The 54,703-nt window shown below is 35.6% G+C and carries 56 protein-coding genes, 1 tRNA gene and 1 pseudogene (1 of these 58 running past the window's edge); 24 read left to right on the forward strand and 34 right to left on the reverse strand.

Annotated elements, in window-relative coordinates; translation table 11 throughout:
* A protein-coding gene (locus tag A9G31_RS10930; protein ID WP_065561656.1) for a flagellin N-terminal helical domain-containing protein crosses the window boundary here: on the reverse strand, nt 1-766 show its 5' portion. Its footprint begins 47 nt before the window's first position; 766 of the gene's 813 nt are visible here — the first part of the coding sequence; it begins with the start codon at nt 764-766; its stop codon lies beyond the left edge, outside the window.
* 331 nt (nt 767-1,097) lie between these two features.
* On the opposite strand from A9G31_RS10930, the gene fliD reads away from it, so the two are divergent.
* From fliD to A9G31_RS10945, 3 genes are read left to right on the forward strand one after another with little or no spacing between them, the layout of a single operon-like run.
* The gene (fliD, locus tag A9G31_RS10935; RefSeq protein WP_051634100.1) at nt 1,098-2,531 is read left to right on the forward strand and encodes a flagellar filament capping protein FliD; all 1,434 of its coding nucleotides are present in this window, start codon (nt 1,098-1,100) and stop codon (nt 2,529-2,531) included.
* A gap of 9 nt (nt 2,532-2,540) precedes the next feature.
* Nucleotides 2,541-2,921 carry a flagellar export chaperone FliS gene (gene fliS / locus A9G31_RS10940; protein WP_065561657.1) on the forward strand — a complete coding sequence of 127 codons (381 nt, stop codon included), beginning with the start codon at nt 2,541-2,543 and terminating at the stop codon, nt 2,919-2,921.
* A gap of 12 nt (nt 2,922-2,933) precedes the next feature.
* The gene (locus A9G31_RS10945; RefSeq protein ID WP_065561658.1) at nt 2,934-3,281 is read left to right on the forward strand and encodes a hypothetical protein; all 348 of its coding nucleotides are present in this window, start codon (nt 2,934-2,936) and stop codon (nt 3,279-3,281) included.
* 164 nt (nt 3,282-3,445) lie between these two features.
* Here the strand turns inward: A9G31_RS10945 and fliE are convergent, their stop codons facing one another.
* Nucleotides 3,446-3,754: a flagellar hook-basal body complex protein FliE gene (gene fliE, locus A9G31_RS10950; RefSeq protein ID WP_065561659.1), complete on the reverse strand. Its 309-nt coding sequence runs from the start codon at nt 3,752-3,754 to the stop codon at nt 3,446-3,448.
* 175 nt (nt 3,755-3,929) lie between these two features.
* On the opposite strand from fliE, the gene fliF reads away from it, so the two are divergent.
* The 13 genes and pseudogenes from fliF to fliR all read left to right on the forward strand — a co-directional run bounded on the left by fliF (nt 3,930) and on the right by fliR (nt 14,682).
* Nucleotides 3,930-5,645: a flagellar basal-body MS-ring/collar protein FliF gene (fliF, locus tag A9G31_RS10955; RefSeq protein WP_065561700.1), complete on the forward strand. Its 1,716-nt coding sequence runs from the start codon at nt 3,930-3,932 to the stop codon at nt 5,643-5,645.
* The gene (fliG, locus tag A9G31_RS10960; RefSeq protein ID WP_065561660.1) at nt 5,642-6,640 is read left to right on the forward strand and encodes a flagellar motor switch protein FliG; all 999 of its coding nucleotides are present in this window, start codon (nt 5,642-5,644) and stop codon (nt 6,638-6,640) included. The genes fliF and fliG overlap by 4 nt, the downstream gene beginning before the upstream one ends.
* A complete protein-coding gene (locus A9G31_RS10965) occupies nt 6,633-7,403 on the forward strand; it encodes a flagellar assembly protein FliH (protein WP_176700400.1) in 771 nt (256 codons plus the stop codon). Before fliG ends, A9G31_RS10965 begins: the two co-directional genes overlap by 8 nt.
* Nucleotides 7,399-8,778 carry a flagellar protein export ATPase FliI gene (fliI, locus tag A9G31_RS10970; protein WP_034909495.1) on the forward strand — a complete coding sequence of 460 codons (1,380 nt, stop codon included), beginning with the start codon at nt 7,399-7,401 and terminating at the stop codon, nt 8,776-8,778. The genes A9G31_RS10965 and fliI overlap by 5 nt, the downstream gene beginning before the upstream one ends.
* Nucleotides 8,779-8,790: 12 nt before the next feature.
* Nucleotides 8,791-9,252 carry a flagellar export protein FliJ gene (fliJ, locus tag A9G31_RS10975; RefSeq protein ID WP_051634102.1) on the forward strand — a complete coding sequence of 154 codons (462 nt, stop codon included), beginning with the start codon at nt 8,791-8,793 and terminating at the stop codon, nt 9,250-9,252.
* A complete protein-coding gene (locus A9G31_RS10980) occupies nt 9,242-10,348 on the forward strand; it encodes a flagellar hook-length control protein FliK (protein WP_065561662.1) in 1,107 nt (368 codons plus the stop codon). The genes fliJ and A9G31_RS10980 overlap by 11 nt, the downstream gene beginning before the upstream one ends.
* Nucleotides 10,349-10,527: 179 nt before the next feature.
* On the forward strand, nt 10,528-10,995 hold the full coding sequence (locus tag A9G31_RS10985) for a flagellar basal body-associated FliL family protein (RefSeq protein ID WP_034909500.1): 468 nt from the start codon (nt 10,528-10,530) through the stop codon (nt 10,993-10,995).
* A gap of 5 nt (nt 10,996-11,000) precedes the next feature.
* Nucleotides 11,001-12,050 (forward strand): flagellar motor switch protein FliM, encoded by a 1,050-nt coding sequence (gene fliM, locus A9G31_RS10990; RefSeq protein ID WP_065561663.1) that lies wholly within the window; start codon nt 11,001-11,003, stop codon nt 12,048-12,050.
* A gap of 70 nt (nt 12,051-12,120) precedes the next feature.
* Nucleotides 12,121-12,423, forward strand: a pseudogene (gene fliN, locus A9G31_RS10995) (flagellar motor switch protein FliN); the annotation flags it as partial.
* Complete coding sequence (fliO, locus tag A9G31_RS11000; protein ID WP_065561664.1) at nt 12,423-12,860, forward strand: flagellar biosynthetic protein FliO; 438 nt, start codon at nt 12,423-12,425, stop codon at nt 12,858-12,860. The pseudogene fliN and the gene fliO, both read left to right, overlap by 1 nt.
* A 6-nt stretch (nt 12,861-12,866) precedes the next feature.
* Nucleotides 12,867-13,604, forward strand: coding sequence for a flagellar type III secretion system pore protein FliP (gene fliP, locus A9G31_RS11005; protein WP_065561665.1), 738 nt, complete (start codon nt 12,867-12,869; stop codon nt 13,602-13,604).
* Between the two features lie 8 nt (nt 13,605-13,612).
* A complete protein-coding gene (gene fliQ / locus A9G31_RS11010) occupies nt 13,613-13,882 on the forward strand; it encodes a flagellar biosynthesis protein FliQ (protein ID WP_065561666.1) in 270 nt (89 codons plus the stop codon).
* A gap of 5 nt (nt 13,883-13,887) precedes the next feature.
* Nucleotides 13,888-14,682 (forward strand): flagellar biosynthetic protein FliR, encoded by a 795-nt coding sequence (gene fliR / locus A9G31_RS11015; RefSeq protein WP_065561667.1) that lies wholly within the window; start codon nt 13,888-13,890, stop codon nt 14,680-14,682.
* Nucleotides 14,683-14,920: 238 nt separating this feature from the next.
* On the opposite strand, the gene A9G31_RS11020 is transcribed toward fliR, so the two are convergent.
* Together A9G31_RS11020 and grcA are read right to left on the reverse strand one after the other, a co-directional pair.
* Entirely contained in the window at nt 14,921-15,256 is a 336-nt protein-coding gene (locus A9G31_RS11020) for a zinc ribbon domain-containing protein YjdM (protein ID WP_065561668.1), read from the reverse strand.
* A 264-nt stretch (nt 15,257-15,520) separates the two neighbouring features.
* On the reverse strand, nt 15,521-15,904 hold the full coding sequence (grcA, locus tag A9G31_RS11025; RefSeq protein ID WP_034910787.1) for an autonomous glycyl radical cofactor GrcA: 384 nt from the start codon (nt 15,902-15,904) through the stop codon (nt 15,521-15,523).
* 204 nt (nt 15,905-16,108) lie between these two features.
* Between grcA and ung the strand changes: the two genes are divergently transcribed.
* Nucleotides 16,109-16,798 carry a uracil-DNA glycosylase gene (ung, locus tag A9G31_RS11030; protein ID WP_065561669.1) on the forward strand — a complete coding sequence of 230 codons (690 nt, stop codon included), beginning with the start codon at nt 16,109-16,111 and terminating at the stop codon, nt 16,796-16,798.
* Complete coding sequence (gene gntR / locus A9G31_RS11035; protein WP_065561670.1) at nt 16,795-17,799, forward strand: gluconate operon transcriptional repressor GntR; 1,005 nt, start codon at nt 16,795-16,797, stop codon at nt 17,797-17,799. Before ung ends, gntR begins: the two co-directional genes overlap by 4 nt.
* A gap of 65 nt (nt 17,800-17,864) precedes the next feature.
* Here gntR and A9G31_RS11040 read toward each other — a convergent pair whose 3' ends face one another.
* Complete coding sequence (locus tag A9G31_RS11040; RefSeq protein ID WP_065561671.1) at nt 17,865-18,215, reverse strand: DUF805 domain-containing protein; 351 nt, start codon at nt 18,213-18,215, stop codon at nt 17,865-17,867.
* Nucleotides 18,216-18,463: 248 nt separating this feature from the next.
* On the opposite strand from A9G31_RS11040, the gene upp reads away from it, so the two are divergent.
* Nucleotides 18,464-19,090 (forward strand): uracil phosphoribosyltransferase, encoded by a 627-nt coding sequence (upp, locus tag A9G31_RS11045; RefSeq protein ID WP_065561672.1) that lies wholly within the window; start codon nt 18,464-18,466, stop codon nt 19,088-19,090.
* A gap of 126 nt (nt 19,091-19,216) precedes the next feature.
* On the forward strand, nt 19,217-20,452 hold the full coding sequence (locus tag A9G31_RS11050) for a uracil-xanthine permease family protein (protein ID WP_065561701.1): 1,236 nt from the start codon (nt 19,217-19,219) through the stop codon (nt 20,450-20,452).
* A 315-nt stretch (nt 20,453-20,767) separates the two neighbouring features.
* On the opposite strand, the gene lysS is transcribed toward A9G31_RS11050, so the two are convergent.
* The 23 genes from lysS to tyrA form a co-directional block, all read right to left on the reverse strand.
* Nucleotides 20,768-22,285 (reverse strand): lysine--tRNA ligase, encoded by a 1,518-nt coding sequence (lysS, locus tag A9G31_RS11055; RefSeq protein WP_065561673.1) that lies wholly within the window; start codon nt 22,283-22,285, stop codon nt 20,768-20,770.
* A gap of 30 nt (nt 22,286-22,315) precedes the next feature.
* Nucleotides 22,316-23,414 (reverse strand): peptide chain release factor 2 gene (gene prfB / locus A9G31_RS11060; protein WP_141671454.1). Its coding sequence is split into 2 segments (ribosomal slippage): nt 22,316-23,338 and nt 23,340-23,414, totalling 1,098 coding nucleotides; the frame shifts between segments, so codons are not numbered across the junction.
* A 189-nt stretch (nt 23,415-23,603) separates the two neighbouring features.
* Nucleotides 23,604-24,230, reverse strand: coding sequence for a Fe-Mn family superoxide dismutase (locus tag A9G31_RS11065; protein ID WP_065561675.1), 627 nt, complete (start codon nt 24,228-24,230; stop codon nt 23,604-23,606).
* A 121-nt stretch (nt 24,231-24,351) separates the two neighbouring features.
* Entirely contained in the window at nt 24,352-25,203 is an 852-nt protein-coding gene (locus tag A9G31_RS11070; protein WP_218056459.1) for a VanW family protein, read from the reverse strand.
* 25 nt (nt 25,204-25,228) lie between these two features.
* A complete protein-coding gene (locus A9G31_RS11075; RefSeq protein ID WP_034910807.1) occupies nt 25,229-25,957 on the reverse strand; it encodes a type 1 glutamine amidotransferase in 729 nt (242 codons plus the stop codon).
* Between the two features lie 211 nt (nt 25,958-26,168).
* A tRNA-Asn gene (locus tag A9G31_RS11080) sits at nt 26,169-26,244 on the reverse strand.
* Between the two features lie 97 nt (nt 26,245-26,341).
* Complete coding sequence (locus A9G31_RS11085) at nt 26,342-26,917, reverse strand: YiiX/YebB-like N1pC/P60 family cysteine hydrolase (protein WP_065561677.1); 576 nt, start codon at nt 26,915-26,917, stop codon at nt 26,342-26,344.
* The gene (locus tag A9G31_RS11090; RefSeq protein WP_065561678.1) at nt 26,901-27,488 is read right to left on the reverse strand and encodes a biotin transporter BioY; all 588 of its coding nucleotides are present in this window, start codon (nt 27,486-27,488) and stop codon (nt 26,901-26,903) included. The genes A9G31_RS11085 and A9G31_RS11090 overlap by 17 nt, the downstream gene beginning before the upstream one ends.
* A gap of 156 nt (nt 27,489-27,644) precedes the next feature.
* The gene (locus A9G31_RS11095) at nt 27,645-28,277 is read right to left on the reverse strand and encodes an MBL fold metallo-hydrolase (protein ID WP_065561679.1); all 633 of its coding nucleotides are present in this window, start codon (nt 28,275-28,277) and stop codon (nt 27,645-27,647) included.
* A 4-nt stretch (nt 28,278-28,281) separates the two neighbouring features.
* Nucleotides 28,282-29,685 (reverse strand): DHA2 family efflux MFS transporter permease subunit, encoded by a 1,404-nt coding sequence (locus A9G31_RS11100; protein ID WP_051634175.1) that lies wholly within the window; start codon nt 29,683-29,685, stop codon nt 28,282-28,284.
* 128 nt (nt 29,686-29,813) lie between these two features.
* Complete coding sequence (gene panS / locus A9G31_RS11105) at nt 29,814-30,779, reverse strand: ketopantoate/pantoate/pantothenate transporter PanS (protein ID WP_065561680.1); 966 nt, start codon at nt 30,777-30,779, stop codon at nt 29,814-29,816.
* 67 nt (nt 30,780-30,846) lie between these two features.
* Nucleotides 30,847-31,626: a TatD family hydrolase gene (locus tag A9G31_RS11110; protein WP_065561681.1), complete on the reverse strand. Its 780-nt coding sequence runs from the start codon at nt 31,624-31,626 to the stop codon at nt 30,847-30,849.
* 14 nt (nt 31,627-31,640) lie between these two features.
* Nucleotides 31,641-34,865, reverse strand: coding sequence for an exodeoxyribonuclease V subunit gamma (gene recC, locus A9G31_RS11115; RefSeq protein WP_065561682.1), 3,225 nt, complete (start codon nt 34,863-34,865; stop codon nt 31,641-31,643).
* A 301-nt stretch (nt 34,866-35,166) separates the two neighbouring features.
* On the reverse strand, nt 35,167-35,592 hold the full coding sequence (locus tag A9G31_RS11120) for a F0F1 ATP synthase subunit epsilon (RefSeq protein WP_034911289.1): 426 nt from the start codon (nt 35,590-35,592) through the stop codon (nt 35,167-35,169).
* A 41-nt stretch (nt 35,593-35,633) separates the two neighbouring features.
* A complete protein-coding gene (gene atpD / locus A9G31_RS11125; protein WP_034911215.1) occupies nt 35,634-37,016 on the reverse strand; it encodes a F0F1 ATP synthase subunit beta in 1,383 nt (460 codons plus the stop codon).
* A 47-nt stretch (nt 37,017-37,063) separates the two neighbouring features.
* Nucleotides 37,064-37,933: a F0F1 ATP synthase subunit gamma gene (gene atpG / locus A9G31_RS11130; RefSeq protein ID WP_065561683.1), complete on the reverse strand. Its 870-nt coding sequence runs from the start codon at nt 37,931-37,933 to the stop codon at nt 37,064-37,066.
* Between the two features lie 14 nt (nt 37,934-37,947).
* Entirely contained in the window at nt 37,948-39,489 is a 1,542-nt protein-coding gene (gene atpA / locus A9G31_RS11135) for a F0F1 ATP synthase subunit alpha (RefSeq protein WP_065561684.1), read from the reverse strand.
* A gap of 11 nt (nt 39,490-39,500) precedes the next feature.
* A complete protein-coding gene (atpH, locus tag A9G31_RS11140; protein ID WP_065561685.1) occupies nt 39,501-40,034 on the reverse strand; it encodes a F0F1 ATP synthase subunit delta in 534 nt (177 codons plus the stop codon).
* A 13-nt stretch (nt 40,035-40,047) separates the two neighbouring features.
* Nucleotides 40,048-40,518: a F0F1 ATP synthase subunit B gene (gene atpF / locus A9G31_RS11145; protein WP_034911222.1), complete on the reverse strand. Its 471-nt coding sequence runs from the start codon at nt 40,516-40,518 to the stop codon at nt 40,048-40,050.
* 24 nt (nt 40,519-40,542) lie between these two features.
* On the reverse strand, nt 40,543-40,770 hold the full coding sequence (gene atpE / locus A9G31_RS11150; protein ID WP_411588181.1) for a F0F1 ATP synthase subunit C: 228 nt from the start codon (nt 40,768-40,770) through the stop codon (nt 40,543-40,545).
* Between the two features lie 36 nt (nt 40,771-40,806).
* The gene (gene atpB, locus A9G31_RS11155; protein WP_065561686.1) at nt 40,807-41,589 is read right to left on the reverse strand and encodes a F0F1 ATP synthase subunit A; all 783 of its coding nucleotides are present in this window, start codon (nt 41,587-41,589) and stop codon (nt 40,807-40,809) included.
* 258 nt (nt 41,590-41,847) lie between these two features.
* Nucleotides 41,848-43,179, reverse strand: coding sequence for a phosphoglucosamine mutase (gene glmM, locus A9G31_RS11160; RefSeq protein WP_065561687.1), 1,332 nt, complete (start codon nt 43,177-43,179; stop codon nt 41,848-41,850).
* Nucleotides 43,180-43,286: 107 nt separating this feature from the next.
* Nucleotides 43,287-44,408 carry a bifunctional chorismate mutase/prephenate dehydrogenase gene (gene tyrA, locus A9G31_RS11165; RefSeq protein WP_065561688.1) on the reverse strand — a complete coding sequence of 374 codons (1,122 nt, stop codon included), beginning with the start codon at nt 44,406-44,408 and terminating at the stop codon, nt 43,287-43,289.
* A 120-nt stretch (nt 44,409-44,528) separates the two neighbouring features.
* Between tyrA and xthA the strand changes: the two genes are divergently transcribed.
* The 3 genes from xthA to dolP all read left to right on the forward strand — a co-directional run bounded on the left by xthA (nt 44,529) and on the right by dolP (nt 47,519).
* Entirely contained in the window at nt 44,529-45,335 is an 807-nt protein-coding gene (gene xthA / locus A9G31_RS11170; RefSeq protein WP_065561689.1) for an exodeoxyribonuclease III, read from the forward strand.
* Nucleotides 45,336-45,364: 29 nt separating this feature from the next.
* On the forward strand, nt 45,365-46,699 hold the full coding sequence (gene xseA / locus A9G31_RS11175) for an exodeoxyribonuclease VII large subunit (RefSeq protein WP_065561690.1): 1,335 nt from the start codon (nt 45,365-45,367) through the stop codon (nt 46,697-46,699).
* A gap of 241 nt (nt 46,700-46,940) precedes the next feature.
* Nucleotides 46,941-47,519 (forward strand): division/outer membrane stress-associated lipid-binding lipoprotein, encoded by a 579-nt coding sequence (gene dolP / locus A9G31_RS11180; RefSeq protein ID WP_065561691.1) that lies wholly within the window; start codon nt 46,941-46,943, stop codon nt 47,517-47,519.
* Nucleotides 47,520-47,560: 41 nt separating this feature from the next.
* Here the strand turns inward: dolP and csdE are convergent, their stop codons facing one another.
* From csdE to A9G31_RS11205, 5 genes are all read right to left on the reverse strand, one after another.
* A complete protein-coding gene (gene csdE / locus A9G31_RS11185; RefSeq protein WP_065561692.1) occupies nt 47,561-47,956 on the reverse strand; it encodes a cysteine desulfurase sulfur acceptor subunit CsdE in 396 nt (131 codons plus the stop codon).
* Nucleotides 47,957-48,024: 68 nt separating this feature from the next.
* Nucleotides 48,025-49,248 (reverse strand): cysteine desulfurase CsdA, encoded by a 1,224-nt coding sequence (gene csdA, locus A9G31_RS11190; RefSeq protein ID WP_255307010.1) that lies wholly within the window; start codon nt 49,246-49,248, stop codon nt 48,025-48,027.
* Nucleotides 49,205-50,083 carry a U32 family peptidase gene (locus A9G31_RS11195; protein ID WP_034911249.1) on the reverse strand — a complete coding sequence of 293 codons (879 nt, stop codon included), beginning with the start codon at nt 50,081-50,083 and terminating at the stop codon, nt 49,205-49,207. Before A9G31_RS11195 ends, csdA begins: the two co-directional genes overlap by 44 nt.
* An 85-nt stretch (nt 50,084-50,168) precedes the next feature.
* Nucleotides 50,169-51,164, reverse strand: coding sequence for a ubiquinone anaerobic biosynthesis protein UbiU (ubiU, locus tag A9G31_RS11200; protein ID WP_065561694.1), 996 nt, complete (start codon nt 51,162-51,164; stop codon nt 50,169-50,171).
* 835 nt (nt 51,165-51,999) lie between these two features.
* A complete protein-coding gene (locus tag A9G31_RS11205) occupies nt 52,000-52,323 on the reverse strand; it encodes a hypothetical protein (protein ID WP_065561695.1) in 324 nt (107 codons plus the stop codon).
* A 61-nt stretch (nt 52,324-52,384) separates the two neighbouring features.
* On the opposite strand from A9G31_RS11205, the gene A9G31_RS11210 reads away from it, so the two are divergent.
* Nucleotides 52,385-53,545 (forward strand): hypothetical protein, encoded by a 1,161-nt coding sequence (locus tag A9G31_RS11210; RefSeq protein WP_141671455.1) that lies wholly within the window; start codon nt 52,385-52,387, stop codon nt 53,543-53,545.
* A gap of 297 nt (nt 53,546-53,842) precedes the next feature.
* Here A9G31_RS11210 and tuf read toward each other — a convergent pair.
* On the reverse strand, nt 53,843-54,703 hold an 861-nt coding region (gene tuf / locus A9G31_RS11215; RefSeq protein WP_065561702.1), incomplete at its 5' end, for an elongation factor Tu.

Raw genomic sequence — 54,703 nt, forward strand, 5'->3', positions numbered from 1 at the left:
CTAATACTGAAGTACCTGCTTGTTGTAAAATTTGACCTCGAGTCATGTTTGATACTTCTGTTGCATAATCAGCATCTTCAATACGGCTACGTGCAGAACTTAAATTATTGACAGTATTATTGATATTAGTTACAGTTGATTCGAAACGGTTTTGTACCGCACCTAGTTGCCCTCTTAATGCATCAATTTTTGATAATGCAGAATCAATTGTTTTTAATGGATCTTTTGTTGGTGAATCAGATACGTTAAATCCATTTAAACCAAGTTCAGTGCTATCAATTTTTTTCAAATTGATTTCAATAGTTTCGCCATCATTTGCACCAACCTGAATTTTAAGTGTTTTATCTTCAGATAATACTTTAGAACCATTGAAATCAGTTTGGTTAGAAACACGATCAATCTCATCTAGACGTTGATCAATTTCATTTTGAATTGATACTAAATCACTTTCAGAGTTGGTACCATTTGCTGCTTGAACAGTTAATTCACGAATACGTTGTACGTTGTTGTTGATTTCGTTTAATGCACCTTCAGTAGTTTGTGCAAGTGAAATACCATCATTTGCATTACGAGCAGCTTGTGTTAATCCTTTGATGTTTGATGAAAAACGGTTAGCAATTGCTTGACCTGCTGCATCATCTTTTGCGCTATTAATACGCATACCTGATGAAAGGCGCTCAATAGAAGTACTAAGAACGCTTTGAGAATTGTTAAGGTTATTTTTTGCCATTAAAGACATTGTATTTGTATTAATTACTTGTGCCATTTTTATCTCCAATAATATAAATATTAAAATCAACAAGATGTTTAAATTTAATTCAATATTCTTGTTGACAAATAACTTATCGGTAACAAAATAGGGAACTTTAATATTTTTGATGATTATTTTTTTATGGTAGCAGTTTGGTTGCAAATTAAAACTGATATTATTAAATAAATCATAGCATTATTTATTTGGAAATAATTTCCCGATGATTTTTTATTCAAAAAATAGATTGCCATCAATTTATTAGATAAATATTTAAAGGAAGACTAAATTTTTTTGATTGTCAGCCGATATAAACAATATTGAATAATTGTTATAGGTAGATTAAATCATGGCAATGAGCGCACTAGGTATTGGTTCTGGAATCGATCTTAATGGTATTTTAGATCAACTAGAAGTGGCCGAAAAAACACGTTTAACCCCAATTACAACTCAACAAAAAGCAATTAATGCGAAAATTAGTGGTTTTGGTAAATTAAAAAGTGCATTAACAACATTTAATACTGCAACGGAAAAACTTCAAAAAAAAGAGCTTTTTCAAAGCCGAATAGCAACAGGAAATGACAATTATTTTTCGGTAAAAGCAAATAGTAAAGCAGCATTAGGTAATTATACAGTTACAGTTGATCAATTAGCGACATCTCATGGTATTGCTACATCGACGATCAATGATAAAAATGCTAAGTTAGGTAATGATAACCAAACGCGAACTATTATTATTGAACAAACGAATGGTCAAAAACTTGATATAACCTTATCTCAGGATGAGGTATCTTTAGAATCAATAGCAAATGCCATTAATAATGCCAAAGTTACTAATGAAGATGGAACAACCAGCTCTTCAACAATAAATGCTGCCATTATTCGTTCTGGATCAGATGGTTATCAATTAGTTATCACATCGAAAGAAACAGGTGAGCAACAAAGCATTACTTCTATCTCATCTGATGATGAGAAGTTAAACGATATTATTGGGTTTGATATTAATCAACCAAACAATAGCCATATGACTGAAGTTTCAAAAGCGCAAGATGCTAAATTTTCGTTTAATGGTATTGCCATAACAAGTAGTTCTAATACTGTCAAAGAGGTCGTTGCCGGTGTTGATATTACATTAAAAGCAACTACAACAACAAGTCAAAATTTGGTAATAACCGCAGATGATGAAAAAGCCGAAGAAGCAATTAAAGAATGGGTAGAGGCATTTAATCAGTTACAATCCACAATATCAACATTAACCCAGTTCACCACTGAAGAAAAAAATTCCAAGGAATTAAATAGCAGTAATGGTCCGCTTGTTGGGGATGCAACATTGCGTAATATAGATCAAAGCATTCGTTCGATATTTTCTAAAGGACAATCCGGCGAGTTTTCGGTATTAGCCCAAATAGGTATTAATATGGACAAGAATGGTACGTTAACTATTAATGAAAATGCTTTAAAAAAAGCATTAAGTGAAAACAGTGATGCAGTCGCAACACTGTTTACTGGTGACGGTAAAAACACAGGAATTGCAAATGAAGTTTTTGCTAAAGTCAGTGGGTTTATTGATAGTGATGGTATGATTGATTCAGCAACTAATGGTTTGAATGCAACATTAAAGTCATTAGATAAACGCCATGAACAAGTGAGCAATTCTATTGAACAAACTATTGAGCGTTATCGGGTGCAATTTACCAAATTAGATATTTTAATTAACGAGTTAGATAGCATGAGTAATTATTTAACAACTCAATTTGATATGATGGCAAATTTAAAAAAATAGAGAATAGTAATGTATAAAATGGGCTCTCATGCTTACGAGCAAGTGAATTTAGAAACGCGTATTAGCCAAGCATCCCCCCATCAATTGATTGTTTTATTATTTGATGGAGCACTTAATGCAATTAAATTGGCTAGCTTATATATTCAAAAAGGTAATATTGTTGGTAAAGGTAACGCAATTTCTAAAGCGATTAATATTGTTGATAATGGTCTTAAAAGCTGTCTAGATTTAGAAAAAGGCGGTGAAATTGCCGAAAATTTAGATCGTTTATATCACTATATTAGCCAACAATTGTTATTGGCTAATTTACATAATGATCAAGAAAAATTGCAAACTTGTTACGATTTACTTAACAATATTGCTGAGTCGTGGCGTGAGATTGCTAAGTAAAAAAGGATGATTATGCAAGGAAATAACTTATTAGAACAATACGAACAATTCAACTATGTTGTGGAACAAATGTTAGTTAATGCACAGAATGAAAAATGGGACTTATTGTTGAGTTGGCAGGCAAAATACCTTCAATTATCGAAAGGTATTATGTTGGTTGATGATTTTGCAAAAATTGAAAACTTACCATTGCAACATCAAGACATGATTCTAATGTATATCAAAAATATACTTAGCTATCAACAGCAGTTAACCCAATTAATGATTACTCGTCATTCTCAGCTTAGAGGTTTAATAGGTAAACATGTTGATTATCATAACAAAGTAGGAAACTACCAAAAAATTGCGAGTTTAGTATAAATTTTAGAAGCGTTTGGTTCGGGCCTTATTTTTCATAATAAGGCCATGAAAATCTGTTACTGTGTTGATTAAATATATTATTTTATGCCAGAATAAATAATCATACATAAAACAACCGCACAAAAAATATCTCTTTTTATTTATTATCTAATAGAGGCTATGAATTAAACATTCATATTCATAATTTCTTGATAAGCAGCAACCAGTTTATTGCGTACTTGAATACCAAACTGCAATGAAACCGATGATTTTTGCATATTAACCATGACCTCATTCAATGAAATATTTGCATCTCCCATTTCAAAAGCTTTAGCTTCATTATTTGTTTGTATTTGTAGTTGACTGATGTTATCTAAAGCGGTTTTTAATTCTGAAACAAAGTTTTTATCTGCAAAATTCGTTTTTGAGGAAATTGACGTTGATTCATTTAAATCATCAAGTTTAAATGAATTTAATATGTTGATTGTATTCATTTATTGTGTTTATTTTTCTGTTTTTTGTTAATGTGTCGCTAAATTTATCATAAAAACTAAAAAACAAAGGGTCTAAGTAAGGGAAAAAGTGCACGCTTTTCTCGCCATTGAATTTTTTAAATACATGGATAATAACGAACAGAGTTAATCTAAATAGTTTAGAGTCAGGGTGCCAATGGCTAGTCAAACAGTCAATAATAAAGGTGAATCAATATTAAATAAGTTGCCTTTTATAAATCAACTAAAACAAAACACCAAAATGGCATTGTTAATTGCAGCTGTAATTATAATAGCCATTATTAGTTTTATTTATTTATGGGCTAAAGATGAGTCTTATGCAGTTTTATTCAGTAATTTAAATGATAAAGATGGTGGTGAAATTATTAGCCAGCTTGATAAGATGAATATTCCTTATCAATTTTCGTCTTCTGGTTCCACAATCTTAATTCCGCAAGATAAAGTTTACGATACCCGATTACGTATTGCTCAGCAGGGTTTACCAAAAGGTGGGGCAGTTGGTTTTGAATTGCTCGACAAAGAAAGTTTTGGTATGAGCCAATTCAATGAACAAATAAATTATCAACGAGCTTTAGAAGGCGAATTATCCCGAACAATATCCATCATCAGTAGTATTGATGATGCTAGAGTGCATTTAGCAATGCCTAAACCTTCTTTATTTGTCAGGGAAAGGAAATCTCCTTCAGCATCGGTGGCATTAACGTTATTTCCTGGGCGCTCATTATCACAAGGTCAAATCGATGCCATTATCCATTTAATTTCTAGTAGTGTGCCAGAATTACAAGCAGATAAAGTGACCATTATCGATCAGCATGGTCACCTGTTAACTGGTGAAGGTTATCGTGATAGAAACACAAATGTCGCTCAACTCGAATTTGGTGAGCGAATTGAAAATAATATTCGTGAGCGAGTAGAAAAAATTATCACGCCAATTTTGGGTAAAAATAATGTCAAGGTACAAGTGAATGCTGATATTGATTTCAGTCGACAAGAATCAACATCAGAAACTTATGATCCTAATAGTGATATTGCTAATCAAACTATTCGCAGTAAGCAACAAGTAGAAAATCGTCAATCAGCTAAAAGCTATGGTGTAGGTGGTGTGCCAGGAGCTTTGTCTAATCAACCTGTACCTGCATCTAGCGCGCCAATCGATGAACAAGAATCGACTGAAAAACACGATAAGCAAGGAAATTACAGCTTGCAATCAAATAATACCGTTAATTTTGAAGTAAATAGAAAGGTTATACACAGTCAAATACCTGAAGGTCGTATTAAACGTTTATCGGTTGCTGTTTTGGTGAATTATAAATTTGTTACAACCGAGCCAGATAATGTTAAATCTGAGGATGTTGACAATGACAAAAACAAGTCATCTTCCATAACTGAGCAATGGGTAAAGCTAGATAGTGATGAACTGAAAAATATTGAAGCATTAGCCCGTCAGGCAATGGGTTTTTCTGATTTACGTGGTGATAGCTTGACTGTTGCAAATTTGAAATTTACCGATCAAACACTTGATGACAACGATAATATGGCATTTTGGAAAACTTCTGAATTTTATGATTCTGCTAAAACAGTAATTAAATATCTAATTTATATTATTATTTTATGGTTTGCGTGGCGTAAGGTTTTACGTTCGGTATGGATAAAATTACAACGTAAATTCCTTATTGATAATGGAGAATCATTAGTTTCTCAATCTACCGTAGACGATAAATTAGATTATAAAGCTCACAGTAAACAACAGCAAAAAATATTTGAAGATAATACGCAACAACAACAGCATATACGGAAAATTGTTGAAAAAGAACCGCGTGTAATGGCACTAATTATTCGTAATTGGATAAATAAGGAGGACACTGAGCAATGATATTAAGTGAATCTCAAAAAGTAGCTGCGATTTTAATGGTGTTAGGTGAAGGGTTAGCGGCACAAGTTATGCAACATCTTAACCATAAAGAAGTGCAACAAATTAGTAGTGCGATGATGTCATTACCTCAATTTTCTCAAGAACAGTTGAAAGGTATACTTAACGAGTGCCAAGTTGCTCTTGAAGAATGCGCTGTTTTAAATACCGATCCAGATGGTTACTTACGTACAATATTGGGTCGATCTCTTGGTAGTGAAAAAGCCGAACGTTTACTGGATGAATTATTAGATACAGGAAAAGAAGAAGCAACCGATGGTCTTGAAATGCTCAACTATGTCGATGCTACAAGAGCAGTTGATTTGGTCAAAAAAGAACATCCACAAATTATTGCAACTATTTTAGTTCATCTAAATCGTGATTTAGCGGCAGAAATTCTAAATCTATTTGATGATGAATTACGAAACGATGTCATGTTACGTATTGCAACTTTTGGAGGAGTAGAGCCTTCTGCACTTCAATTACTCTCAACTTCATTATCGACTTTACTACATGGTCAAAATATCAAACTTAATAATCTTGGTGGTATACGTACTGCGGCAGAAATTATTAACTTAATGAAAACGCAGCAAGAAGAGCAAGTTATTAATGCATTGCGTGATTATGATGGCGAGTTAACCCAAAAAATTATTGATGAAATGTTCTTATTTGAAAATCTTGTTGAAGTGGATGATAGAAGTATTCAACGCTTACTTAAAGAAGTCGATAATGAAATATTAATAATTGCATTGAAAGGTGCATCGGTTGAATTACGAGAAAAACTATTGAGTAACATGTCACAGCGAGCGGCATCTATCTTACGTGAAGATTTAGAAAATAGACCTCCTGTACGTTTATCTCAAGTTGAAACTGAACAGAAAAAAATACTGGCTATTGCTCGTCGATTAGCAGAAAGTGGTGAAGTGATCCTAAGTAGCGGTGATGATGAATATGTGTAATCGGCCCGATAGATTAAATTGGGAACCATTAAGTTTTCAAGATTTCTCTTTACCCGAATTACCGAAATTAAGTAAAAATGAAGTTGCTATAAACGTTGGAACTGATGATCCTGAAACAGAACTAACTGCTACCGAGATAGATAATGTTGTAATTGAACCAGAGTTAAATCAGGCACAACAGTTAGAGCAATTAAAAGAAGAGGTAAAAAAACAGGCTTATCAGGACGGTTTTAATTTAGGTCAACAAGAAGGTTTCAATGCAGGTAAGCAAACTGGTTATGATGAAGGATATCAAATTGGCGAGCAAGAAGGGCGCCAGTTCATTGAACAACAACTTAATGAAGAAAAATTAAATGCCGTTCAAGCTATAGCTAATTTAATAGCTAATTTTCAAAATTCGATTAACGAGATCGATGAATTAATTGTTCCTAAACTGCTTGATTTAGCATTGATTGCTGCGCAAAAAACAGTAGGCATGATACCAAAAGCTAAGCAAAAACAGCTTATATATACCATAAAAACATTAGTTGAACAGTGTTCAGTCTTGTCTGAACCTATTGCATTGCATCTTAATCCAGCTGATTTACTGTGGTTAGAACCCATGCTGAATGATGAAATCAGTCAACATCATTGGCAACTTATTGCCGATTCTAACGTAGAACAGGGTGGATGCAAGATATTTACCGAAACTAATGAAATTGATGCAAATATCGATCAACACTGGCAAATAATGTCTGATAGCTTAAAAGAGGACAATCATTAACGTGAGATATTCTGCACAATGGCTAAATAAAATTGACCAAGCTACACAACAACTTGAATCACTATCACTAATCCGCCAATATGGAAGATTGATTAAAGCATCGGGACTTGTGCTAGAAGCTATTGGACTAAAGTTACCTTTGGGGTCTAACTGCTTGGTTGAACGACAAACCGACGGTCGAATTGAGCCTGTTGAGTGTGAGGTAGTTGGATTTAGTGATAAAACACTTTATTTAATGCCATTTGAATCAACTGACGGTATTTTATTAGGGGCTCGAGTCTATACTAAGCAATATGATCTAACACATTTTAACCATAAAGTATTACCTATGGGAATGGGATTATTAGGTCGAGTGGTTGATGCTATGGGAAACCCCTTAGATGACAAACCATTACCTGAGCATATTGAGTATGCTGGATTAGCCAATAAATCCCTGAATCCACTACAACGTACTCCTGTTCATCAGGTTCTTGATGTTGGTGTCAGAGCTATAAATGCCTTGCTAACCGTTGGCAAAGGGCAACGAATGGGCTTATTTGCTGGATCAGGGGTTGGTAAAAGTGTCTTACTAGGCATGATGGCTCGTTATACGCAAGCGGATATTATTGTTGTCGGTTTGATTGGTGAACGAGGTCGAGAAGTTAAAGACTTTATCGAAAATATTTTAGGCGAAGAAGGATTGGCTCGAGCGGTTGTTATAGCAGCACCAGCGGATGTTTCGCCATTATTACGCTTACAAGGAGCGGCATATGCAACAAAAATTGCTGAAAACTTTCGTGATAAAGGCTTTAACGTTTTATTGATTATGGACTCTTTAACTCGTTATGCTATGGCACAACGAGAAATTGCTTTAGCAATTGGTGAACCCCCAGCAACTAAAGGTTATCCTCCATCAGTCTTTGCAAAGTTACCCGCATTAGTTGAAAGAGCTGGCAATGATGAAGAAGGGAAAGGCTCAATTACTGCATTTTATACGGTATTAACCGAAGGTGATGATCAACAAGATCCGATTGCAGATTCGGCTCGAGCAATTTTAGATGGACACATTGTTTTATCTCGATCTCTTGCTGAATCAGGACATTATCCAGCTATTGATATTGAGGCTTCAATCAGTCGCGTAATGACAGATCTTACTGCTCCTGAAGATGAAAAAAAATCTAGATTATTTAAACAATTATTTTCAAGTTTTCAACGAAACCGTGATTTGATTAATGTTGGTGCTTATGTATCTGGCACAGATCCATTATTAGACAGAGCAATAACGCTATATCCTGCTATGCAAAAATTTTTACAACAAGGTATTAATGAACATTGCTGTTATCAAGACGCTTATCAACAATTAGCGGCCATTGTTGAGCCACAATTAGCTCGTTAGGGAAATATCATAATGAATAAAAATCCTTCGCAACTTGCATTTTCAACATTAAAAAAATTGGCGCAAAAGTCGGTAGACGATAACTTGATAAAACTAAAAAAAGCAAATGAAAATCATCAAAATGCACAATCACAGCTAAATGTTTTAAATAATTATTATGTTGAATATCAACAAAAATTAAATAATGCCTTATTTGAAGGTATTAAAGGTAGCGAGTTAAACAATTTTAAATCGTTTATTGCTTCAATTGAACAAGGTATTGAGCAACAAAAAAAACTATTGTTATCGTTAGATATTAAACAAAAGCAAATTACAAATCAGCTTAATCAATCACAAAAAAGCTTAAACACATATACCACACTATTAAATAAGCAGTATAACCAATATTTGCAACGACAAAATCGGTTACAGCAAAAACTGACAGATGAATTTGCGCAGTTACAATTAGCAAGGAGAGTATTAAATGAATGTTGATCTTATCAATGGATTGAACCCTACTGTTTCTCATCAATCAGATCTTGTTGAAACCAATTTAACGAATAATGGTAATGATTGCTTTCAACAATTATTACAACAAAGTGAAAATCAAACCGAACATAATAAAAAAACAGTTAATGCCAAATTAAAAGGTATCGATGATGCGCAAGAAGATAATGATCATAATGTTGAAATATTAATTACGGAAATTTATCCCTTTAATATACAAACACCAATAGCACAAGATAGTGATATAAAAATAGATCAAAATACTGAAACATTAAATGTTAATTTATTCGATGGATCATCATCAGAAGTGGTAATCGATGAGCAAGCAACGCATTTACTTACTTCTATTTATGACAGTGAAGATTTAATTAATAAAGTAACATCACAAACAGAAATAAAAACTAAACCTGTGGATAAAGGAACGACAAATATTAAAGATAATATTAATAATTTTGCTAACTCAAAAAATGAATCGCATAAAGCTAGTGAATTTATGCAGAAAGTAGTGATAAATCAAGTCCAATTAATAAATAATTACGATGATGAAGGACAAATGGTTACTAATCAAGAGCCATTTTTGTTAGCCAATACCAATGGACAAAACCAGCTATTATCACAAACTAGTATTAGCGCAAGATCAGCGACAATAAATTTACCTACACAAAATATTATGCAGTGGCAAACTTCATTAACTGAACAAATTATCATGTTTAATCGTCAAGGAATTCAGACTGCCGAAATAAAATTACATCCACAAGAGTTAGGTTCAATGTACATTAAGCTTGCAATGAATGATGATAAAATGAATCTTCATATGATGGCAGCACATAGCGTTGTTAAAGGTATGTTAGAATCGGCTTTACCTTTTTTAAGAACATCATTAGAAGATCAAGGTATTACACTAGAGCAAACAAATATCGGTGATTTTTCAATGATGAATGATTCAAAACAATCTGATACACCGCAACAAACAAAAAGCAATCAAACCCAGAAAGTCGTATCACTTGATGTAATAGACGATAGTATTGAGCAATCTCTAGTTGAAAGTCGATCAATTAAATCTAGACTTAGTATATTTGCTTAACTAATAAGATTATTATTTTTTGAGCAATTTTATATTTTAAATCAATTGAAACGTTTAAATAGGTAATGTTTTGTTGCCTATTCTTCAAATCAATTTAAAAAATATGATTTATTATTCTTGTAACTATACCTAATTAATGGGTTATAAATCTTTTTAAATTTATAGAGACAAGAATAAATATGCCTACCACGAAAAAAAAAGTAAGTGTTTTAAATCTGATCCTTATTCTTATTACGTTGTTAGCGATAAGTGTTGCGGCCTATTTGTGGTTTCAAAATCACTCACAAAGTACAACTAAAGCACAAGAAGACCCCGAAGTTACGTCACCGGTATTTTTAACATTAAAACCGTTTACTATTTCATTACCTGTCTCAGAAGATAATATTGAAATTAATAAAATCATTTATATTGGAATAGTTTTGCGTATCGCTGATGAAGATCAAAGAACGGTGTTATTAGATTATTTACCAGAAGTAAGAAGTGACGTGCTACTTTTAACTTCAAAACAGTATGTCAACAAACTAAAGCAAGAATCGGGAAAAGTCGATTTACAAGAACAGATAAAAAATACCTTATCAAGACAATATGATGCAAAACATTGGGTAAAAGTTGATGAAGTTCTATTTACTGATTTTATTATACGGTGATTGCTATGCCCAATAAGATAGAGCCCATAACGGATTTAAATGAAAATAGTGATGCTGTACAACTATCTGATAGTTTTGTTAACGATGTTGACGATAGCAGTATTGATGCTTCTTCTTTTTCGTTACCTTCTGGTAAAAAGGTTAATGTTAAACCTTATGATTTATCGGTAAAACATCGCTTTATTCCTGAACGATTAACCGCATTAGAAATCATTAATGAACGTTTTGCTCGTCAGTTTAGAATTGGGCTATTTAATAGATTGCGTCGCAATGCTGATGTAGTTGCATCGCCTATTGAACCACAAACATTTGAGGAATTTTCTGATATTTCATTGGAAAACCATTTAAATTTAGTTCATCTTAACCCATTAAGAGGTTCAAGCTTATTTTCATTTTCACCTGAATTAGTCTTTATTATCGTTGATTCATTATTTGGAGGAGACGGGCATACAACTAAAATAAAAACACAAGGACGAGAATTTACCCACACCGAACAGCAAATCATAAAACGAGTATTAGAATTAGCATTAGTTATTTATCAAAATGCATGGGCTGATGTATACCCAATTGAAACCGAATATATTCGCTCTGAAATGCAAAGCAAATTTACCAACATTACCAGTTCACCTGATGATGTCGTGCTAACAACAAACTTCAAAGTCGAAGTGGGTCATAGCAAAGCAACATTTTGCATTTGTATCCCTTATTCTATGGTTGAACCAATCAAAGAGTTGCTAATAAAGCCGCCTATCGAAGAACAGACTTATCAAGATGATAATATCTGGATGAGTTCATTAACCACTGGAATTAAACAATCATCTGTCGAATTAGTTGCCAATTTTACCCATATTCATACAACTGTTGAAAAACTGTTGGCGTTAAAAGTTGATGATATTTTAACAATTGAAAAACCAACAAATATAGATGTAACAGTTGGCGGTGTACCAGTATTAAAAGGCCATTACGGTAAAGTAAATAAACAGTATGCAATTCAAGTAGAACAGGTCATTAATCCTGTGATAGAACAACTGAATGAGGGAGTGTTCAATGACTGACATTATACCAAATAACGACGAAGACCAAGAAGAAAAAGTAATGAATGATGAACTTATCACTAAAGAGGCTATTTTTGAAACATTATCTCCGCAACAAACAGAAGATAAAAAGCAAGATATTAATCTTATATTAGATATACCTGTTTATTTAAGCGTTGAACTTGGTCGAACAAAAATAGCTATTAAAGATCTATTAAATCTAACCCAAGGTTCGGTAATTGCATTGGATGGGCTTGCAGGAGAACCATTAGATATATTAATTAACGGTTATTTAATAGCTCAAGGCGAAATTGTGGTAGTTGGCGATAACTATGGTGTACGTATCACCGATATTATTACTCCATCAGAGCGTGTAAGAAGATTAAGCCGTTAATGACAATAAAGCAACCTAATTTGATTCAACCTACGGTTGGTGCAACCAATACTAATACCTTATCGCCATCGTCTTCTGATTTAAATATTTATACCGAAATTGGATCGTCAATGGGATTAACGCTTATTGTGATCATCGGTTTTATTTTATTGCTAGGATGGCTCGCAAAACGAATGGGTTGGAAAAAAACGACCGAACAATGGATTGCCGTCAAAGCCACATATAACATTAATCCTAAAGAACGTATTATGGTTATTCACGTTGATAACCAATTATTAGTGGTAGGTGTTACTCCTCAACAAATGACATTGTTACATACCATCAATGAAGAACGAACCAAAGTGTTGCTTTCGCAAAATGGAGCAGATAAAAATCTTACGAAAATTAACGCATTTCAACAGATATTACAATCCGCTTTAAAAGTGAAAAAGGAGTAACAACAAGTGCGGTTAAATTTAACTATTTTGCTAAGTTTATTGCTATTTAGTTTATCTAGCTATGCTGAAACTTCATCTTTAACTAACATAAATCAGCCCCTAACTGGTGGGCAAAATTGGTCGTTACCAGTTGAAACATTAGTCTTTTTAACATTGCTCACTTTTATACCAGCAATATTATTATTGATGACCAGCTTTACACGAATCATCATTGTGTTAGGTCTGTTACGTAATGCCCTAGGTACGCAATCAGCACCGCCGAATCAAGTTATTTTGGGAATTGCGCTTTTTATGACTTTTTTTATTATGTCGCCAGTTATTGATAAAATTTATCAAGAAGCGTATGTGCCATATTCACAAAATCAAATCACCATGCAAGAAGGATTAACCAAAGCAACTAAACCATTACAAGAATTTATGCTTACCCAAACGCGAGAAAATGACCTAGCATTATTTGTTAACATGTCTCATCAAAACGACATTCAAACACGTGAAGACGTTCCCCTAAAAGTATTAATTCCTGCTTTTGTGGTGAGTGAATTAAAAACAGCGTTTCAAATTGGTTTTACAATTTTTATTCCATTCTTAGTAATTGATCTAGTGGTAGCAAGCACGCTTATGGCATTAGGAATGATGATGGTGCCACCAGCGACAGTATCATTACCATTCAAATTAATGTTATTTGTCTTGGCTGATGGTTGGCATTTATTACTTGGATCATTAGCACAAAGCTTTTTTAGTTGAGTCGCACTATGTCATCTGAATATATCAGCACGTTAGCCATACAAGCGATAAAAGTTGCGGTATCATTAGCTGGACCGTTATTATTAGCCGCATTAGTAACAGGGTTAATTATTAGCTTATTACAAGCTGCGACGCAAATTAACGAAATGACATTATCATTTATTCCCAAGATCATAGTGGTCATTGTGGTTTTAATAATATTGGGGCCATCAATGCTATCAACCATGATCGACTATATCCAAACCGTTATTACAGATATTCCTAACTTAACCCGTTAAATGTAATGGAATTTGATATCTACAATTTATTTAATATCGATTTCTTTTCTTGGATTAGGGACTATTTTTCCCCTTTTGTTCGTATCTTAGCGTTGATCATGGTAGCGCCCATTTTTGGCGAAAAAGAAACGCCTAATCGAGTTAAAATTGGCCTAGCGCTACTCACTACGATTGTACTGCCACATCCACATATTGATGACAATATAAAAATATACTCATTTATAGGAATATGGATTATTGCACAACAAATAATGGTTGGAATACTTATTGGTTTTACCATGCAGTTGGCATTTATGACAGTGCGATTTTCAGGAGAATTAATTGGGATGCAAATGGGGCTAGGAATGGCGACCTTTTTTGACCCTATTGGCGGTCCATCTACATCAGTGTTATCACGCTTAATTAACATCATTGCTTTATTAATATTTCTCAGTCTTGATGGCCATCTATGGTTGTTATACGGCATATCAAATAGTTTTGATATTATTCCGATTGCAGTAATGCCATTACAAGCGAATGGATACTTAGCATTAATTGAAGTCAGCAAACTATTATTTATCAACGCAATCATGTTAGCACTTCCTTTAATGACATTGCTATTAATTATTAACATATCATTAGGACTACTTAACAGAATGACGCCACAGCTATCTATATTTGTGGTTGGTTATCCAGCAACCCTATTCTTAGGGTTAATCATGCTAACTTATTTAATTACAACATTACCCGCATTTACTGAATTTATTTTTGAACAAATGTTTGAGCGAATTTCTAGTATTTTATGGTATTTAACTCAGTGATATAAATTGATCACACAGTCATATTTAATTTACCTATTCAACTTGACTTGCTTTTTGTGACTATTGAGTGAAATTGGTATTCTATCATATTGATTTAGAAATAAATTTTTTAAAAAAAGATAATAGATACTTAAATAAAAACAATGATCTAACTAAGCATTTTTATTGTGTGATAGATTATACTAATTAAAACTAAACAGATTAATGCTGATAAAATCAGCATTAATAAAATAATTAGCTAAGCTTTTTTTACAAAGCAGGCTTTAAGCATTATTTTCATGCCGTCAATTTTACAATCGATTTCGTGATCACCTTCGACTAAACGAATACCTTTGGCTTTAGCGCCTTTTTTTAGCACTGTTGAAGATCCTTTCAATTTTAGATCCTTAATCAAAATAATATCGTCGCCATCAGCAAGTAAATTACCATTGCTATCATTTACCTGTAATCCAACATCAGAAGACACAGCCTCGTTTGGATCCCATTCGTGGGCACATTCAGGGCAAACACAAAAGCTGCCATCATGATAAGTGTGTTCAGATTGGCAAACAGGGCAATTAGGTATAGATTCCATAGCTTATAACTCTTATAGATTAAATAAAATGGTACTTACTATAGCAAAAAAATGTTGTTAAGTCATTGCGAATACAGATTTGTTTCTATTAGATTCTCTTCAATCAAAATAGAAATCAGTCAGTAATCGCCTGATTTAATTAAAAAGAAAAAATCAATAAAATCAATAGTCTACCGGAGATATTTTAGTATTAAAATACAACGCTAAATTTTTCACACAATAAAAAACCCAGCAAATGCTGGGTTAAAAGTTTTTGTTATTTTATTAAATTTTAGTTGTAAATGTACGAGCAATAACATCACGTTGTTGTTCTGCTGTTAATGAGTTAAAACGTACTGCATAACCAGAAACACGAATTGTTAATTGTGGGTATTTTTCTGGGTGTTTTACAGCGTCTTCTAAAGTTTCACGACGAAGAACGTTCACATTTAAATGTTGACCACCTTCAACTTTTACAGTTGGAGCAACATCTAATGGAACTTCGCGATATTCGAATTGACCAAGTTCTGCAGTAGGAATGATTTGATCTTCTTTATAAACTGATTTAGCAGCTACACAACGAGCTTCTTTTGTAGAGTCGTCTAATAACCAGAAAGAGTTTAGAAGTGCTGAGTTGTCTGCTTTAGTAATTTGGATACCTGTAATCATTTTAAATCCTCCTAACGGGGCCTTATTGCCCTAAAATAATTATGGTTAATATAGCACTTTAAAAATTTGATAAAAGTCAAAAAAAACTATTGCTTCGATAAGTAATACCTTTAATTTCTATTTTCTTTTGTGATAGGTTATTATGTAGAAATATATTAGTTATTGCCTAGAAACACTGGCATTATTGATGAGTGATATCAAAATATGACAACAAAATTGACTTGGCATGAAGTTATTGGTGCAGAAAAACAAAAACCTTATTTTCAACAAATAATGCAATTTGTAAAGAGTGAGCGTGCTAATGGCAAGATAATTTACCCGCCTCAGCATGATGTGTTTAATGCGTTTCGTTTTACACCATTTGATCAAATCAAAGTAGTGATTTTAGGGCAAGATCCTTATCATGGTCCTAATCAAGCTCACGGTCTTTCTTTTTCTGTTTTACCCGGAGTTAAGACACCACCATCGTTAGTTAATATTTATAAAGAACTGGCAACCGATATTGATGGTTTTACAATTCCTTCTCATGGCTATTTAGCTTCTTGGGCTGCTCAAGGTGTATTACTATTAAATAATGTGTTGACTGTTGAAGCGGGGCAAGCGCATTCTCATGCAAAAATAGGTTGGGAAACTTTTACTGATAATGTGATAGCAGTAATCGATGAGTATCTTGAAGGTGTGGTTTTTTTATTGTGGGGATCTCCTGCACAAAAAAAAGGGCAGTTTATTAATCGCCAAAAACATCATGTATTAACATCGGTGCATCCATCACCGTTATCTGCTCATCGTGGTTTTTTTGGCTGTAAGCACTTTTCCAAAGCGAATGACCTTATTATGCAACAAGGTAAAAAAGCAATAGATTGGCAACCAAGACTAGCGGAAAAACAAACATGAGTAATAATAAAAGACGTCGAACAAGTTTGCAGGAAATTGCAAATTTAATCGGGATTAGTAAAATGACAGTGAGTCGTTTTTTACGTGATCCCAATCTTGTATCTAAACCACTTCAATTACAAATTTCAGCCGCAATAGATAAGCTAGGATATATTCCTAATAAAGCTCCCGATATGCTGTCTAACGCTAAAAGTAATGCCATTGGTATTGTGTTCCCTTCTTTAACCAATCAGGTTTTCGCCGATATTTTAAAAGGTATTGAGATGGTGACTGATGTAAGAGGATATCAAACCATGATCACTCATACTGGATACAGTGCTGACAAAGAAGAGTTACGCTTACGCTCATTACTTTCTTATAATATTGACGGGTTAATTTTAACGGAAAGAACGCATACTCCAGCAACATTAAAGATGATTGAAATTTCGGGTGTTCCTGTGGTTGAAATTATGGATAGTGTTTCGCCTTGCCTTGATATGGCTGTTGGATTTGATAATTTTACTGCAACTAGAAATATGATTCATCGCATGATAGATAGAGGTCGTCGTAATATTGTCTATTTTAGTGCAAGACAAGATCAACGAAGTATTATTCGCCAAAAAGGGTATGAAAAGGCTATGGAAGAAGCTGGGTTGACACCTCGGACGCTAGCGACTAAAGAAGCATCATCTTATGAATTAGGGGCAAGATTTTTGCATCAAATTTTAAATGAGTTTCCTTGTGTTGATGGTATTTTTAGTACCAATGATGATTTGGCTTTAGGGGTATTACTTGAATGTCAACGGTTGCATATTGATGTCCCTAAAAAGATAGCTATTGTCGGGTTTCATGGGCATAAAATTGGTCAATATATGAATCCAAAATTGGCTTCTATACATACACCAAGAATTGAGATGGGGAAAATCGCGGCTGAACTGCTATTAAAACGAATCAACGGCGAGAAGGTTGAGCAAAAAGTGATTGATTTGCCGGTTGAGTATCTAGATGGAGAAAGTATTTAGAAGATAGGGGATAATATTGATAATGATTTAACCTTACCACCTTTAGTGATAAGGTTATTAGTAAATTATAATCCTTTAGGGTTTTCACCGTATTGGTTGCTGCCTGGTGTTGAGTCCATTACGCAGAATACTAATATAATAATACCACCAATGTATGGAATAAATTGTAACAAAATCCACCAACCTGATTTACTTGTATCATGTAAGCGGCGTACAGTAACAGCTAAACTAGGAAGGAATAATGCCAACACTAAGATAGCGGTTATAGCTAAGGGACTTCCAATCATTTTATCAATGATTATCGTGATAAAAGTTAAAATAATATAGAATAAAATGAACATCCAATATTCTTTACGACGAGCTCGACCATTAAAATTTGCATAATTTTTTGTAATACAATCAATAAACCAATTCATTCCTATATTCCTTTTTTTAATTAATTACTGAAATAAATTATTTGGGGTGGCTATTTTAATGAAAAAAAAACGAAAATAAAACTGATTTTTATCGTTAATTTTTTTTTATTTTTATTTTTTATCAATATTTACGTTGCCAATTAGGCTGTTGATTTCAGGTTTTCATAAAGTGATAACTATGCTAGAATTATCACTCAGTGGTTATTTATACCAGCTAACAGATTATAGAAAATAACACTGAGGCCTCCATGAAAATAGTTGAAGTAAAGCACCCTCTTGTACGCCATAAAATTGGATTAATGCGTGAACACGATATTAGCACCAAAGACTTTCGTGCTCTTGCCAGCGAAGTTGGCAGTTTATTAACTTATGAAGCAACTGCTGATCTACCTACCGAAACAGTAACAATAGATGGTTGGTGTGGACCTGTTCAAGTAGAACGTATTAAGGGTAAAAAAATTACGGTTGTACCTATTTTGCGTGCAGGATTAGGTATGATGGATGGTGTGCTTGAGCATGTGCCAAGTGCCCGTATTAGCGTTGTCGGGTTTTATCGTAACGAAGAAACGTTAGAACCTGTTCCTTATTTTCAAAAACTAACCTCGGATATTGAAGATCGAATGGCTTTAGTTGTTGATCCAATGTTAGCAACAGGTGGGTCAATGGTGGCGACAATCGATTTACTTAAAAAAGCAGGTTGTAAAAATATTAAAGTATTAGTTTTAGTTGCTGCACCAGAAGGTATTAAAGTGCTTGAACAAGCTCACCCTGATGTTGAACTTTATACGGCATCGATTGATGAGAGGTTGAACGAAAAAGGCTACATATTACCTGGACTGGGTGATGCTGGAGACAAAATCTTCGGCACAAAATAAAATCTCAAAATTTAGACCGGTTAATCCGGTTTTTTTATGCCTGTTAATCAGGCAAGTTATACAATAAACTTCGTTAAGTAAGAGAGGCGAGATGTGAGCAATATCACAACAGATAAAACAAAAAATATAACATCACAGCATAAGCATTCATGGCAAGATATTTTTACCGGCGCACAGATGTTATTTGTCGCCTTTGGGGCTTTGGTATTAGTTCCCCTTTTAACAAAATTAAACCCAAATGTAGCTCTTTTTACTGCTGGTGTTGGTACGTTGTTATTTCAACTGACAACTAAAGGTAAAGTTCCTGTATTTTTAGCGTCATCATTTGCTTTTATTGCCCCTATTTCATTTGGTGTTGCTCAATGGGGCATTCCTGCCACTTTAGGCGGTTTAGTGGCTGCGGGTTTTGTTTTTATGTTTTTTGCTTTTTTAGTAAAAATCAATGGTAGCCATGTTATTGACCGTATATTACCACCAGTTGTAACTGGACCAATTATTATGGTTATTGGTTTATCATTGGCACCTGTTACTATAGGTATGGCAATGGGTAAAGATAGTGGACTGCAAGCCGAAAATTATCAATTGATTATTATTTCAATGGCATCATTATTAACAACTTTAGTGGTTGCTATTTGGGCAAAAGGTTTTTTAAAATTATTACCTATTATTTCAGGTATTGTAGTTGGTTATACGCTCTCTTGCATGTTTGGTATTGTCAATTTCCTGCCTATTATTGATGCACCATGGTTTAAAGTTCCCGATTTCACTTTTCCTGAATTTCACTGGCAAGCCATTTTGTATATGATCCCAATTGTCATTGCGCCAACCATTGAACATGTTGGTGATATTATGGCGATTGGTTCGGTAACAGGTAAAGACTATACACGCGATCCCGGTTTACAGCGTACATTACTTGGTGATGGGCTAGCAACTTCGATGGCAGGATTTTTTGGTGGACCACCGTGTATTACTTATGCAGAAGTGATTGGTGCAGTAACGTTAACTCGCAATTTTAAAACTCGAGTAATGACATGGGCAGCTGTTTGGGCAATTTTAATGTCTTTTATCGGAAAAATTGGTGCATTTTTAAGTTCAATTCCAACTGTAGTAATGGGTGGGATTATGGTGTTACTGTTTGGTTCTATTGCATCAGTGGGCATTAATATCTTAGTGAAACATAAAGTCGATCTATCTGTACCGCGCAATATGTGTATTGTTTCATTAGTTTTAGTCTTTGGTATTGGAGGGATGATCTTTGATTTTGGCTCTTATACACTGCAAGGTATTAGTTTGTGTGGTATTTTAGCTATTGTGTTAAATCTTATCTTGCCACATCAAGTCAAATCGATTGATAGCCACTAAATTAACTGTTATATCGTTGGTTGCTTTTATAACCAACGATATTCATAATATAACTGTATTAACCTATCACTCTTTTTAGCCTTTCTATTTTTTTTGTGGCAAACCTATTTTTGCATTTTTAATCAATACGGTGGTTATCACACTTCACAGTTAACTCAAAATCCATGTATAGAATTATGCAGTATTTATATTCAATGGATTTTTTGTTTTTATATGCTTATCGCTGTTTTTTGTCAAAAAGTTTCAGGTAGGCATGTGTTTGAGTATAAAAACACACTTATCCAAAAATAAGTGTGTTTTTAATGATAAACCGTTTTATTTGATTGGACGCATGGTTGGGAATAAAATTACATCACGAATCGTGTGGCTGTTGGTAAATAGCATCACGGTACGGTCAATACCGATCCCAAGTCCTGCTGTTGGCGGTAAGCCGTGCTCCAGCGCTGTAATATAATCTTCATCATAGAACATTGCTTCATCATCACCTGCATCTTTTTGTGATACTTGATCAGCAAAGCGTTGAGCTTGATCTTCAGCATCGTTAAGTTCTGAGAATCCATTGCCAATTTCACGACCACCAATAAAAAACTCGAATCGGTCTGTTACAAATGGGTTTTCGTCGTTACGGCGAGCAAGCGGTGATACTTCTGCTGGGTATTCGGTAATAAAAGTTGGTTGAATTAAGTTCGATTCAGCCACTTCTTCAAAAATTTCAGTCACAACACGACCAAGTCCCCAACCTTTTTCAATTTTAATGCCAATTGACTGTGCAATAGCACAAGCTTTATCAAAATCATCTAAGTCTGCATTATTGGTTTCAGGGCGGTAATGGCAAATGGCTTCACGCATGGTCATTTTGATAAATGGTTTACCAAAATCAAACGTATGTTCACCATATTGCACAACAGCATCACCTGTTACCGCAATAGCTAAACGACGGAATAATGTTTCTGTTAATACGATCAGATCTTTGTAATCAGCATAAGCCATGTACATTTCCATCATGGTAAATTCTGGATTATGTCTTGGTGATACGCCTTCATTTCGGAAGTTGCGATTAATTTCAAATACCCGCTCAAAGCCGCCTACAACTAATCGTTTTAGATAAAGTTCTGGCGCAATACGCATATACATATCTAAATCAAGCGCATTGTGATGCGTAATAAATGGTTTAGCTGATGCACCACCCGGAATTACCTGCATCATTGGCGTTTCGACTTCCATAAAGTGGTTTTCAATCATAAAGTTGCGGATTTCACTGACAACTTTGGAACGCGCTTTAAAAGTCTCTCTTGATTCTTGATTTGTGATAAGATCCAAGTAACGTTGACGGTAACGCATTTCTTGATCGGCAAGTCCATGAAACTTATCAGGTAATGGGCGAAGAGCTTTAGTTAATAAACGAATTTCTTCACAGTGGATAGAAAGTTCACCAGTTTTAGTCTTAAATAGGTAACCTTTAGCGCCGACAATATCTCCCAAATCCCATTTTTTAAATTGCTCGTTATAAAAACCTTCAGGGAGATCATCACGAGTAACATAAAGTTGGATTTGTCCAGCAACATCTTGTAGAGAAACAAACGAGGCTTTACCCATTATACGACGCATCATCATACGGCCAGCCACAGTTACAATAATTTTCTTTTCAATCAGTTCTTCGTTAGTTTTATCGCCATATTGTTTATGGAGATCACTAGAAATCGCATCACGGCGAAAATCATTAGGGAAAGCAATACCTTGTTCGCGAAGATGAGCGAGCTTTTCGCGACGTACTTTTAGTTCATTATTTAACTCTTCAATTTGGTTTTGTTGATCTTGCTGCTCTGTTGACATAGTTTTACCTTTTATTTATAACCAAGCGGTTTATAAACCTGCTTTTAAGCTTTCTTCAATAAATTGATCTAAATCGCCATCTAATACGGCCTGTGTATTACGAGTTTCAACGCCAGTACGCAAATCCTTGATACGCGAATCATCAAGTACGTAAGAGCGGATTTGGCTTCCCCAACCAATGTCAGATTTAGTCTCTTCCATTTGTTGTTTTTCAGCATTCTTTTTTTGCATCTCAAGCTCATACAGTTTTGCTTTTAACTGTTTCATTGCTTGATCTTTATTGCTGTGTTGTGAACGGTTATTTTGACATTGAGTAACAATACCCGTAGGAATATGAGTGATTCGTACAGCAGACTCAGTTTTATTTACATGTTGACCACCAGCACCTGACGCACGGTATACATCGATACGGAGATCGGCAGGGTTAATGTCGATATCAATATCATCATCAATTTCAGGATAAACAAATACAGAAGCAAACGAGGTATGGCGTCGATTGCCTGAGTCAAATGGACTTTTGCGAACTAGGCGGTGTACTCCAGTTTCTGTGCGTAACCAACCGTAAGCATAATCACCCAATACTTTAATCGTTGCCGATTTGATACCAGCAACATCACCATCCGATACTTCCATCACTTCAGTTACAAAACCTTTTGATTCAGCCCAGCGTAAATACATCCTAAGTAACATTTCTGCCCAATCTTGTGCTTCAGTTCCCCCTGAGCCTGATTGGATATCTAAATAACAATCTGCACTATCATATTTACCAGAAAACATTCGTCGGAATTCAAGTCCAGCCAGTTTTTTCTCTAACTGTTCAAGTTCAAAATTAGCTTCATCGAAAGTATCTTGATCTTCAGCTTCAATAGCAAGTTCAAGCAAGCCTTCAACATCGTCAAGACCTTGAGTTAATGAATGAATAGTATTGATTATTTCATCAAGTGCAACGCGTTCTTTACCTAACGCTTGTGCTTTTTCTGGATCGGCCCATACTTCGGATTGCTCTAGCTCGGCATTGACTTCTTCGAGCCGTTCTTTTTTTAGATCATAGTCAAAGATACCCCCGAATCACGGCTGTGCGTTCGGTAAGTTCTGCTATCTTTGATTTAACTGGATTAATTTCAAACATGATTTAAATGGAGTTGCTCTGTTTTATGATTTATTAAACAAGCGTCCATTGTAGCGGATTTGGGCATAATTTAGCAATTGCCAATTACTATTTTTGACTTTGACTCAGTAAATAAAGCATTGCTCGAAAAGAAAAGATGGCGCACTAGGCGCCACTTTTTAAGGTGAAAAGAATATGAGTACAATCAAGTTATTTTTTTGCTTCAGCGTATAGCTCAGCAACTTTATCCCAGTTAACTACATTCCAAAATGCACCAATGTAATCAACACGGCGATTTTGATATTTCAAATAATAAGCATGTTCCCAAACATCTAGTGTTAAAATCGGCGTACCAGAAACACCAGCAAATTTTTCGCCCATTATCGGTGAATCTTGATTGGCTGTAGAAACAACTTCAAGTTTACCATTTTGTAATACTAACCAAGCCCAACCTGAACCAAATCGAGTTGCTGCCGCTGCTGCAAATTTTTCTTTAAATGCATCAACTGAACCAAAATCTTTTTCGATGGCCGCTTTTAGGTCGCCTTTTAGTTCAGTACCAACTTTTAATAGTTCCCAGAAAAGAGTGTGATTAACATGACCACCTACGTTATTTTTAATACCCGTAATTTTGTCAGCAGGTACTTTATCTAAATTTTTTAACAAAGTGCTAGGGCAAAGTTCTTTTAATTCAGCTGGCAAAGTTTCAAGAATGGCATTTGCATTGTTCACATAGGTTTGATGATGTTTATCGTGATGCAAATGCATAGTTTCAGAATCAATATAAGGTTCTAATGCATCATAAGCATAAGGTAATGGAGGTAAAGTATAAGCCATGAAATTTGCTCCTTTCATATATTAGGTATTATTAACTACTTTATTTCATGAGTATACGGGCTATTAGTATAGCTCTCAAACTATCACTTAGATAGTTAGTGACTATCTGTTATCAGAATGACTATTGCTTTTTCAATTCGTCTTCATTATTTGCTATAAATGAGGTATACATCATAATTGCGTGGTTTTCGCTGATGAGCTTTTCTTCAACATGGTTATCAATTAAATGTGTTTTACGTTGCCATATTTTATTATGTCTGGTATAACCTCCCCACCATTGTTGTTCAATACGATGATCGGTTTCTAGGATTTCATAATGATTACTTAAGGGGGTATCAGCAAGTAATTCGCCATGTAAATATTGATCATCAAGCCAAAGATTAAGCCGGTAAGTGCTATTGGTTTTATTGATTAACTGTAAATCTACATAGTTATAAGATAAGGTGGCGCCACAAGCAAAAGGAATCGTTCGATTAATATCGGGAAAAACATCAAAACTATGACGCCAACGTTCTATGATTGTAAGATCGGAGTGTAATACAATCCAATAAATCAAATTACCTAATTGGCATAATCCTCCACCAATATCTTTGCCTATCTGTCCATTATGTAATGATAGTCCTTCTAAAAATCCCCGTTTTTGGGATGGGCGTCCTACTTTTTGCCAGATCGAAAAACGTTGATTAGGCTTAATGATTGAACCATTAAGTTTTTCAATTGCTAATCTAAGATTAGTGATTTTGTTATATTGTAAATACATATCAACATCTTTTAGTTGTCTTAATAAAACAGACTGATGTTTTTTGTGTGAATAACAACATGTATTATTATTTATGTCGACAGTGCAATATGCGTTACGATGTCGCCACCAATCAAATTTTCGTTTTAAGATAAAATATTCTTTGCCTAATTTTAGCCTTAATTTACTGCGTTTTATCGGTTTATCGATAATAATATCCTGCATATTTTCCATTCCCTTATCGACAAGATATAATCAGTTATTTTTCTAAAGGTGACAGATAGCGTTGGCTTAACTTGTCGAGAAAAGTGAAAAGTTTTTGATTCATTTCAGTGTAATCATGAGAGCGAAGCTTATCAGGTGTATCGACAAAGCGGTATTTTTCTGCTTGGCTAAGTTCCTTTTGTGAATGGGTAATTAATAATTCGACTACTTCAGGTGTTAACTCCATATGGCATTGGAAACCATAAACAAATTTACTGTATGCAATGATTTGACGAGGACACCCTTCACTATACGCAATAATTTGAGCATCTTTGGTTAAACCTGGCATATCATTGTGCCAATGACCGACTTCTAATGTACTACCAAAATCAGTAAACAAAGGATTTGTTTTACCGATTTGAGTTAACATAATAGGGAATTTGCCAATTTCTTTTTCTGGGCTGTTGCTATAACTTGCCCCTAGAGCTTCGCCGATTAATTGTGAACCAAGACATACACCAATGACTACTTTCTCTGCTTTTATTGCTGATAAAATAATGGCTTGTTCTGCTTTAGAATCAAAATGAGCACATTCTTGTTTGGTCGTTGATGGTGACTGTGGACCGCCCATAACAATAAGAAAGTCGATATCATCAATGCTATTAGGAAGTGGTTCATTAAGGTAAACGCGAGAATAAGTTATAGTGTGATGATTATTTATCGCCCATTGTTCATAAGCTCCGGGCGCTTCAAAATCCTCATGAATAATAAAATGTATATGCATTAATAACTCCTCCTTGTCTATAAATATCATTATTAACATTATGATTTGATAAAATTTATATCAAAGGATATAAATTTATTTTTGAGTTATTATGAATAATTTATTTGCAATTGCAATACAGAATTTTGAACTAACACGATAAAAAACAGGTAAAAAGAAATCACTTAAAATATGAAACAACAGGGAAAGATAAATATGAAAATCTGAAAGTTGGCTCCTCCAACAGGACTTGAACCTGTGACATACGGATTAACAGTCCGCCGTTCTACCGACTGAACTATGGAGGAACCGAAATGTAGCGCGCATATTATAGATTTAATGGCGCTATGTCAATAGTTAAATTATTTTAAATGTTTTTTTGTGTAAAATTTCCTCCTTTTATTATCATTCAAGTGTTAGGATTGTCTTGAATAAATGGCGTTGTCTAAGTAATTGCTGTGGGTGCGATCCTAGTTCATGTTGTGGAATAATCTGATTTAGATCGCGATAATAATCAACCCAATAAGATAAAATCTCATTTGTCGCTAAATCTTTAAAATTCATTGGATATAATGCGAAATAATCATTACCTTGCTCAGTTTTAAAGGCATAAGTAATTAGTTCACTGCAATAAAACCCATCTGCATTGGGATGAAAGCTGTGATTGTAAGGTGAACCCAAGCATTTCTTTACCCGTCTTAATGCATTTTGAATAACAACTAAATCATGGATTCTACCAATGATATTGTGCTTAGCTGCACAAATAAAATTAGTAAACGATTGTTCAATCACGCCATAGTTTTGCGTTGCTTCAATAACGGTATTATTTCCAATATATAAACCAACATGATTAATACTTTTGGTTATTTCATCTATCTTTGACAATGCACCTGAAAGGCTTACAGCGCCATTAAAAGCATTATTTTTTTTTAGGCTTTGGAAGATAATATCTCCACATTGGATATTATTGTTTTTTAGCACGATAGCGCCATAGCGAAAACATTACACAAGTTGCAATAATAAATTTAAGCGCATCCACACCAACAAATGGCAGATAACCCACTTTTAAAGCATCAATTAGCGTGATGTGTAAATAGCCCATTAAATAGACAACGCCAAATACAAATAACAATTGATGCGCACAAGCGAATGCAATTAAACCTAAAATAAAGTGACGATCATAACCTCTTTCTGATGCAAACCCTGCTAAATAGGCACTAAATACATAGCCATATAAGTAACCTGAAGATGGTGATGCTAACGCCATAATTCCACCACTACCATTGGCAAATAGCGGTAACCCAATTGCACCTAAAATAAGGTATTGGATTATTGCTAATGCACCTAGTTTACGACCTAAAAAAGCACCAATTAACAATACAGCCAATGATTGTAATGTAAATGGAACAGGGTAAGTTGGAATACTAATGTTAGCGGCTAATCCTAAAAGTAATGCTGCACTTGTTGTGGTTAATAATTTACGTTGCCAAGAAGATAAATTTACAAGTGTAGTGATAAATGTTGGATAATACGAAGTCGGTTGAAGTTTCATTATTTTCTACCTTTTATATAAATAGTAGAACTATAATAGCGCAATTATTATTGTTGTAAACTTTTTTGTTTTTAATTTGTTTACATTGGAGTGGGATATAGGATATTTTTATCACACTCTAAAATAAAGAGTGTGATAATTAAAATAATTTGTTACTTAAACTAAGTAAGGATTACTAACTCGTTCATGACCAAAACTAGACATAGGTCCGTGGCCTGGTACAAAAATAAAGTCATCCCCAAGTGGTAATAATTTATTAGTGATTGATGAAATTAAATCGGCATGGTTGCCTCGTGGAAAATCAGTTCTTCCTATACTACTTTTAAATAATACATCGCCGACAAAAGCCAGCTTATCCAAATGGTTAATAAAAACAATATGTCCCGGAGTGTGACCCGGGCAAAAAAGTACATCAAGGCTAATATTACCAACTTGAATCTGCTCACCTTCTTTTAACCAACGATCAGGCAAAAAGCTATCAGTATAAGGAAAACCGAATTGTGTACTTTGTTGTGGTAAACTTGTTAATAGAAATTCATCTTCTTGGCTTGGTCCAATAATCTTCACATCATAATGTTTAGCCAATATAGTTGCAGCACCGACATGATCCAAATGTCCATGGGTTAATAAAATCTGCTTAATATTAACGCCTAGCTTTTCAACCGCTTTTATAAGCAGTTCGGGTTCACCTCCGGGATCAATAAATGCACCTTCCATGGTTTGATCGCACCAAATGATGCTACAATTTTCTTGGAAAGCTGTAACTGGGATGATTTGGTACTGGAACATAGATTTATCTCCTTATTTCTTGCTGATGATTGGTTAGATTTTGTCCGTCTTCTTTTTTTAATTGTGCAAAAATAATGCTTGATAAAACGGTAATCATACCAAGTATAACAAATGTTAACTGAAATGAGTGAATAGTACTTGTTGTGGTGCTAATTAAGCGTAATAAAACAGCACCCAATCCGGTACCAAAACTAATTGCTAATTGTTGATTTACTGCCATTAAGCTATTGCCACTACTTGTATTGTCGTTTTCTAGATTAGCTAAGGTTATGCTATTCATGGCCGTGTATTGCATGGAGTTGATTCCACCGATACAAAATAGCAATAAACTGATAAGAATAAGTGGTGTCGATAAATTTAATACGGACATTAAAATAATCATTATGCCAGCTAAAATTGTATTAGTAACTAGTACGAAACGGTAACCTAAACGTGCTAAAATACGTGGAATAAAGATTCGAGTACAAATTGAAGCAATGGCCATTGGCATCAACATAATGCCGGCAAAAATAGCTGAATAACCAAATCCCACTTGTAATAATAGTGGAATAAGAAAAGGCACTCCTGATATACCTAATCGGCAAATTAAATTTCCGATAATTCCTATTTTGAACGTACGGATTTTAAATAGCGATAGTGGGAATAATGGAGTTTGTTTCTTTTTTGCATATTCACGATAAATAAATAAAAAAAGTAGACTAATTGTCGCAAGTAGTAATGGACAATAATATGTCTGATTTTGGTTTAAAATCTCTACACTCAAAGTGGCGCTAATAAAGCTAATAACAATAAATATAAAGCCTAATAGATCAAAAGGCATGTGTTGGCCTTTTAAGTTAGGCATGTATTTCCAACTAATTATTATACCTAAAATACCAATGGGTAAATTAATAAAAAACACCCAGTGCCAACTTACCATATCAACTAGATATCCTCCCAATACTGGTCCTAAAACGGGACCAATTAATCCAGGAATCGTGGCTGTATTTAACGCAGCTAAAAAATCACTACGCTTAAAAGATTTTATCAATACTAAACGTGATATAGGCACCATCATCGAGCCACCAACACCTTGGATCACTCGTGATATATCTAAAAAAATTAATGAATTAGATAAAGCGCAAAGTAATGAACCCAGTGTGAATAGTGAAACGGCCATCACAAAAATATTTCTAGTGCCAAATTTATCAGATAAAAAACCACTAACAGGAATAAATAATGCAAGGGTCAAAGCATAACTTATCACGGCTGATTGCATATTTAATGGGGACTCATTGAGGTCGTTAGCCATAGTGGGGAGGGCTGTATTTAATATCGAGGTATCAAGTGATTGCATAAAGAATGCAAACGCCGCAATCCACGGTAATATACGATAGACAAACGGTGGTAACTGTAATTCGCTATTCATTTTAATTTGGCCTAAAATTAATTTAAATGCTAGTGGAGCGGTTGGATATAAGCTCAGAAAATTAAGCTCTCTTACTTAGAGTTGATTAAGAAAGAGAGCTGATGAATGCTATTTTACAATATTATTTGTTAATGATTGGATTTTTTCTTATTCTTTACTGGTTTACCTTGCCAATAACCAGCCAGTAATGAACCTGAAATATTGTGCCAAACAGAAAATACTGCAGCAGGTAGAGCTGATAGAGCTGAAAAGTAGGTGGTGCCTAAAGTAGCTGCAAGGGCAGAGTTTTGCATTCCTACTTCAAGTGACATGGTTCTGCAGGTTGATTCATCAAAACCAAATAAACGTCCTCCCCAGTAACCACCAAGCAATCCTAACGCATTATGAATCACAACTGCAAAAATAACAGTGCCCCCCACTTGGCCAATTTGAGTATGGCTACCTCCTACTACAATACAAATAATTAATAAAATACAAATCATTGATAAAAGTGGTAAAAATTGCTCACATTTTTTAACAATAGCATTTAAGAAATGGTGAACAATTAATCCTAATATAATCGGTATTAGTACAATCTGTACAATATGTACAAGCATTCCCCAAACAGGGACTTCAACTGTTGTTCCAACTAATAGTAGTGTTATCAGTGGTGTTATAACTACCCCCACAAGTGTCGAAACAGATGAAATTGTAACAGACAATGCAACATCACCTTTGGCAAGATAAATCATCACATTTGATGCTGTTCCGCTAGCTACGCTTCCAACTAACACCATGCCAACCAATAGTTCTGGTCTCATTGTAAACAGTTTTGATAAAATTAGAGCAGTTAACGGCATAACAATATAATGTAACAAAGTACAAATAACCACCGCTTTAGGTTTGGTGACTACACGTTTAAAATCATCAATACTTAATGTAACTCCCATGGTGAACATCACAAACATGAGTAATTGTGATGTATAGGAACGTATAGGTGTAAAAGTATCAGGAGAAAAATAGGCCATAACCGCACACAAAACTGCCCACAAAGGAAATAATCGGGTGAGGGAGGAAATAGATTGAGCAAATAGTTGATTCAATTGTCTAGCCATATAAACCTACTGTCGTTGGTTTACTAAAATAACTTCATAATAATAGTAAATTTATTTTAGTTGCTTGTTAAATTTTTATTCTATTGATTCCACTAAATAGCGTCAAGGTATTTGTTAAAATTGTGTTAAGTATGTGTTCTGGTGATTCAGTGCGTAATTGTGTCAATATTTTAAAAACCTCAGTGATATATTCAGGGCGATTTGCTTGACCTTGACGCCCACTTAATGGCATGTCGGGCGCATCTGTTTCAAGTACTAGGCTGCTAAGTGGTAATTGAGCAATTGTATTGCGAGTTTTATTCGCACGTTCATAACTAATTACGCCACCTACACCAATATAATAACCCAGCTTAACAAATTGCATGGCTTGTTGATAACTACCTGAAAAACCATGTATTACGCCACAACAAGATAAGTTGGCCTTGTGTAATTCACGGTACATAATATCGTGCGCTTTGCGTGAATGTATTAAAACGGGCAAATCAAACTGTTTGGCAATTGTTAATTGCGACCTAAAAAATAATAATTGTTGTTGCCAATCGATACTTAAATTGTAGCGATCGAGCCCGATTTCACCAATGGCAACTAATTTTTTAGGTTTTGTTTTAACAATATTGGTTAATAGTTCTAAATCAGCCATAGTATGTTGATAGATAGGATGCAACCCCAAAGCGGCATAAAGTTCATGGTATTTATTCGTAAGTTGTAAAACAGCATCAAAATAGTTAGCACTAACTGCGGGTATAATTAACCCAACGATATTCGCTTGGCGAATCTTATTTATTGAATCAGCAAGAAAATCACTAAAAGGTGGAAAATCAAAATGACAATGTGTATCAATAAACATAATGCTAAAGCCTCTTATTCTGCCGTTGTTTGATGTAATAAAATTGGCAATAAAAATCGCTCAGCAGTAAATATAATTTGTTCAATCAGTGTATCGGTTAACTCAGGATAAAGACGAGTATAATAACTGTCACACTCGGCGGATTGGTTAAATCCGCCTTGCCATGAATTTAAAAGTTGATTGATAGCTCTTTCACTAGCGATAATCTGACCTGTTTTTTTATCATAAGCTGTAATTAACCAACTCCACGAACTTTTTAATGGCATTAATAATGGTTCATTGATCCCCTGCAAATAGCCTTCAACTAAATTAGTTAATATAGTTAAGGACAGATCTGCATTTAAATGTGAAAATCGCCATTCATTATCGTCCCGACCATACATACGACTTTGACTATCAATTTTATCAGGATTTAAAATGCAATAAATCAAATGATCAATCCACAACGAAATACCATCGCGAATCGAAAGCTTTGACGGTCGCCATGTCAATATACCATCGTCTTGAATGTGAGTTAACCAACCTTGTAATTGGTAATGTTGATCATTAGATGAAATGGTTAAATTAACTTCTTGCGTTGTCATAACTAAACGTTCTTGGTCAACTTTATTGGCCAAAGGTTGCAGTGATTCAAGTTGATTATCATAAATAATTTCACCAAACGCACCATCTGGTAAGTCACCTGTTAACGCTAATCGTTGATAGAAATCATCTGATTGTTGCGATCTATTGGCAATTAATTCATTTAAAATCTGTAAGTTTAATTGATAGCGCTTTAAGCTATCAAGATTAAAGTTTTCGGCATCTGGTAAGGTATCATCCATATAATTTATATAAAAATTAAACCGTTTTTGTAAAAATAGCCTAATAGAGTGCTGGTAAAATCGTTTTAATTCATCAAGATTAATATTATCTACACTAATAATTGGTATTTCACTAATAAATAACTGACTTTCACCTTGTTGCAATGCTGCAGGTAACCACTCATCGGCATAGCTTTTGGGTTCTTGTAAAAAATTTTTGGGGTTAAACGGTGTGCGTGTATGGTTTACACGTAAAAAATCTAAGCTATTTGTTGTAGTGCTATTTGTAGTACCATCTGTATTATTTTTATCCTTGCCATAATATTGGCCAATATATTCCCAAAACTCATCAACAAGTATAGAAGGGTAACGTTCACTATTATCTTTCATATCGCGACCAATATAACTGATATACAACTGTTTTTGCGCAGATAAAATTGCTTCTAAAAAAAGGTAACGATCATCTGTGCGACGGCTACGATCCCCTCGTCTTGGATGTTGTGCGATTAAATCAAAATCAAGTGGAAGAGACGTTCTTGGATAATCGCCGTCATTCATACCAAGTAAACAAACAACTTTAAATGGAATAGAACGCATTGGCATCATGGTACAAAAATTTATCTTACCAACTAAAAAACGATGCGCTAAATGATTTTTCTCTAAGCGTGATTGCATAGCATCATGTAGAATAGTGATAGAAATATTATCTGTATAACAAGCCGATAATCCACTATTAATCAGTTCTTGCCATTCTTCTTCGATCATCAATAAAATGGATTCACGTTGAACATTACTTACAAAAAAGTCATTGATTAATTCAAGGCAACAAGGTTGCCAATTAATTAGCGGTTTTTCTTCATTTAAGATAGCAAACCACTTACTTACAACTTTAATAAATTCGGCTAATTGACCTATTAATTCGGCATCTAAACCTGTTGCACCATCATAAGGTAATATTTGTTGCCAACCGCCTTGTTCACTGTTCATCGTGTAACCGAGTAATAACCGCTCAAGCCCAAATAACCAACTATGTGCACTATCAAGTCCAAAACGAATGCCTGACTCAACAATCCAAGTTCGCAACAAGGTTAATTGAGATTCGTTAATAGCGAATTTTTCGGCAATAGCAGGGATTTCAAGTAAATTAAATAGTTCTTCTGCTGTAAATCGACTATTTGGAAAATTTAAAATGGCAAAAAAGCCTTGAACGATAGGATCGATATTTCGTGCTTTTTGATCTGAAATAGTAAAAGGTAAATAGCGCTTTTCAACAGCATTACCAAAGACGGCTCGAATATAAGGAACATACTTATCAATATCTGATACCATAACTATGCAATCGCGCAACTCCAGCGTAGGATCGGCATCAAAAACCGATAGCAGGTAGTCATACAATACCTCAACTTCACGTTGTTCACTATGGCAGGCATGAAACGAAATCGACTTATCTGTTACGGCAAAAGTTTTATTATCAAAATCGGTTTGATACAGTTCTAAAATATCTTGCTGAATAGCATGTAATAGACAAGAACGATCCTGATCGGCAAACGCTTCAATATCTTGCTTATTATTAAATTCTTGTAACAAAAATAGATTATCACGCCCAAGTTTTCCCCATGAGGTTAACAGAGGATTGGGTATTTTATCGGGTGTATTTAATATATCTGACAACTGTTTTTCAGCAATATCGCCCCAATACCATTTACACGGATTATTAAACATTAAATGGACATCAATATGTTGCCCAAGTGCTGAAAGTAGCGAAAGATAAATAGGAGGAAGAGAAGTAATACCAAAAATAAAAATACGGTTAGGTAATGCATCTAAACGTGAACGTTCAAAGTTATTATTTAATAACATTTCAAGCATTTGTTGATAAATATTAGCGCGATGATAAGGTTGGCTAATTGATATTAGTTTTCGCCACAACTCCGCTTGCCACGTTTCATCAGAATGATGATTCAATTCGGCAACAGTCTGGTTTGCCTCCCATTTTGCTAGCCAATCTGGACGGTAAACTAAATATTGGTCAAATAATCGTGCAATACGCGTTGCAAGCTGATACCGTTTTTTATCTTGCTTATCAATATCAAGATAATGTTTAAGCGCGCTAAACTCAGGTTGTTTAATAACTTGAGGTAACAAATAATACAAACGCCAACTCATTGATTGAACATTAAAGCTATTTTCAATTGGCGCCTCTGGTAACAAGACTTGATAAAGTTGCCAAATAAACTGAGTTGGAAAAAGAAAATCAACATTAGCCACGATACCAAGTTCATCCGCTAACGCAATTTGCAACCATTGTGCCATGCCTTGACTTTGCACCATAACAACATCAGGTGTAAATACATCATCTAATGGTTGCCTGCGCATCAATTCACTCAATAATGTTTTGAGTAAATCGACTTGATTTGAATGATAAATGGTAAACATAATTGTATAAACATTGATAAAATTTATTCAGATTATCCCTGATAGCGATTAATAAATCTAGTCAGTGTTACGTTTTGATCATTTAATAAGATTAGGGAAAATGAAATATTTACTTTGAAATATTTATTTTTTTGTAAAAAAGTTTCCGGTAACTATATGTTTCAGTATAAATTTACCAGTAAATTATCCAAAGCGCTATTAAAGGAAAGATTAATTCCTAAATTAAAAAGAGTTGTAATTAAAGAAGGCTACTTGTAATACCAAATAGCCTTTTGTGTATGATAAAACATCAAAAAGCAAACTATTGACCCATGCGGCGAGTCAATTCGATAACGCGAATTTTTGCCAAAGCTTTTGATAATTCAGCAGATGCTTGTGCAAATGACATATCATCGCTTGGGTGATTGATATGTTCTTGTGCTTGTCTTACTGCTTCTTGTGCTCTTGCTTCATCTAAATCTTCACCACGAATTGCAGTATCTGCCAAGATAGTTACGATGTTAGGTTGTACTTCTAAAATGCCACCAGATAGATAAATAAACTCTTCTTCACCATCCGCTTTCACAATGCCGACCATGCCTGGTTTTATGGTTGTGAGTAAAGGGGTATGACCAGGATAAATCCCAAGTTCACCTTCTTTACCTGTGACTCTGATTCGCTGAACATCACCCGAAAACAGGTGAGATTCAGCACTAACAACTTCTAATTGATAGGAAGTTAGTGCCATAATACGATCTCCATTAATACGATCTTCGTTCAATGAATCTCTTAGAGAGATTTTGCCTTCTCAATCGCTTCATCAATTGAACCAACCATATAGAATGCTTGTTCAGGAATATGGTCATAATCACCATTCATGATTCCTTTAAATGCACTGATCGTATCTTTTAAAGGTACATATTTTCCTGGTGAACCAGTAAATACTTCTGCAACAAAGAATGGTTGAGATAGGAAGCGCTGAATTTTACGTGCACGAGCAACGATCAATTTATCATCTTCAGATAACTCATCCATACCAAGAATAGCAATAATATCTTTTAATTCTTGATAACGTTGTAGAATTGACTGAACACCACGGGCACAATCATAGTGCTCTTGACCAACAACTAAAGGATCTAATTGACGACTAGTTGAATCTAATGGATCCACTGCCGGATAGATACCTAAAGAAGCAATTTGTCGACTTAATACGATTGTCGCATCTAAGTGAGCAAAGGTTGTTGCTGGTGATGGGTCAGTCAAGTCATCTGCTGGCACATACACCGCTTGGATTGAAGTAATCGAACCGGTCTTAGTTGAAGTAATACGTTCTTGTAGTAACCCCATTTCTTCAGCTAATGTTGGTTGATAACCTACTGCCGATGGCATACGACCTAATAACGCAGATACTTCAGTACCGGCTAATGTATAGCGATAAATATTATCGATGAATAATAAAACATCTTTACCTTCGTCGCGGAATTTTTCAGCCATAGTTAAACCAGTTAACGCAACACGTAAACGGTTTCCTGGTGGCTCATTCATTTGGCCGTAAACTAATGATACTTTATCAAGTACGTTTGATTCTTTCATTTCGTGGTAAAAGTCATTACCTTCACGAGTACGTTCGCCCACACCAGTAAACACTGAGTAACCTGAGTGTTCGATAGCGATATTACGGATCAACTCCATCATATTAACGGTTTTACCTACACCAGCACCACCAAACAGACCAACTTTACCACCTTTAGCAAATGGACAAATTAAGTCGATAACTTTAATACCTGTTTCAAGTAATTCAGTTGAGTTTGCAAGCTCTTCATAGGTTGGGGCAGCACGGTGAATCGCCCAACGTTCTTCTTCACCAATAGGACCTGCTTTATCAACAGGATCACCAAGTACGTTCATAATACGACCTAGTGTTTTTGTACCAACAGGTACTTCAATGCCGTGACCAGTGTTTACTACGTCAAGTCCACGTCTTAAACCATCAGATGAACCCATTGCAATACAACATACAACGCCACCCCCTAATTGTTGCTGAACTTCCAGAACTAATTTTTCAGTGCCTGTTTCCACTTCTAATGCATCATATACCTTTGGTACTGCATCTTCTGGGAATTCGACATCAACCACCGCACCGATGATCTGGACAATCTTTCCAGTAGCCATTTTTAATCCTCTACGTCTTTTTCTTAACTATAAGCCAATATTTAGCACTAACCTGAAACAGCGGCTGCACCAGATACAATATCAATTAATTCATTAGTGATAGCACCTTGACGTGCCTTGTTATACACAATTTGTAATTCATTAATTAGGTTTGCACCGTTATCCGTTGCCGCTTTCATGGCCACCATTCTTGCTGCTTGTTCACTCGCTAAATTATCAACCACTGCTTGATAGACTTGTGATTCAATATAGCGACGTAAAATCATGTCTAATAGTGATTTAGCATCAGGCTCATAAATATAATCCCATGATGAAGCTTTGAGTTTTTTATCTTCTGATGGTGGTAAAGGTAATAATTGCTGAATTGTCGGCTTTTGTGACATCGTATTAATAAATTTGTTTGTAACAATATATAATCTATCAATTTTACCGTTGTCATATGCCTCAAGCATTGTTTTTACCGGCCCAATTAAATCGGATAAATTTGGTTCATCACCCAAATTAGTGACTTGGGTTAAAATGTTCGCTTTCACTGACGAGAAAAACGAAACACCACGCGAACCAATTAAAGCAACATCAGCTTCAACACCCTTTTCCTGCCATGCTGACATGTCAGCAATGACAGTTTTAAAAAGATTGATATTTAAACCACCACATAAACCACGATCGGTTGAAATGATAAGATAGCCAACTCGCTTTACATCTCTTTCTTCTAAATAAGGATGTTTGGCGCCTATCTGAGCTAACGCTAAATGTCCAATTACTTCACGAATCATTTCAGCATATGGTCGACTAGCAGCCATTCTATCTTGCGTTTTACGCATTTTAGAATTGGCAACCATTTCCATCGCTTTAGTGATTTTTTGCGTACTTTGGATACTGGCAATTTTTGTTCTAATCTCTTTTGCATTAGCCATTTTTTACCTCACCCTTACCATGTTTGAGTTGATTTAAAGCTTTCAAGTAATTCTTTTAGCTTAGTTTCAATCTCATCATTGTAATTACCTGTTTCATCAATTAATTTAACAAAATCGGCATATTGACTATGGGCATAAGCAAGTAGTGCTGTTTCAAATGGTAATACTTTAGCTAATTCTACATCTTCAAGATAACCACGTTCAGCGGCGTAAAGTACTATTGATTGTTCAGCAACAGTCATTGGCGAGTATTGCTTTTGTTTTAACAATTCTGTTACTTTTTCACCGTGACTTAATTGGTTTCTTGTTGCTTCATCTAAGTCTGATGCAAATTGAGAGAACGCAGCTAATTCACGATACTGTGCAAGCGCAGTACGAATACCACCTGATAATTTTTTCATTATTTTAGTTTGTGCAGCACCACCCACACGTGAAACCGAAATACCAGGGTTAACCGCAGGGCGGATACCAGAGTTAAATAGGCTAGTTTCAAGGAAAATCTGACCATCAGTAATCGAAATTACGTTAGTTGGTACGAATGCTGAAACGTCACCAGCCTGAGTTTCAATAATTGGTAATGCTGTTAATGAGCCTGTTTTTCCTTTAACTTCGCCTTTAGTGTACTCTTCAACATAGGCTTCGTTGACTCGCGCTGCGCGTTCAAGTAAGCGAGAATGAAGATAAAATACATCACCAGGATAAGCTTCACGTCCAGGCGGACGACGAAGTAATAACGAAATTTGACGGTAAGCAACAGCTTGTTTAGATAAATCATCATAAACAATTAATGCATCTTGACCACGATCGCGGAAGTATTCACCCATTGCACAACCAGCATATGGCGCTAAGTATTGTAACGCAGCTGATTCAGACGCTGATGCCACAACCACAATTGTGTTTTTAAGTGCACCATGCTCTTCAAGTTTACGTACAACATTGGCAATAGTTGATTGTTTTTGACCAATGGCAACATAAATACATTTTACACCTGAGTCGCGTTGGTTGATGATTGCATCGACAGCAAGTGCTGTTTTACCTGTTTGACGGTCACCGATGATAAGTTCACGTTGACCTCGTCCAATTGGAATCATTGAGTCAACGGCTTTATAACCAGTTTGTAATGCTTGGTCAACGGATTTACGATCGATAACACCAGGTGCAACTACTTCTACTGGTGAAAAACCGTCATGTTGAAGTGAACCTTTACCATCAATTGGTTCACCTAGTGTGTTAATAACGCGGCCTAATAAACCTTCACCAACTGGTACTTGTAAAATACGGCCAGTACATTGTACTTTCATACCTTCAGACAAGTCTTCGTATGGCCCCATGACTACCGCACCGACGGAGTCTCTTTCAAGGTTTAATGCCATTGCATATCGACCACCTGGTAATGCAATCATTTCGCCTTGCATTACATCAGTTAATCCGTGGATTCGAAGGATACCATCACTTACAGATATGATAGTTCCTTCATTGTGAGCATCACTCACAATATTGAACTGAGCTATCCGCTCTTTAATTAGTTCACTTATTTCAGTTGAATTTAGCTGCATTATCAGTCCCCTTAAGACTGTAGAGCGTTATTTAAACGATTTAAACGCCCTCTGATACTACTATCAATAACCATATCGCCCGTACGAATAATAAAACCAGAAATGAGCGATTTATCTATATGACATTTTAGTTTTACTTTTCGTGATAAACGTTTTTCGACAGCGACAGAAATTTTATTAAGTTGCTCATTAGTTAGTTCACTGGCAGAAATTACATCAACATCTGCTTGTGATTCTCTATCTAAACAATATTGTTCAAACAAGGTTAACACTTCAGGAAGAAGTGATAATCGTTTGTTTTCAGCCATAATCTTAATAAAATTAGTACTAAACTCATCTAACACATCTTTACAGATGTTGATGAGTAAACTAGCCACCGAATCAGTTTTCATATCAGATGTTAAGACACTTCTTATTTGAGTATCTTTACTCACTTCAGATGTTAGCACTAACATTTTATGCCATGATTCGATGCTGTTATTTTCTACCGCAAATTCGAAAGCGGCTTTAGCATAAGGGCGAGCAATCGTAATTAAGTCAGCCATTGCTCTATTCTCCTTATAGTTCAGCTACGAGTTTATCAATGATGTCGCTATTTGCGGCTTCATTAACAGAACGTTCAATAATTTTTTCTGCACCAGCAATAGCGAGTGTAGCGACTTGCTGTTTAAGCTCTTCTCTTGCTCGTTTGCGTTCAGCTTCTACTTCGGCAAGCCCTTGAGCAACAATTCGTTCTTTTTCGCGAGAAGCTTCTTGCTTTGCTTCTTCAAGAATGATTGCTTTGCGTTTATTCGCTTGCTCAATAATTGCATTAGCCTCAACCTTAGCCTGTTGCATTATGTCAGATGTATTTGCTTTGGCTAATTCCAAATCTTTTTTTGCTGTTTCTGCTGAAGCAAGTCCTTCGGCTATCTCTTTTTGGCGTTTTTCAATCGCGCCAATAACAGGAGGCCAAACAAACTTCATACAGAACCAAACAAACAATACAAATGTAATTGCTTGGCCGAGGAGAGTTGCGTTCATATTCATGACACGATTCCTCTTAAATTTTTATTAACCTGCAACAGCAAAGATAACGTAAAGTGCAATACCTACACAGATCATTGGGATTGCATCAACTAGACCCATAACGATAAAGAATTGAGTACGTAACATAGGCATTAATTCCGGTTGACGAGCAGCACCTTCTAAAAATTTACCGCCTAATAAACCAATACCAACTGCACCACCAATTGCAGCTAATCCCATCATAATGCCTGCGGCTACAAATAACATTTCCATTATATACTCCAGTTTATTAACAAAAAAATATTAAAATTAATGATCTTCTGTTGCCGACGCCATAGCTAAATAGACGATCGTCAACACCATAAAAATAAAAGCTTGTAACGTAATTATTAAAATATGAAAAATGGCCCATGGTAACGATAATACCCACTGTGACCACCAAGGTAATAATGCAGCAATTAGGATGAAGATAAGTTCACCTGCATACATATTACCGAAAAGTCGAAGCCCTAAAGAAACAGGTTTCGCTAATAGGCTAACTAATTCAAGTACTAAATTAATAGGTGCAAACGCCCAGTGATTAAATGGATGCAAGGTATATTCTTTAACAAATCCTGAAATCCCTTTGTACTTGATTGAATAAATGATGATAAGTGCAAACACACCTAAGGACATTGACATAGTAATGCTTACATCTGCGGTTGGTACAACTCTCAAATGTGACAGACCTAAATACTGACCTGCATAAGGTAGAAAATCAACAGGGATAAGATCCATTAAATTCATCAAGAAAACCCAAATAAACACAGTTAATGCTAACGGCGCAATGAGTTTATTTTGACCAGTAAACATGTCCTTAACAGTATTATTGACAAACTCGAAAATCATTTCTACTGCACATTGTAGTTTACTTGGGACACCACTGGTAGCATTTCTTGCTACACGATGAAATATCCATAAAAAGATAACACCAAGTAAGATCGAAAAGAACAATGAGTCAAGATTTAAGGTCCAAAAACCAGAACCTACTTGCAAGTTCTCAAGATGATGCTTGATATAAGCTTGTGGTGAAGCTGGAGAGGAAACCGACATATAACCCTCTTAACCTATTTTTAAAAAATAAAAAATATTGCTCATGTTTTCAGTTGAAAGATATAAGCAATTGCTGTAATAATCTGAAGTTACTATTTTAAACCTAATTGCCTATAATAAGTCAACCTTTGATTAACAAAATTAAAATTTTAGACACTTTTTACTAATTTTACGTAAATGCACGCAACTTCTCTTACTATTCTAACTTCAATATAGCTCAATTAATGGCTTAATTAATGGGCATAATTGGGGGTATTTTTACGCTTTAACTGCTGTAGCGATAGTTTCTGCCAACTTTTGCACTTCGTTTTCATTGCTTCCTTCTACCATAACACGAATTAGCGGTTCGGTTCCTGATTTACGGATCAAAACTCGACCATTATGACCAAGCTGTTTTTCTGCATGTTTAATTACCGCTTTCACTTCATCACTATTTAGAGGGTCATTTTCACCTGAAAACCGAACATTAATTAATACTTGTGGTAACATTGTCATACCACTGCACAAGTCAGCCAATGACATATCATTACGAATCATTGCTGCTAATACTTGTAGGCCAGCAATAATACCATCACCAGTGGTTGTTTTATCTAACAATAAAACATGTCCCGAATTTTCGGCACCTAAGCGCCAATTTTTTTCGACCATTTTTTCAAGTACATAACGATCGCCAACTTTAGCACGAGCAAATGGGATACCGAGATTTTTAAGTGCAATTTCAAGCCCCATATTGCTCATTAATGTGCCGACAACGCCGCCTTTTAGTTGACCTTGTCTTAATGCTTCACGGGCAATGATATAGATAATTAAATCACCATCAATTTTTCGACCTTCATGATCAACCATGATAATGCGGTCACCATCGCCATCTAATGCAAAACCTAAATTGGCTTTTTCATCAATAACTCGTTTAGCAAGCGCTTTTATGTCAGTTGCGCCACAGTTTTCATTGATGTTAACACCATCTGGTTCACAACCAATTTTTATTACTTGTGCTCCTAGTTCTCGTAATACTTTTGGTGCTATGTGATAGGTGGCACCATTAGCGCAATCGACAACAATTTTTAATCCAGCCAAACTTAAATCATGGTCAAATGTGCTTTTACAAAATTCAATATAACGCCCTGCAGCATCGGTAATACGGCTAGCTCGCCCGAGTTGTTTGGATTCAACGCAATCGATCTCTTTTTCAAGTTCGGCTTCAATTTCTAATTCGATTGTATCATCAAGTTTTTTCCCTTCGGTTGAAAAGAATTTAATACCATTGTCATAAAAAGGATTGTGTGAGGCAGAAATGACAACGCCAGCATCAGCACGAAAAGTGCGGGTTAAATAGGCAATTGCCGGTGTTGGCATTGGTCCTGTAAAGGCAGCGGCAACACCAGCAGAAGCAAATCCCGCTTCTAGTGCTGATTCAAGCATATAGCCTGAAATGCGGGTATCTTTACCGATTAATACTTTTTTAACACCATCTTTGGCTAGCACACGCCCAGCAGCCCAGCCTAATTTAAGCGCAAAATCTGGTGTAATAGGATACTGGCCAACTTTACCGCGAATCCCATCTGTACCAAAATATTTTCGATTAGACATTATATTCCCTCACACTAACATTTATTGTCTCTAACAACTATCTTTTGATAAAAAGTATATTTTAATTTGTGAAAAACTTTCAAGAAAGTATACCTTTTAATATAAAACTACTCTCGATTGTCATTGGCAAATTTTAATAATCCTTGGCTCTCTTTAATAAAACGTTCGGCATAACTACCAAACCATTGCGTAACTTCGTTAAAACTTTTAATAAATTTAGTTTTGTCACGTTGTTCAATAAGTTCGACCATTTGCCCAAAGCGTTCATAGTAGCGTTTGATTAATTCAATATTATCATCTGACGCCATGATGATATCGGCATAAAGCTCAGGATCTTGAGCAAATAAGCGCCCAACCATCATCAATTCAAGGCGATAAATTGGCGAAGAAAGTGCGATCAATTGCTCTAAATCGGCCTGTTCTCGTTGCAAATTGACACCATATGAGAACGAAGTGAAATGGCGTAATGCTTGGATGAATGACATGCATTTGTCATGCTCTTTGGCATTAATCGCACATAAATTGGCTCCCCAAATACGCATTTGTTCTATTAGCCATTGGTATTTATCTGGATATCGCCCTTCACAATAAACAATAATTTGTTTGGCTAAATTTGGTACATCTGGACCAAACATTGGGTGTAAACCGACTACAGGTCCTTGATGTTTATCAAGCATTGCTTGGAGAGGCTTGGCTTTTATGGATGTAAAATCCGTTAAAATACAATCTTTGGGTAATGGTGGTAGTTGTTTAATGACTTCACAGGTTTTGTTAATAGGTACTGTCACGATAATGGCCGCTGCATCAGCAACCACTTCGGCAGCTTGATGCATAGTTTTGGAGCCTAATGTTTTAACCTGATAGCCAGATAAGGTAAATAAACGAGCAAACAGTCGTCCCATTTGCCCATTACCACCAACAATCACTATTGATCCTTGACCACTATAGAATTTTTTAAAACCTTTATCATTTTCGCTAATATAAGACTCACGCATTAAACGGCGTAAAATATCTTCTATTAAATTGGGGGATATACCTACTTTTTCAGCTTCATGTCGCCTTTTAGCTAACATATCCGCTTCACGTTTGGGATCATAAATCGGAATGCCATGTTTGCTTTTTACTTCGCCAACTTCGGCAACTAATGCTAATCGCTTTGTAATTAAAGATAAAATGGATTTATCAACTTCATCGATTTTATCGCGCAAGGCAAGTAATTCCGTAGACATATTTAGTGATTCCCTTTATCACAAATGGTGGTTTTCATTGTAATAGCTTAACAGTATAACGTATTTTTGTTACGATGCGTATTTAGTTTATAACATGGAATTAAATATAATAAATTTATTATGAAAGTTATCTCGTTTAATATTAATGGCCTTCGTGCTAGAATTCACCAGTTAGCCGCAATTATTGAGACTCACCAACCAGATATTATTGCTTTACAAGAAACTAAAGTTCATAACGATCAGTTTCCTATTGGCGAATTAGCACAGTTTGGTTATCACTTACATTATCACGGACAAAAGGGCTATTATGGGGTGGCGTTATTAACCAAGGAACAACCTTTGTCTGTACAATGTGGCTTTCCAAACGATAGTGAGGATGCTCAATGTCGTTTGATTATAGCTGAGTTACCAACCAATCAAGGCAATTTAACGGTAATCAATGGTTATTTCCCTCAAGGTGAAAGTTTACACCATGAAATCAAATACCCGGCTAAACGTAAATTTTACAAGGGCTTAATACAGTATTTACAAGCTCATCAATTAAATAATCAACTAACTTTAATTGTGGGTGATATGAATATTTGCCCAACCGATTTAGATATTGGCATTTCAGAAGATAGCCGTAAACGATGGCTTCGTACGGGAAAATGTTCATTTTTACCGGAAGAACGAAAATGGATAAACAACTTAATGTCTCTTGGTTTTATTGATACTTACCGCAATGCTCACCCAACTGAACTTGAGTATTCTTGGTTTGATTATCGTACTAAAGGCTTTGAAATCCATAATGGATTAAGAATTGATTTAATATTAGCTAGTCAAAAAATGATGACTTATTGCAAACAAACGGGTATTGATTATGATATTCGTGCAATGATAAAACCATCTGATCATGCACCTATTTGGGCTCAATTTGATTTAGTATAAACCTTTATAGTTATAATAAGGATAATAGCATGCAAAGCAATTCAATTTTATCAGTGAAAGATCTTAATCAAATGGTTAAAGAATTGCTTTGTGATGCTATTGGCCAGATCTGGTTAATAGGTGAAATATCAAACTTTTCACGTCCATCATCAGGTCATTGGTATTTTTCATTAAAAGACGATAGTGCACAAGTACGCTGTGCTATGTTTCGCAATAGCAATTTTCGTGCGGGTTTTACCCCACAAAATGGGCAACAAGTTTTAGTTAGGGCCACAGTGACACTATATGAGGCACGTGGGGAATACCAACTGGTTATTGATAAAATCCAAGCAGCAGGTACGGGATTATTACAGCAAAAGTTTGAGCAACTAAAACAAAAGCTGTCTGAGGAAGGTTTATTTGATTCTACCAATAAACAGCCATTACCAGAAAACATTCGCACAGTTGGAATTATCACTTCATCAACGGGTGCGGCATTGCATGATATTTGTCAGATATTAAAACGCCGAGATCCAAGTTTGCATTTAATTATTTACCCAACACAAGTTCAGGGCAATGAAGCGGCAGGGCAAATCGCTAACATGATTCATATTGCCAACATTCGTCAAGAATGTGATGTATTAATTGTTGGACGAGGTGGAGGCTCGCTTGAAGACTTATGGTCATTTAATGAAGAAGTGGTAGCCAGAGCTATTTTTGCTAGTCAAATACCTATTGTGAGTGCCGTTGGGCATGAGATTGATTTTACGATTGCCGATTTTGTGGCTGATGTTAGAGCGGCAACCCCATCTGCAGCAGCCGAGCTTGTTAGTCGAGACAGTTTACAACAAGTAAAGCGTTTACAAGTTCAACAGCAACATTTATCCATGGCAATGGATTATTATTTAATACAGTGCCGAGAAAAACTCAATAAATGGCAACATCAATTACAGACTCAACATCCACAAACAAAACTAGAAAAACAATTAAATCAACTTTTAGCTTATCGCCATTCATTATCTGAAAATATTCAGCAATATTTGCTCAGACTATCAAATCGCCATAATTCACTCGATAAAAGACTATTACGAGTATCTCCACAAAATAATATTACCTATTTAGGGCAATTTACTTGGCAAAAACAACAGCAATTAATTAGTTTAATTAAACAAAAGTTAACAAAATCACAACATCAATTTGCTTTACAAACCTCTCAACTTAACAACGTTAGTCCGCTAGCTACTCTCGAACGAGGTTATTCAGTTACCACCGACCAAAACAACACAGTAGTTCGTCGCTCTAAACAAGTCACGGTGGGTGACATTATCGTAACAAAGCTGAAAAAAGGTAAACTTGTTAGCCAAATTACTGAAATAAATAAATAACGTGAAGTTTATTTCTAATAATGTAGAAAATAATCAAATCATTTACAATAATAAATAAACAGACATTACTATAAAAACAATCAAATTCTAGAACAAATTGCAGGCTATTGACTAAAAAATTATTAAAATTTATCTCATTTCAAATGAGAAAATTATTTTGCAAATCAACCTCTACAAGGCATAATAAACCAAATATATTGGAATTTGATTATTACAGAGTAATAAATCATAAGGAGTTATAATGAAAAAAGTTAGCCTAATAGTAATGTTAATTTCTTGCGCATTATCATTACAAGGTTGTGTTGCTGCCGTGATTGGTGTTGGAGCTGGTGCGACAGCAAAAGTTGCAACCGATCCTCGTACTGCGGGTACTCAAGTTGATGATACAACACTTAGTTCACGCATGAGCATGAAAATAAAAAATAATGGACCATTTTTTATTGGTTCTCGTATCGTTACTAGTGCTTATGGTGGTAATATTCTGTTAACTGGACAAGCAAATAATGAACAAGTTGAAAAAGCAGAAAGTCTTGCTTACCAAGTTGAAGGGGTAAAAAAAGTCTATAACCAAATTCGTATTGGAGAGCCTGTTGGTGCAGGGACTATTACCAATGATACTTGGATAACGACTCAAGTTAAATCTCAGTTAGTTTTAGATGCCAAAACAAAAGCTCGCAAGATTAAAGTAGTAACTGAAAACGGCGAAGTTTTCTTAATTGGTATTGTTACATCAGAAGAAGGTAAAGTAGCCGCCGAAATTGCAAGTAAAGTCCGTGGTGTAAAAAAAGTTATCACACTATATACATATACTGAAGATTAAATAGTGACTATATAAAAGACAGGGGGCAAATAGCCCCTTTTTTATACAACTGATTTAATACGCTCAATTAATTTAGTAAGCCCTTGCAAACGAGATTGGCTTAACTCATCAGCAATTTTCAATTGGCTTAATAAGGATTGAAAATCGAGCGTTGCAATTTCTTGCGCTGTTTTATTATTAGCAAAAATAATTAAGATTGCCAATAATCCTTTCACTATTCGCCCCTCACTATCGCCACTAAAAACATAGGTGTGATCTGTCTGTTTTTGATAAGTCAACCAAACACGGTTTTCGCAACCATTGACTTGATTTTGTGCTGTCTTTTGTTCATCAGGAAAATCAGGTAATTGCTTTGCTAACATCACTAACTGTCGATAACGATCTTGCCAATTATGTTGCTTTGCAAATAATTCGGTTAAGCTTTGCTGTGATAGCATAATATTGACCTATTTACGGTTAATTGCTTGTAAAAAAGTTTCCGGTAACTATACGTTTTAGTATAAAATCACACTAATAATTCAATTGCATTTTGTAATACTGAAATAAATTTATCCACATCTTGCTGATTATTATATGGCATCAATGAAATACGAACTGCACCGTGACATTCTAATTTATTCATTAAAGGCTGGGCACAAAGCTCACCAGTACGGATGGCAATATTTTGTTCACTTAACAAAATAGCAATATCATTATGATGAATATTATTAATATTAAAAGTGATTATCGGGCTATCATCCACACTATAAAATTGAATATCGGCAAATTGGTTTAGTTGTGATTTTGCGTAACAAGCTAGCTGTTTTGTGTAGTTTTCAGCTTGCTTATTATCCCAACTTTTTAACCACTCAAGTACGGCATTAAAACCAACAATACCGGCAATATTAGGTGTACCAGCTTCAAATTTATAAGGAAGATCTTCTTGAATAAAATCATCAAACGAAGCGATTTTTAGCATTTTACCGCCACCATGCCAAACCGACATTAGCTCAAGTAATGCCTTTTTACCATATAAAACGCCAAGCCCCGTTGGACCATACAATTTATGGGTAGAAAAGGCATAAAAATCGATATCTAACTGGTTAACATTAATTGCATGATGAACAACACCTTGCGCACCATCCACCACTAAAACCGCATCATATTGATGAACAATATTACTTATTGTAGCTAAATCAGGACAAAATCCAGTTACGTTTGACATTTGAGTCACTGCAACAATCTTGGTCTTAGCTGACATTAACGACAATAACTCATTAACATCCGACGACCACTTAACGACTTTAGCTCCCGTTTGCTTAGCCACAATCAACCAAGGTAACAAATTACTATGATGCTCTAATTCACTCACAATAATTTCATCATCAGGTTGTAACAACGATCGAGCATAGCTCTGCGCAATTAAGTTAATTGACTCGGTTGCACCTCGTGTCCAGATAATTTCAGCACTACTATTAGCGTGAACCAAATCGGCAACATTTTGTCTTGCCTTATCAATTGTTGCAGTTACTTGCAATGCATCTTGGTGTAAACTACGTTTTGCAGTAGCAGTATTCTGGGCATAATAGGCAAGTGTCGCATCAATCATTGCTAGCGGTTTAAGTGCTGTTGCTGCCGAATCAAGATATACGCTTTCACTATTAAGTGCAGGAAAATTTGCCCGAAACTGTTCAGGCAGAAAATGCTTATTGGGTAAGTTCAAGTCCGGCAATCCCATTCCAGTAACCATTACAATCTCGGTTATGTTCAATTTGCAGTGGATTTAATCCATCTTCGTTAGCTTTAAACTGCTTAATAATATCAAGTGTTTCAATACCAAGTGGTGAAATTCTAACGATATCAACCAATCCTTTCATCTCTTTTAGATTATTTCCCAAATTGTAACAATAACCGCTTTGAGTCTGAATGCCGTTTAACACAAATACTTTCTGTTGTTCTTGTGAAAACACCTCACGTCCAACAGGATACTTAATACAACAAGTTTCGCATTTATCTTTAGGCTTATCTTCCGATCTTGCGGTAAAACAGCGAGCTGAATAAGCTAAAGGTAAATAACCATAACTAAACACTTCAACTTCAAAATTTCGTGCGATATTTAAACTCTCAAACTGTTTAAGCACATTACTCAACCAATCACGAGAAAGCTCAACCGGCATACACCAGCGAACCATACCTTGTTTTTGTAATAATTTTAAAGTTAAAGCGTTATAACAGTTAATAGCCGGACCTGCAACAAAGGGTAATTTATGCTCATGCGCAACATTAATGGCAGCTAAATCGTTTGCTTCGACTAAAAACTCCCCATTATTAACCAATTGGCGTAAGTCATTTAATTCTGATGGTGCTTCAAGTAAAGCTAATGTAGAAAGCACTACCTGTTTACCGGATTTAGCAATCTCTTTTGCTAATTCAATCCAGTTTGGTACTTTCATTTCACGGCGCTTGGTACAAACCGTTTCGCCCATATAAATAATATCCGCTTGACTCTCTTTGGCGGCATAATAAAAAGCTTCTGTTTCAGTTTTAGGCCAATAATAAAGTACTGGTCCTAATGCGTATTTCATGGTTTTGCTCACTATATTTATGTTAGATCTTTCTCAATGATTTACGTTGATGCTGTTAGCACATTACCTATTGCTAACTCACACCTTATTGCCATTTACGGTGATAAGCGCCTAATGTTGTTTGTGTCCCTTCTGACACCGAACCAAGCGTATCGATCCAGCGTTGTTCGGCTTGGAAAGATTGCGGATTAGCCTTATAGCGATCGATAGCCTGTCTCCATACTTTTGTCACTTGCTCGACATAAGCTGGGCTACGCTGACGACCTTCTATTTTGACCGATGCGATATTAGCAGCAAACAGTTCAGGCAATAGCTCAATGGTATTTAAACTTGTTGGCTCCTCGATAGGATGATAAAGCTCCTGACCAACAAAATAACGACCTTTACATAGCGTTGGATAACCTGCGTTCTCGCCTTTCTTGTGGCAATCAATTAACACATTATTCAGTCTTGATTCCAGTCCTTTCTCAGTTTCTTCCCAACGAACAAATTTGGCAGGCGAACAAGCGCCAACGGTATTAGGGGATTCGCCAGTTAAGTAAGATGACAAATAACATCGACCTTCCGCCATAATACACAAACTACCAAAAGCAAACACTTCAAGCGGAACTGGCGAAACTTGTGATAACTGTTTAACTTGATGCATCGAAAGTACGCGTGGCAAAACAATGCGATGTACCTGAAAATTATTATAGTAAAACTTAATCGACTCCTCATTGGTCGACGACGCTTGTACAGAAACATGACGCTCAAGATTAGGGTGTTTTTCAGCCGCATAATCAAGCATAGCAAGATCGGCAATAATTAAAGCATCAGCACCAATATTAGCCGCAGTATCAACCGCATATTGCCAACGCTGAAAATTTTCTGGATGGGCAAAAGTATTAATAGCAATATGCAATTTTTTGCCGTGTTTGTGTACATAATCTGAAGCTTCAATCAATCGCTTTTCATTAAAATTTAAACCAGCAAAATGACGGGCATTGGTATCGTCTTTCAAACCAATATAAACAGCATCAGCGCCATTATCAATGGCCACTTTTAATGATGGTAAAGATCCCGCTGGACAAAGAAGTTCCATAATTATTCCTAACTCAATTTTTATAGTTTATACGCTCTGTATTATGCAATAATTCCGAGTGTAATGCGAATAGAAAGCGGTGACGTTTGCCAAAAAAGAGCAAAATATTGAATTACTGTATCAACAGTAATCCTTACGTCATTTACATTAATTTAATAAATGACAGTAACACCCCTGCGTTATTATATACAAAGTTCTTTTCACAACAGTTTGATTTAAATACTAATGCTAGAATTTGATTGATTAATTCTTACTATTAAAATAAGACAAAATATAGTTAAACGCATACTGATGTGGTTTTGAATAACGTTCTTTTGAGGGAAGACACAATAATACCTTCCAATCAATGGGATCGTCAAAATGGCGTTCAACAATATTATGATTAGAATAAATATCTAAAATAGGTGATGGGGAATGCTCAAGAATTTAGAATTTGCGGCCAGAAACAGTAAAAACTTAAATAAAATCAACACTCTACCGGAGCGATTTTAGGCCTTTAAAAAGCACCTACTCCACCAGTCCCAAAAACTACCCAACCGCTACGCCCGTGAAAACGCCACTCCCCAAAAAAGCCAAAGCAACCCCACACTCACCGCTAACAAATCTTTACAATAAATCAACAAAAAAAGTGGCGCATTATTTATCATCAAGTTATAATTTTTAAGCTTATTCAGGCAAGGAATCGCTCATCAATTAAGAGAACGGATATAAAAATCGAGAAAAAACAAGAAATTACTTGACAAGGAAATAAAAATGCATTACCATGGTTGGCATCTGGCATCTGGCATCTGGCCTGCCAAACTTATGCCCTAAATCTTATTGATTCGCACAGTGGTCAAAATAGAGCGCCACAGTTATTTTCATCATCGAAGTCATTTTGCGTAGCGAAATCGACGCCGTCATCGGGGTCTTTACCGCCGATATCCAAGAGGTTATCCAAACCGCCATTATTATCTAAATCGGCATTGTTCTTTGCGCCATTGTTGTTATTGTCATATACGCAGGGGGTACAGGCGTTAACGGCACAGACATCAAGGGAAATAGAGGGTAGTGCGCCATATTTAACATTTGATGGTGGGCGGACTAAGGTAACTGATACAAATAATTTATTATATATAGAATTGCCGGATGGAAGAAATATCACACCTTCAACTAACACGTCGAGTTCAACAAACCCGATAATGTTACCTAGTGGAAATTTTACATTTAATGATATTCATATGGTAATACCGTCGGGTACAACCTCGACTAGTTTAAATAGTCTAATTAGCCAAGGGAAATGGGGAGACGATGATGGAGACGGACAGGGAGCAGGAGGAGTAACGGCATCAGGGAGTATATCGTTAGTAATAAAGGATAGGGATGGCGCTACGGTTAGTCGTAATGATACATTAAGTATATGTAATGCTCCCTATAAGGTCACTTTAGATAGTACAGAAGGCACTTTAGAGACTCGTTATGGTATGCCAAGAAGTAGTCTATTTCACAGTGGGACGGTGGATTATTATATCACGACGCCACAACCTGTTATTTGTTCGGTCAGGCCGAATTTGTTGTTGGGTGGTACAAGTGACATCCCTTCTCATGATAACCCACGCTATGCAGGCCCAGCTAACATATGGAGTTCTACAAAGGGCTTTTTAGTTCAGTCAACGAACCCATCATCTTACGAATTAAACTTTCCAACTACAGGTGCTGATGGATTGTATTTTGATTTGCTTATAGGTGGGGTGGATGGAAGTCAGTTGACATGGTCTCCGGTCACGCATGGTGGAATAACGGCTACGGTGACAAGTGTAGCAGCTAATGATAGTTGGATTCCTGGTGTTGATAGAGGAAAAGTTGTCGCACGGGTAACGTTGAGTGGTCCTAGGGCTGATAGTACTCAGTTAAATTCAAGTAATCCAAGTCCACTTACAAGTCCATCTTTGCCACAGGACTTTGAGTTGGTCGGTAGTGATGGTCGGGGTAATGAGGTTCGTTATGGATTTGTGTTGAGGCAGTGGTTCGTCAATCGGGGGCTTCAAACCGCTAGCGCTTCTAATCAAACAGCATGGTGTAATAGTTTGGGTTATCGTATGCCACGGGTAAGGGATTTAACCAACGCGGTTTGTTCTGGTTGGAATTCAGGACGTTATTGTCGAGGTACAGTAGGCGCCACGCCGTCTTCTGGTAATAATGTTTTCAGGCGTCACATAGGTGCTGGATTTTTCACGGAGTGGGGCTACATGTCCAACTACGCTGATGTGGGCTTCGTCAGCTTCAACTATTGGACGAGCGACGTAGTAGGTGGAAATGGGGTCTATGTCTACACGTACGATGGCTCTGTCTTTACCGACAATGTTTCCTACAGCGGTTATGCTGTTTGCACCGCACCTTAGCTTTTATTTCTTAGTCCTTAATCCTTGGGTCGTAGGGGGGTTATGGTGCCTGAGGGGACAAAATAAAGCTCCCGCGTAAGTTGGGGCTTTGAGCAGGCAAGGTCTGCGGACTCAGCGGTTTCATGACTTAAATTCACAAATAATAAACATACGATAGTTTTATTAGGGTATAAAAGGGAAATATTAAATGATGAGCCGAATAATGATTATCGTTAAAGCAGGCTTTATGTAATAGATATATTTTGAGTAATAAAATAAAAAAGGTGCATAAAGCACCTTTTTATTGTGGTAAGTCGATTACTTAATAACTTTAGCAACAACACCTGCACCAACAGTACGACCACCTTCACGAATCGCAAAACGTAAGCCGTCTGCCATTGCGATTGGGTGAATTAATGATACTGTCATTTTGATGTTATCACCAGGCATTACCATTTCTACGCCTTCTGGTAATTCGATAGTACCAGTTACGTCAGTTGTACGGAAGTAGAACTGTGGACGGTAACCTTTGAAGAATGGAGTGTGACGACCACCTTCATCTTTGCTTAAGATATACACTTCTGATTCGAAATCAGTATGTGGTGTGATTGAACCTGGTTTTGCAAGTACTTGACCACGTTCGATTTCTTCACGTTTTGTACCTCGTAGTAATACACCAACGTTTTCACCTGCACGGCCTTCGTCAAGTAATTTACGGAACATTTCAACACCAGTACAAGTTGTTTTAGCAGTTGGTTTGATACCAACAATTTCAACTTCTTCACCAACTTTGATTACACCGCGTTCAACACGACCAGTTACTACTGTACCACGTCCTGAAATTGAGAATACGTCTTCAATTGGTAATAGGAATGGTTTGTCGATATCACGCTCTGGTTCTGGAATGTAGCTATCTAATGCTTCTGCTAATTCAACAATTTTGTCTTCCCATGCTGCATCGCCTTCTAACGCTTTAAGCGCAGAACCACGAATTACTGGTGTATCATCACCAGGGAAATCATATTGAGATAGAAGTTCACGTACTTCCATTTCAACTAATTCTAATAACTCTTCGTCATCAACCATATCACATTTATTTAAGAATACGATGATGTAAGGAACACCTACTTGACGACCTAAAAGGATGTGTTCACGAGTTTGTGGCATAGGACCATCTGT

It is taken from the genome of Gilliamella sp. Gris1-4 (assembly GCF_001690335.1).
Taxonomy (GTDB): Bacteria; Pseudomonadota; Gammaproteobacteria; order Enterobacterales; family Orbaceae; genus Gilliamella; species Gilliamella apicola_P.

Excerpts from the sequence above, each read along its gene's own strand:
- fliD (WP_051634100.1), top strand. The coding sequence starts at position 1,098 with ATGGCAATGAGCGCACTAGGTATTGGTTCTGGAATCGATCTTAATGGT.
- fliS (WP_065561657.1), top strand. The coding sequence starts at position 2,541 with ATGTATAAAATGGGCTCTCATGCTTACGAGCAAGTGAATTTAGAAACG.
- A9G31_RS10945 (WP_065561658.1), top strand. The coding sequence starts at position 2,934 with ATGCAAGGAAATAACTTATTAGAACAATACGAACAATTCAACTATGTT.
- fliE (WP_065561659.1), bottom strand. The coding sequence starts at position 3,754 with ATGAATACAATCAACATATTAAATTCATTTAAACTTGATGATTTAAAT.
- fliF (WP_065561700.1), top strand. The coding sequence starts at position 3,930 with ATGGCTAGTCAAACAGTCAATAATAAAGGTGAATCAATATTAAATAAG.
- fliG (WP_065561660.1), top strand. The coding sequence starts at position 5,642 with ATGATATTAAGTGAATCTCAAAAAGTAGCTGCGATTTTAATGGTGTTA.
- A9G31_RS10965 (WP_176700400.1), top strand. The coding sequence starts at position 6,633 with ATGTGTAATCGGCCCGATAGATTAAATTGGGAACCATTAAGTTTTCAA.
- fliJ (WP_051634102.1), top strand. The coding sequence starts at position 8,791 with ATGAATAAAAATCCTTCGCAACTTGCATTTTCAACATTAAAAAAATTG.
- A9G31_RS10980 (WP_065561662.1), top strand. The coding sequence starts at position 9,242 with ATGAATGTTGATCTTATCAATGGATTGAACCCTACTGTTTCTCATCAA.
- A9G31_RS10985 (WP_034909500.1), top strand. The coding sequence starts at position 10,528 with ATGCCTACCACGAAAAAAAAAGTAAGTGTTTTAAATCTGATCCTTATT.
- fliM (WP_065561663.1), top strand. The coding sequence starts at position 11,001 with ATGCCCAATAAGATAGAGCCCATAACGGATTTAAATGAAAATAGTGAT.
- fliO (WP_065561664.1), top strand. The coding sequence starts at position 12,423 with ATGACAATAAAGCAACCTAATTTGATTCAACCTACGGTTGGTGCAACC.
- fliQ (WP_065561666.1), top strand. The coding sequence starts at position 13,613 with ATGTCATCTGAATATATCAGCACGTTAGCCATACAAGCGATAAAAGTT.
- fliR (WP_065561667.1), top strand. The coding sequence starts at position 13,888 with ATGGAATTTGATATCTACAATTTATTTAATATCGATTTCTTTTCTTGG.
- A9G31_RS11020 (WP_065561668.1), bottom strand. The coding sequence starts at position 15,256 with ATGGAATCTATACCTAATTGCCCTGTTTGCCAATCTGAACACACTTAT.
- grcA (WP_034910787.1), bottom strand. The coding sequence starts at position 15,904 with ATGATTACAGGTATCCAAATTACTAAAGCAGACAACTCAGCACTTCTA.
- ung (WP_065561669.1), top strand. The coding sequence starts at position 16,109 with ATGACAACAAAATTGACTTGGCATGAAGTTATTGGTGCAGAAAAACAA.
- gntR (WP_065561670.1), top strand. The coding sequence starts at position 16,795 with ATGAGTAATAATAAAAGACGTCGAACAAGTTTGCAGGAAATTGCAAAT.
- A9G31_RS11040 (WP_065561671.1), bottom strand. The coding sequence starts at position 18,215 with ATGAATTGGTTTATTGATTGTATTACAAAAAATTATGCAAATTTTAAT.
- upp (WP_065561672.1), top strand. The coding sequence starts at position 18,464 with ATGAAAATAGTTGAAGTAAAGCACCCTCTTGTACGCCATAAAATTGGA.
- lysS (WP_065561673.1), bottom strand. The coding sequence starts at position 22,285 with ATGTCAACAGAGCAGCAAGATCAACAAAACCAAATTGAAGAGTTAAAT.
- A9G31_RS11065 (WP_065561675.1), bottom strand. The coding sequence starts at position 24,230 with ATGGCTTATACTTTACCTCCATTACCTTATGCTTATGATGCATTAGAA.
- A9G31_RS11070 (WP_218056459.1), bottom strand. The coding sequence starts at position 25,203 with ATGGAAAATATGCAGGATATTATTATCGATAAACCGATAAAACGCAGT.
- A9G31_RS11075 (WP_034910807.1), bottom strand. The coding sequence starts at position 25,957 with ATGCATATACATTTTATTATTCATGAGGATTTTGAAGCGCCCGGAGCT.
- A9G31_RS11090 (WP_065561678.1), bottom strand. The coding sequence starts at position 27,488 with ATGAAACTTCAACCGACTTCGTATTATCCAACATTTATCACTACACTT.
- A9G31_RS11095 (WP_065561679.1), bottom strand. The coding sequence starts at position 28,277 with ATGTTCCAGTACCAAATCATCCCAGTTACAGCTTTCCAAGAAAATTGT.
- A9G31_RS11100 (WP_051634175.1), bottom strand. The coding sequence starts at position 29,685 with ATGAATAGCGAATTACAGTTACCACCGTTTGTCTATCGTATATTACCG.
- panS (WP_065561680.1), bottom strand. The coding sequence starts at position 30,779 with ATGGCTAGACAATTGAATCAACTATTTGCTCAATCTATTTCCTCCCTC.
- A9G31_RS11110 (WP_065561681.1), bottom strand. The coding sequence starts at position 31,626 with ATGTTTATTGATACACATTGTCATTTTGATTTTCCACCTTTTAGTGAT.
- recC (WP_065561682.1), bottom strand. The coding sequence starts at position 34,865 with ATGTTTACCATTTATCATTCAAATCAAGTCGATTTACTCAAAACATTA.
- A9G31_RS11120 (WP_034911289.1), bottom strand. The coding sequence starts at position 35,592 with ATGGCACTAACTTCCTATCAATTAGAAGTTGTTAGTGCTGAATCTCAC.
- atpD (WP_034911215.1), bottom strand. The coding sequence starts at position 37,016 with ATGGCTACTGGAAAGATTGTCCAGATCATCGGTGCGGTGGTTGATGTC.
- atpG (WP_065561683.1), bottom strand. The coding sequence starts at position 37,933 with ATGGCTAATGCAAAAGAGATTAGAACAAAAATTGCCAGTATCCAAAGT.
- atpA (WP_065561684.1), bottom strand. The coding sequence starts at position 39,489 with ATGCAGCTAAATTCAACTGAAATAAGTGAACTAATTAAAGAGCGGATA.
- atpH (WP_065561685.1), bottom strand. The coding sequence starts at position 40,034 with ATGGCTGACTTAATTACGATTGCTCGCCCTTATGCTAAAGCCGCTTTC.
- atpF (WP_034911222.1), bottom strand. The coding sequence starts at position 40,518 with ATGAATATGAACGCAACTCTCCTCGGCCAAGCAATTACATTTGTATTG.
- atpE (WP_411588181.1), bottom strand. The coding sequence starts at position 40,770 with ATGGAAATGTTATTTGTAGCCGCAGGCATTATGATGGGATTAGCTGCA.
- atpB (WP_065561686.1), bottom strand. The coding sequence starts at position 41,589 with ATGTCGGTTTCCTCTCCAGCTTCACCACAAGCTTATATCAAGCATCAT.
- glmM (WP_065561687.1), bottom strand. The coding sequence starts at position 43,179 with ATGTCTAATCGAAAATATTTTGGTACAGATGGGATTCGCGGTAAAGTT.
- tyrA (WP_065561688.1), bottom strand. The coding sequence starts at position 44,408 with ATGTCTACGGAATTACTTGCCTTGCGCGATAAAATCGATGAAGTTGAT.
- xthA (WP_065561689.1), top strand. The coding sequence starts at position 44,529 with ATGAAAGTTATCTCGTTTAATATTAATGGCCTTCGTGCTAGAATTCAC.
- xseA (WP_065561690.1), top strand. The coding sequence starts at position 45,365 with ATGCAAAGCAATTCAATTTTATCAGTGAAAGATCTTAATCAAATGGTT.
- dolP (WP_065561691.1), top strand. The coding sequence starts at position 46,941 with ATGAAAAAAGTTAGCCTAATAGTAATGTTAATTTCTTGCGCATTATCA.
- csdE (WP_065561692.1), bottom strand. The coding sequence starts at position 47,956 with ATGCTATCACAGCAAAGCTTAACCGAATTATTTGCAAAGCAACATAAT.
- csdA (WP_255307010.1), bottom strand. The coding sequence starts at position 49,248 with ATGGTTACTGGAATGGGATTGCCGGACTTGAACTTACCCAATAAGCAT.
- A9G31_RS11195 (WP_034911249.1), bottom strand. The coding sequence starts at position 50,083 with ATGAAATACGCATTAGGACCAGTACTTTATTATTGGCCTAAAACTGAA.
- ubiU (WP_065561694.1), bottom strand. The coding sequence starts at position 51,164 with ATGGAACTTCTTTGTCCAGCGGGATCTTTACCATCATTAAAAGTGGCC.
- A9G31_RS11210 (WP_141671455.1), top strand. The coding sequence starts at position 52,385 with ATGGTAATACCGTCGGGTACAACCTCGACTAGTTTAAATAGTCTAATT.